Origin of the sequence: Streptomyces flaveus (genome assembly GCF_014647675.1) — a bacterium.
GTDB classification, from domain to species: Bacteria; Actinomycetota; Actinomycetes; order Streptomycetales; family Streptomycetaceae; genus Streptomyces; species Streptomyces flaveus.
In genome coordinates this window covers 591133-647526 of record NZ_BMPQ01000001.1, presented here as the reverse complement: position 1 = coordinate 647526, position 56394 = coordinate 591133, and the positions used below count along the sequence as shown (strand labels likewise).

Annotated in this window: 52 protein-coding genes and 2 tRNA genes (1 of these 54 only partly in view); 25 read left to right on the top strand and 29 right to left on the bottom strand. The window is 69.2% G+C overall.

Annotated features, from left to right (window positions below; translation table 11 throughout):
• A protein-coding gene (locus tag IEZ21_RS02655; RefSeq protein ID WP_189320234.1) for a DEAD/DEAH box helicase crosses the window boundary here: on the bottom strand, positions 1-1912 show its 5' portion. The gene continues 1250 nt to the left of window position 1, outside the view; 1912 of the gene's 3162 nt are visible here — the first part of the coding sequence; its start codon is at positions 1910-1912; the stop codon falls past the left edge of the window.
• Positions 1913-2105: 193 nt separating this feature from the next.
• Between IEZ21_RS02655 and IEZ21_RS02650 the strand changes: the two genes are divergently transcribed.
• The gene (locus IEZ21_RS02650) at positions 2106-2951 is read left to right on the top strand and encodes a DUF6602 domain-containing protein (protein WP_189320233.1); all 846 of its coding nucleotides are present in this window, start codon (positions 2106-2108) and stop codon (positions 2949-2951) included.
• Here the strand turns inward: IEZ21_RS02650 and IEZ21_RS02645 are convergent.
• Positions 2929-4062 carry an SRA domain-containing endonuclease gene (locus IEZ21_RS02645; RefSeq protein WP_189320232.1) on the bottom strand — a complete coding sequence of 378 codons (1134 nt, stop codon included), beginning with the start codon at positions 4060-4062 and terminating at the stop codon, positions 2929-2931. The genes IEZ21_RS02650 and IEZ21_RS02645 overlap by 23 nt on opposite strands.
• A 338-nt stretch (positions 4063-4400) precedes the next feature.
• Between IEZ21_RS02645 and IEZ21_RS02640 the strand changes: the two genes are divergently transcribed.
• Positions 4401-4868, top strand: a complete 468-nt coding sequence (locus IEZ21_RS02640) for a hypothetical protein (RefSeq protein ID WP_189320231.1) — start codon at positions 4401-4403, stop codon at positions 4866-4868.
• 100 nt (positions 4869-4968) lie between these two features.
• Here IEZ21_RS02640 and IEZ21_RS02635 read toward each other — a convergent pair whose 3' ends face one another.
• The 4 genes from IEZ21_RS02635 to IEZ21_RS02620 all read right to left on the bottom strand — a co-directional run bounded on the left by IEZ21_RS02635 (position 4969) and on the right by IEZ21_RS02620 (position 7384).
• A complete protein-coding gene (locus tag IEZ21_RS02635; protein WP_189320230.1) occupies positions 4969-5301 on the bottom strand; it encodes a hypothetical protein in 333 nt (110 codons plus the stop codon).
• A gap of 40 nt (positions 5302-5341) precedes the next feature.
• On the bottom strand, positions 5342-5761 hold the full coding sequence (locus tag IEZ21_RS02630) for a hypothetical protein (RefSeq protein WP_189320229.1): 420 nt from the start codon (positions 5759-5761) through the stop codon (positions 5342-5344).
• A gap of 88 nt (positions 5762-5849) precedes the next feature.
• A complete protein-coding gene (locus IEZ21_RS02625) occupies positions 5850-6866 on the bottom strand; it encodes an SEC-C domain-containing protein (RefSeq protein WP_189320228.1) in 1017 nt (338 codons plus the stop codon).
• Positions 6867-6940: 74 nt separating this feature from the next.
• On the bottom strand, positions 6941-7384 hold the full coding sequence (locus IEZ21_RS02620; RefSeq protein ID WP_189320227.1) for a DUF3592 domain-containing protein: 444 nt from the start codon (positions 7382-7384) through the stop codon (positions 6941-6943).
• Positions 7385-7500: 116 nt separating this feature from the next.
• Here IEZ21_RS02620 and IEZ21_RS02615 point away from each other — a divergent pair, with 116 nt between their 5' ends.
• From IEZ21_RS02615 to IEZ21_RS02600, 4 genes are all read left to right on the top strand, one after another.
• Positions 7501-8304 (top strand): class E sortase, encoded by an 804-nt coding sequence (locus tag IEZ21_RS02615; RefSeq protein ID WP_189320226.1) that lies wholly within the window; start codon positions 7501-7503, stop codon positions 8302-8304.
• 88 nt (positions 8305-8392) lie between these two features.
• Positions 8393-8710, top strand: coding sequence for a DUF6412 domain-containing protein (locus IEZ21_RS02610; RefSeq protein ID WP_189320225.1), 318 nt, complete (start codon positions 8393-8395; stop codon positions 8708-8710).
• A 91-nt stretch (positions 8711-8801) separates the two neighbouring features.
• Entirely contained in the window at positions 8802-9569 is a 768-nt protein-coding gene (locus IEZ21_RS02605) for a YidC/Oxa1 family membrane protein insertase (RefSeq protein ID WP_189320386.1), read from the top strand.
• Positions 9570-9708: 139 nt separating this feature from the next.
• A complete protein-coding gene (locus IEZ21_RS02600; RefSeq protein ID WP_189320224.1) occupies positions 9709-10566 on the top strand; it encodes a fumarylacetoacetate hydrolase family protein in 858 nt (285 codons plus the stop codon).
• Between the two features lie 100 nt (positions 10567-10666).
• Here the strand turns inward: IEZ21_RS02600 and IEZ21_RS02595 are convergent, their stop codons facing one another.
• Together IEZ21_RS02595 and IEZ21_RS02590 are read right to left on the bottom strand one after the other, a co-directional pair.
• Positions 10667-11161 carry a heme-degrading domain-containing protein gene (locus IEZ21_RS02595; protein ID WP_189320223.1) on the bottom strand — a complete coding sequence of 165 codons (495 nt, stop codon included), beginning with the start codon at positions 11159-11161 and terminating at the stop codon, positions 10667-10669.
• Positions 11158-12243: a Gfo/Idh/MocA family oxidoreductase gene (locus IEZ21_RS02590; RefSeq protein WP_189320222.1), complete on the bottom strand. Its 1086-nt coding sequence runs from the start codon at positions 12241-12243 to the stop codon at positions 11158-11160. Before IEZ21_RS02590 ends, IEZ21_RS02595 begins: the two co-directional genes overlap by 4 nt.
• Positions 12244-12377: 134 nt before the next feature.
• Between IEZ21_RS02590 and IEZ21_RS02585 the strand changes: the two genes are divergently transcribed.
• The 6 genes from IEZ21_RS02585 to IEZ21_RS02560 all read left to right on the top strand — a co-directional run bounded on the left by IEZ21_RS02585 (position 12378) and on the right by IEZ21_RS02560 (position 17692).
• On the top strand, positions 12378-13415 hold the full coding sequence (locus IEZ21_RS02585; RefSeq protein WP_189320385.1) for an ROK family transcriptional regulator: 1038 nt from the start codon (positions 12378-12380) through the stop codon (positions 13413-13415).
• A 255-nt stretch (positions 13416-13670) separates the two neighbouring features.
• Positions 13671-14315, top strand: a complete 645-nt coding sequence (locus IEZ21_RS02580; RefSeq protein WP_308429601.1) for a hypothetical protein — start codon at positions 13671-13673, stop codon at positions 14313-14315.
• A 125-nt stretch (positions 14316-14440) separates the two neighbouring features.
• Positions 14441-15220 carry an HAD-IIA family hydrolase gene (locus tag IEZ21_RS02575; protein ID WP_033328890.1) on the top strand — a complete coding sequence of 260 codons (780 nt, stop codon included), beginning with the start codon at positions 14441-14443 and terminating at the stop codon, positions 15218-15220.
• A gap of 157 nt (positions 15221-15377) precedes the next feature.
• Complete coding sequence (locus IEZ21_RS02570; RefSeq protein WP_189320397.1) at positions 15378-15662, top strand: hypothetical protein; 285 nt, start codon at positions 15378-15380, stop codon at positions 15660-15662.
• Positions 15663-15671: 9 nt separating this feature from the next.
• On the top strand, positions 15672-16367 hold the full coding sequence (locus IEZ21_RS02565) for a class F sortase (protein ID WP_189320220.1): 696 nt from the start codon (positions 15672-15674) through the stop codon (positions 16365-16367).
• A 308-nt stretch (positions 16368-16675) separates the two neighbouring features.
• Positions 16676-17692, top strand: coding sequence for a glycoside hydrolase family 6 protein (locus tag IEZ21_RS02560; protein ID WP_189320219.1), 1017 nt, complete (start codon positions 16676-16678; stop codon positions 17690-17692).
• Positions 17693-17772: 80 nt separating this feature from the next.
• Here IEZ21_RS02560 and glxA read toward each other — a convergent pair whose 3' ends face one another.
• The 3 genes from glxA to IEZ21_RS02545 all read right to left on the bottom strand — a co-directional run bounded on the left by glxA (position 17773) and on the right by IEZ21_RS02545 (position 22689).
• Complete coding sequence (gene glxA / locus IEZ21_RS02555; protein WP_189320218.1) at positions 17773-19713, bottom strand: radical copper oxidase GlxA; 1941 nt, start codon at positions 19711-19713, stop codon at positions 17773-17775.
• The gene (locus IEZ21_RS02550; protein ID WP_189320217.1) at positions 19710-21659 is read right to left on the bottom strand and encodes a glycosyltransferase family 2 protein; all 1950 of its coding nucleotides are present in this window, start codon (positions 21657-21659) and stop codon (positions 19710-19712) included. Before IEZ21_RS02550 ends, glxA begins: the two co-directional genes overlap by 4 nt.
• A 328-nt stretch (positions 21660-21987) precedes the next feature.
• Entirely contained in the window at positions 21988-22689 is a 702-nt protein-coding gene (locus IEZ21_RS02545; RefSeq protein ID WP_189320216.1) for a FadR/GntR family transcriptional regulator, read from the bottom strand.
• A gap of 156 nt (positions 22690-22845) precedes the next feature.
• Between IEZ21_RS02545 and IEZ21_RS02540 the strand changes: the two genes are divergently transcribed.
• The 4 genes from IEZ21_RS02540 to IEZ21_RS02525 all read left to right on the top strand — a co-directional run bounded on the left by IEZ21_RS02540 (position 22846) and on the right by IEZ21_RS02525 (position 25905).
• Positions 22846-23742 carry an SPFH domain-containing protein gene (locus IEZ21_RS02540; RefSeq protein ID WP_189320215.1) on the top strand — a complete coding sequence of 299 codons (897 nt, stop codon included), beginning with the start codon at positions 22846-22848 and terminating at the stop codon, positions 23740-23742.
• A gap of 131 nt (positions 23743-23873) precedes the next feature.
• On the top strand, positions 23874-24551 hold the full coding sequence (locus tag IEZ21_RS02535; protein ID WP_189320214.1) for a nucleoside/nucleotide kinase family protein: 678 nt from the start codon (positions 23874-23876) through the stop codon (positions 24549-24551).
• A gap of 97 nt (positions 24552-24648) precedes the next feature.
• On the top strand, positions 24649-25293 hold the full coding sequence (locus tag IEZ21_RS02530) for a lytic polysaccharide monooxygenase auxiliary activity family 9 protein (RefSeq protein ID WP_189320213.1): 645 nt from the start codon (positions 24649-24651) through the stop codon (positions 25291-25293).
• 96 nt (positions 25294-25389) lie between these two features.
• Complete coding sequence (locus IEZ21_RS02525; RefSeq protein WP_246567241.1) at positions 25390-25905, top strand: DUF3592 domain-containing protein; 516 nt, start codon at positions 25390-25392, stop codon at positions 25903-25905.
• 104 nt (positions 25906-26009) lie between these two features.
• Here IEZ21_RS02525 and IEZ21_RS02520 read toward each other — a convergent pair.
• From IEZ21_RS02520 to ehuB, 6 genes are all read right to left on the bottom strand, one after another.
• A tRNA-Lys gene (locus IEZ21_RS02520) sits at positions 26010-26086 on the bottom strand.
• 213 nt (positions 26087-26299) lie between these two features.
• Positions 26300-27058 carry an IclR family transcriptional regulator gene (locus IEZ21_RS02515; protein WP_189320212.1) on the bottom strand — a complete coding sequence of 253 codons (759 nt, stop codon included), beginning with the start codon at positions 27056-27058 and terminating at the stop codon, positions 26300-26302.
• Positions 27059-27224: 166 nt separating this feature from the next.
• A complete protein-coding gene (ehuA, locus tag IEZ21_RS02510) occupies positions 27225-27995 on the bottom strand; it encodes an ectoine/hydroxyectoine ABC transporter ATP-binding protein EhuA (protein ID WP_033328939.1) in 771 nt (256 codons plus the stop codon).
• A 43-nt stretch (positions 27996-28038) separates the two neighbouring features.
• The gene (gene ehuD, locus IEZ21_RS02505; RefSeq protein ID WP_189320210.1) at positions 28039-28686 is read right to left on the bottom strand and encodes an ectoine/hydroxyectoine ABC transporter permease subunit EhuD; all 648 of its coding nucleotides are present in this window, start codon (positions 28684-28686) and stop codon (positions 28039-28041) included.
• Entirely contained in the window at positions 28686-29423 is a 738-nt protein-coding gene (gene ehuC, locus IEZ21_RS02500; RefSeq protein ID WP_373302154.1) for an ectoine/hydroxyectoine ABC transporter permease subunit EhuC, read from the bottom strand. Before ehuC ends, ehuD begins: the two co-directional genes overlap by 1 nt.
• On the bottom strand, positions 29420-30349 hold the full coding sequence (gene ehuB, locus IEZ21_RS02495) for an ectoine/hydroxyectoine ABC transporter substrate-binding protein EhuB (protein WP_189320384.1): 930 nt from the start codon (positions 30347-30349) through the stop codon (positions 29420-29422). The genes ehuC and ehuB overlap by 4 nt, the downstream gene beginning before the upstream one ends.
• Positions 30350-30549: 200 nt before the next feature.
• Between ehuB and IEZ21_RS02490 the strand changes: the two genes are divergently transcribed.
• Positions 30550-31050, top strand: a complete 501-nt coding sequence (locus IEZ21_RS02490; RefSeq protein ID WP_033328878.1) for a DUF3830 family protein — start codon at positions 30550-30552, stop codon at positions 31048-31050.
• A 7-nt stretch (positions 31051-31057) separates the two neighbouring features.
• Here the strand turns inward: IEZ21_RS02490 and IEZ21_RS02485 are convergent, their stop codons facing one another.
• Together IEZ21_RS02485 and IEZ21_RS02480 are read right to left on the bottom strand one after the other, a co-directional pair.
• On the bottom strand, positions 31058-32467 hold the full coding sequence (locus IEZ21_RS02485; RefSeq protein ID WP_189320209.1) for an amidase: 1410 nt from the start codon (positions 32465-32467) through the stop codon (positions 31058-31060).
• A gap of 39 nt (positions 32468-32506) precedes the next feature.
• A complete protein-coding gene (locus tag IEZ21_RS02480) occupies positions 32507-33460 on the bottom strand; it encodes a D-2-hydroxyacid dehydrogenase (RefSeq protein WP_189320208.1) in 954 nt (317 codons plus the stop codon).
• 267 nt (positions 33461-33727) lie between these two features.
• Between IEZ21_RS02480 and IEZ21_RS02475 the strand changes: the two genes are divergently transcribed.
• The 3 genes from IEZ21_RS02475 (at position 33728) to IEZ21_RS02465 (ending at position 36736) form a co-directional block, all read left to right on the top strand.
• Positions 33728-34591: a maleate cis-trans isomerase family protein gene (locus IEZ21_RS02475; RefSeq protein ID WP_189320207.1), complete on the top strand. Its 864-nt coding sequence runs from the start codon at positions 33728-33730 to the stop codon at positions 34589-34591.
• On the top strand, positions 34588-35319 hold the full coding sequence (locus tag IEZ21_RS02470) for a maleate cis-trans isomerase family protein (protein ID WP_189320206.1): 732 nt from the start codon (positions 34588-34590) through the stop codon (positions 35317-35319). The genes IEZ21_RS02475 and IEZ21_RS02470 overlap by 4 nt, the downstream gene beginning before the upstream one ends.
• Positions 35320-35635: 316 nt before the next feature.
• Complete coding sequence (locus IEZ21_RS02465) at positions 35636-36736, top strand: LLM class flavin-dependent oxidoreductase (protein ID WP_189320205.1); 1101 nt, start codon at positions 35636-35638, stop codon at positions 36734-36736.
• Between the two features lie 6 nt (positions 36737-36742).
• Here the strand turns inward: IEZ21_RS02465 and IEZ21_RS02460 are convergent, their stop codons facing one another.
• Positions 36743-38671, bottom strand: a complete 1929-nt coding sequence (locus IEZ21_RS02460; protein WP_189320204.1) for a putative bifunctional diguanylate cyclase/phosphodiesterase — start codon at positions 38669-38671, stop codon at positions 36743-36745.
• 375 nt (positions 38672-39046) lie between these two features.
• Between IEZ21_RS02460 and IEZ21_RS02455 the strand changes: the two genes are divergently transcribed.
• Positions 39047-40345, top strand: a complete 1299-nt coding sequence (locus IEZ21_RS02455) for a M6 family metalloprotease domain-containing protein (protein WP_373302153.1) — start codon at positions 39047-39049, stop codon at positions 40343-40345.
• Between the two features lie 61 nt (positions 40346-40406).
• Here the strand turns inward: IEZ21_RS02455 and IEZ21_RS02450 are convergent.
• From IEZ21_RS02450 to IEZ21_RS02415, 8 genes are all read right to left on the bottom strand, one after another.
• Positions 40407-40480: transfer RNA gene (locus IEZ21_RS02450), tRNA-Lys, on the bottom strand.
• A complete protein-coding gene (locus tag IEZ21_RS02445) occupies positions 40471-41115 on the bottom strand; it encodes a hypothetical protein (protein WP_189320203.1) in 645 nt (214 codons plus the stop codon). The genes IEZ21_RS02450 and IEZ21_RS02445 overlap by 10 nt, the downstream gene beginning before the upstream one ends.
• Positions 41116-41264: 149 nt before the next feature.
• The gene (locus IEZ21_RS02440) at positions 41265-41642 is read right to left on the bottom strand and encodes a DUF8844 domain-containing protein (RefSeq protein WP_033329406.1); all 378 of its coding nucleotides are present in this window, start codon (positions 41640-41642) and stop codon (positions 41265-41267) included.
• A gap of 319 nt (positions 41643-41961) precedes the next feature.
• Complete coding sequence (locus IEZ21_RS02435) at positions 41962-43305, bottom strand: AAA domain-containing protein (protein ID WP_189320202.1); 1344 nt, start codon at positions 43303-43305, stop codon at positions 41962-41964.
• On the bottom strand, positions 43302-44969 hold the full coding sequence (locus IEZ21_RS02430; RefSeq protein WP_189320201.1) for a hypothetical protein: 1668 nt from the start codon (positions 44967-44969) through the stop codon (positions 43302-43304). Before IEZ21_RS02430 ends, IEZ21_RS02435 begins: the two co-directional genes overlap by 4 nt.
• A complete protein-coding gene (locus tag IEZ21_RS02425) occupies positions 44960-46135 on the bottom strand; it encodes a hypothetical protein (RefSeq protein ID WP_189320200.1) in 1176 nt (391 codons plus the stop codon). Before IEZ21_RS02425 ends, IEZ21_RS02430 begins: the two co-directional genes overlap by 10 nt.
• Positions 46053-47150, bottom strand: a complete 1098-nt coding sequence (locus tag IEZ21_RS02420; RefSeq protein WP_189320199.1) for a phosphatase PAP2 family protein — start codon at positions 47148-47150, stop codon at positions 46053-46055. The genes IEZ21_RS02425 and IEZ21_RS02420 overlap by 83 nt, the downstream gene beginning before the upstream one ends.
• Before the next feature lie 402 nt (positions 47151-47552).
• Positions 47553-49076: an NsdA family TPR-like regulatory protein gene (locus IEZ21_RS02415; protein WP_189320198.1), complete on the bottom strand. Its 1524-nt coding sequence runs from the start codon at positions 49074-49076 to the stop codon at positions 47553-47555.
• 270 nt (positions 49077-49346) lie between these two features.
• Between IEZ21_RS02415 and IEZ21_RS02410 the strand changes: the two genes are divergently transcribed.
• Both IEZ21_RS02410 and IEZ21_RS02405 read left to right on the top strand, forming a co-directional pair.
• Entirely contained in the window at positions 49347-49829 is a 483-nt protein-coding gene (locus IEZ21_RS02410) for a hypothetical protein (protein WP_189320197.1), read from the top strand.
• 122 nt (positions 49830-49951) lie between these two features.
• A complete protein-coding gene (locus IEZ21_RS02405; protein WP_189320196.1) occupies positions 49952-50833 on the top strand; it encodes a spermidine synthase in 882 nt (293 codons plus the stop codon).
• 31 nt (positions 50834-50864) lie between these two features.
• On the opposite strand, the gene IEZ21_RS02400 is transcribed toward IEZ21_RS02405, so the two are convergent.
• Positions 50865-53597 (bottom strand): AMP-binding protein, encoded by a 2733-nt coding sequence (locus IEZ21_RS02400; RefSeq protein ID WP_246567217.1) that lies wholly within the window; start codon positions 53595-53597, stop codon positions 50865-50867.
• Positions 53598-53771: 174 nt separating this feature from the next.
• On the opposite strand from IEZ21_RS02400, the gene IEZ21_RS02395 reads away from it, so the two are divergent.
• Positions 53772-54821: an iron ABC transporter substrate-binding protein gene (locus IEZ21_RS02395; RefSeq protein WP_189320195.1), complete on the top strand. Its 1050-nt coding sequence runs from the start codon at positions 53772-53774 to the stop codon at positions 54819-54821.
• Between the two features lie 134 nt (positions 54822-54955).
• Positions 54956-56394 (top strand): ABC transporter permease (locus IEZ21_RS02390; RefSeq protein ID WP_189320380.1); only part of this gene is annotated, 1439 nt, incomplete at its 3' end.

The window sequence follows — 56394 nt, the reverse complement described above, 5'->3', positions numbered from 1 at the left end:
GTCGGAGCAGGAGCAAGGTGTCGACGTCTGGGATGTCGAGCCCCTCGTTGAAGAGGTCGACCGAGAAGATGATTTGCAGTGCTCCTGACTTGAGGTCAGCGAGTGCCTGCTCACGTTGGTCAGCTGGGGTCTTGCCGGACAGAGCAATGGCGTTGAGGCCGGCGGTGCGGAAGGTCTCCGCCATGAAGTGCGCGTGTACGACCGACACGCAAAACCCCAGCGCCCGCATGGCGGCTGGCTCGGCGACCTTCTCCTCAACGGCCTTCACAACCAGTCGAGCACGCGGTCCATTTTCGGACAGCGCATCGTTCAGGGCATTTGCGTCGTATGCTCCTCGCTTCCATTCCACAGTGCTCAGGTCGGTGTTGTCGCTGATGCCGAAGTAGTGGAACGGACTGAGGAGTTCGTTTTCCAGGGCTTCCCACAGCCGCATTTCGGCGGCGATCCGACCATCGAAGAACTCGTCCTGGATGTTCTTGCCGTCCATGCGCTCGGGAGTGGCGGTCAGACCCAGCAGCTCCAGCGGCTTGAAGTGGTCGAGGATCTTGCGATACGTCGGTGAGGTTCCATGGTGGAACTCGTCGATCACAATCACATCGAAGTGATCAGGAGCGAGCCGGTCCAACGCCCGAGCGTTCAGCGACTGGACACTGGCGAAGACATGTGTCCAGCGCTCCGGGATCTCTCCGCTGTGGAGAGATTCGCCGAAGTTTGGGTCTACCAAGACGTCTTGGTAGGTCCGCAGGGACTGTTGCAATATTTCCTTGCGGTGAGCCACGAACAGCAGCCGCAGGTCTCGGCCGTGTTTCTTACGCAGCTGCTTGTAATCGAGTCCCGCCATCACCGTCTTGCCGGTACCGGTCGCCGCCACCAACAGATTCCGATGCCGGTCGTGGACCTCACGCTCGACTTCCAGCCGCTCCAACATGTCGCGCTGGTGCGGATAGGGCCGTACCTCAAGGCCGGACAACGTGATCCTGCGCTCCGCCGCGGACGTCGAGGAGACACCTCCGGCGATCGCCAACGCCTCCTGTAGACGGCTGCCGTCAGCCTCGGGGTCGTACAACTCGAAGGACGGATCGCTCCAGTACGCCTCGAAGGTCGCCTCGAACTTCCGCAGTACGTCAGGCGTCGCGATGGAAGACAGCCGAACGTTCCACTCCAGGCCATCGAGCAGTGCAGCCTTGGAGAGGTTGGAGCTGCCGACGTACGCCGTGTCGTAACCACTCTTCCGACGGAACAGCCACGCCTTCGCATGCAGCCGCGTCGACCGTGTCTCGTAGTTGACCTTGACCTCGGCGTTGAACTCCTGCACCAACCGATCCAGCGCGCGTCGCTCGGTCGCGCCGATATACGTCGTAGTGATGACGCGTATGGGCACGTCTCGCGCATGAGCTGCCTGCAAGGACTGTTCGATGATGCGCAGGCCGTGCCACTTCACGAAGGCGCAGAGCAGATCGACGCGGTCTGCGGTGACGAGTTCGGCCCGCAACTCGAAGCCGAGGCTGGGGTCTTCTGGCGCGTTGGTGATGAGCGCAGTGTCGGAGAGTGGGATACCTGGTCGTACGGCGAAGACGCCGGGAGCCTCCTGCCGTGTCAGCGCAAGGAGTTGACGGGGTCCGTCTGCGACCAGATCCACCCACTCCTGTGCGCCTTCGAGCGTGCTGACCGACTCCAGGATGTGGTTGGCCGCGTATACCCGCTCCTCGGCCGGTAGGCCCAGCAGCACACGGCGTACCGTCTGGGCGACATACCGCGCCAGGACATGCGGAACTGATTCGGCTCCCACTGCATCGCTGATCGGCTGCCACCCGAGGTCCGCGAGCTCCTTCAACTTCTGCTCGCACCGCAGCGTGATGAGCTCCTCATACACGCCCGCGACGGGCTGTGACAAATCCCCTGGCTGGGTCACGCTGGCTCCCTCGACTCACTTACAGCAACGTGTCGGTTGTAACAGCTGCCACTGACACCTAGCCATGGAGGGACTGAGCCGGTAGGCACCTTCATGATGTACGCGCAGGGTGGGCGGGCTGAGCGCCGGCTGTTTCGGGAACGCCAGTAGCAGTTCTGCCACGACGCTACGCCAGATGACCTACGATCTTGGCATGACTCAGGAGAAGCTTGGAAAGATCCTCAGCTCAGTCGCAAAGAGAATGCGAGCCGATTTTGAGCAATCCAAGAACTTCAATCACAACGGCGAGGCTGGTACGTCGCGCGAATTAATTATTCGCGACTTCCTTGCGGGATATCTACCGCCTCATGTCGAAGCGGTACACAATGCGGAAATCGTGACTGTGACCGGAGAAACTTCTCCCCAGTGTGACATCGTACTAATTGACCGTGGAACGCCCTCTTTCACTACTTTGAATGGTTACCGGATCATCCCTAATGAGTGTGTGTATGGGGTGATTGAGGTGAAGACCAAGTTGGACGGCGAGCAACTCGTAGACGCCTGCAATAAGATCAGCAAGGTGCGACGGCTGCCGAAAAACGCTTATCGCCCAACACCCGGATTAATTCCGAGATCTACCTCGGCGTACGGGAAAGTGCACGACTTCTTCCCCACATCTGGGATCGTTATTGCTTTCGACAGTCTAAAACTGGAGACTGTCGGTGGGCACCTCGCGAAATGGTGTAGCAATCGAGATCTCGTTGAATGGCCAGATAGTGTCTGGGTGCTTGGCAAGGGGCAGCTGCAATGGCAGAGCGCGGTAAACGGACGTATTGATAGGTCTCCCGATCTAGGGGCATCGCTTCTGCAGATCGACGCAATACCCGACCAGGACATCTTACTGTCCCTTGCGCTACACCTCAATATTCACTTCTCGGATGCGTGGATGAACCCCCTAGATCTTGTGCCTTACTCAGGCGCTACTCCTTTGGGTACATCCGTCCGCCGTTGGCCACCAGCTCAAGCTAAGCGTCAGACTAAGGCGCTAGAGAAACCCTAGAATCCTCCAAGGAATCTGAGCCGACAGTAAAATGTCCGCTTTCTGAACGATGAATTATCCCGACCTCGTACATCTTGCAAAGGTCGTACATGTCTGTGTCAGGCGCGGAGGGTAGGAGTATGATCCGCTTGGGGGATCCGGAATTTGCTTCTGTGCTCACATACCGGCTGTAGTCCAGAAGCTGCCCGAGGGCCATTCTTACATCCTCGCGGGCGCTCGCACCTTTGACTTCGTAAAGTATGTGATCCGTCGCGTCATATAAGTCAGTTCGAAGCGTCGAGCTCAAGCCTCTGACTTTGATTTGAAAAGCGCCGACCGTGTGCCCTAGAGACTCAAGGTAATCCTTGTATGCCTGGGTTAACTCTGCTTCGCGTCGTACGGCAATAAAAGAGGCCGTGGCGGACCGAAGGCTCATTCTCGTATTAAAGGCTTCTGTTACGACAAATGTTCCGGTAGTTGCGGCATTGGCGGACTTGCTTCGCGAACTTAGCTTCTTCCTTCGCTGCTTTGACTGCGACAAGGCGCCACTTGTTGCGGGAGTGGATTGAAGCATTGCCGCTGTGACCACTGTAAAGGGCACGAGCTCTGCTGTGGTTTCCTCGGCCGGTGGGATCACATCTTTTTCGGAACGCTGGACCTCACCATCCGGCCTCAGTCGAAAAACCACCACATTCCGATCGCGGCCGTCAGCACCGTGTACTTGGCGCCAAACGTAGGGCAGTAGTCGATCGAGTGAGAATTCACCAAGATATTTATGGGTCTTCGTGCCACTCCCAGGTATTTTGCCAACCTGTGTAAATGCCCTCAGTGTGCGATCTTGCTCGGCGTGCTTCAGGATCGCCCTATTCCCATTTCCTGCGACCCCTTCAAAAGTTTGATGCCCTGACATGCCAGCTCCGGTGTATTCGAAGATCGGGCCCAGGTCGTCTTCTTCAGCAAGCCACCCATCGTAGTAACCTAATTTCTCGCCCACGGAGGGGTCGGAAAATAGGTTCACGCTCTGCATTTCACGGGAGGGGCAGATCCCTCCCTGCGCACTCCCACCAAACACCTCACGGATTTGGGCTCTCGTGACAACGTCCCCGGGGGCTATCTCGCTAGCGTTTGTCATGTATGGATCATGCCATTGCCGATCTGGGGTTCCGCAAGGAGGAAGCGCGGTAGAGGGGGGGCGTCTTTGCGCCAAGTTGCGGTGTGGTTGCTATTGAGCCCCCGTCAGCGGGAGCAGGTCCGCGCTCGCGGCGTTGCCCCAGTCATCGCCGTGGAACCCAGCACGGCATCGATCTGCAGACTCCGGCAATCGATCTTGTTGTTGGAGTGACCGCCGTCATGTATGGCCTTTACGTGGCTCTATGCCTTACCTGCTGGCAGGCTCCCCGACCGAGGGGTCCCAACAGAACCTTCTCAAATGGGTGTACATATGGTGGTAGCACCATACAGGGGTACATCATGAAGCGACGAGGGATTGCGGCAACGTTTGTAGCACTTGTAGCCGCTGGCGGTCTGGCACTCGGAGGCTGTGGCGCTGGCGATGATGAGTCGACTCCGGCTCCCACTGAACCGACGCAGACGCAAGAGCAGCAGCCCGAGCAGGGCGAAGATCCGCAAGGCGGCAGGGAAGATCCGCAGGCTAGTGAGCGCAAGGACTTGGTCAGCTTCAAGCTCGACGACCGTTCCCAAGCCGGGCTCACCAATATCTGGGTCACCTGGACGATCAAGAACAACAGCTCGGAGAAGTCCAACTACACCTGGGACTGGGAGGCCGTTGCCCCCAACGGAACCCGGGTGGCCAACTCAACCGAATTCGTTGCCGACGTGCAGCCCGGCCAGACGACGACGGGCGAGATGTTCACGACGCTCAAGGACACCAACGTCAAGCTCAACATCACAGACTTCGACCGGACGAAGGGGTTTTAGCCATCCGTGGCGTCTCACCCAAGGCTGATGACAGAGAGAGTTCAGGGGCCGTATCACTCAACTCGCCCCGGTCAACCACAAGATCAATGATCAAGCACGGCTAGTCACCCATGAACCACACGTAGCTGCCCGGCGTCGCCGCACACTCGTCGAGAAGCTCGGCAAGGTCGAGCAGAGCCGCTGTCTGCTGGTCGTCGGTACACCTCTGTGTCAGGGCGGTGACCTCCTGGCGGGCGACTTGGGCTTCCTGTTCGTTGAACAGCGTGTCGCCGTACGGGTCTACCCAGCCGAGCTTGCCCGAGCCATGCCGATCGAGGACGCTCAACGCCCTCGCCAACGCTTCACCATGCTCGTAAGAGCCCCGTAGCAAGGTGTCCCTGGACGACCTCTTTCGTGCGGGTCGCCCTGAGTGCAGTTCCAGCTCGATCCCCATGACCCCTCCTACAGCATCGGACACCGAAGCTTCGCAGAGATCATTTGTCAGACACGCCCTGGGTCTTCCGTGCGTCGGCCAGCCTGTCCAGCTCGCGCATTGCCTGGGCGTGGGCGCTCATTCGGAGGGACACGCTGCCGTTCGTGAAGAGGGCCACGCCGACGATCGACACCGGGATGGACAGGCCGAGTACGGCCAGGGCCTCGGGCCAGTCACGTTCGTTCTGGCACCAATCCCCCCTGAGTAGGCCCTCGTTGGCCGTACCGCGATCCGTGAACAACCGTGATTCGCACTCGTGGGGGAATTGGTCGTCGGGCTCCTCGGCGACCTCGTACGGCGTGAGCAGCAGCACGAAACACCATGTCCACAGGAGCGCCGCGAGGGACAGCAGGGCGATGCCCCAGGAGCGTGTGCGACTGGCCCGGTCGCGGAAGTCGAGGTCGAACTCACGTGAGCGCATGGCGGACGAATCTAGCAGTGTCGATCACATGCTCAACGGGGCCTCTTGGCCCAGCTCTTGGCCCGTCTCGAGATCCTCATCCTCCCTGTCAGGCGCCGCCTCCGTGGCACCCCTCGTACGTCCGGCCTGAGCCGCACCAGCAGGCCCCACCCCGCTCCGGCGGCCAAGCCACAGCCCGCCCCCGCGCAGCCAACGTCGTCGCATACTGCGGCAGCAGCAAAGCGTCAGCAGGCGAAGCCAGCTCCGAAGCCGCGAACGCCTCGTAAGACGGCACCGTCCCCGGCACGATCCCCAAGTTCCCAGTCCCCGAAGCCGCCAACTCCCTCAGCGACGTCTCTATCGTCGCCAGGTGCTCCTCGTGCGACGGGTACTCCGACCCCAACGACGGGTACGCGGCGACCAGTTCGGCGAGCTCGTCCGCCGGCCAGTGCAGTATCGCCACCGGGAACGGGCGGGACAGGGCCTCGCGGGCCGTCGTCAGTTCCGACTGGAGGCGGGCGATCTCCGCCTGGAGTTCCGCCGGATTGTCGGAGCCCAGGGACCACACCCGCTTCGGGTCGTGGAGTTCGTCCAAGGACACCGGGGCCTTGTGCAGGGTGTCCGCGCGGGTGTCCCAGTCGTCGTGGGGCATGCCCAGCATGCGGCGGACGCGGTGGCGGCCGAAGAGCAGGGGGTGGGTGGCGTACGGGGGGTCCGTCACGTCGGTCAGCAACAGCGTCGCGCCCTCCGTGAACGTCTCCTGTGCCGCCTCCAGCTCGTCGTGGGACTCCAGGGCCTCCGCCACGATCACCCAGGGGGCCGGGTCGCGGGGGGACGCGGCGCGGACGCCGTCGATGATCGCTCTCGCTTCCGCCTCGTGGCCGTACTCCCAGAGGTTGGCCGCCTTCAGGGCGCGTACCAGGAGGGGGTTCTCCAGGGAGTCGGGGGTGGAGAGCAGGTGGTCGTAGAGGGTGCTGGCTCGGGGGCGGTCGTCGGCCAGTTCGAGGTGGGCCGCGGCCTGCAGCAGCAGGTGCTCGGCGTCCTCGGGGTAGAGGCCGGCGGTCCGCTCCAGGCGTGCTGCTTCGGCGTTGTGGTCGACGTGTTCGGCAGGCGTGTCGGGGCGCATGGGATCACCGTACTGCCGTCGCCGTACGAACAAGAGGGATGTGCGGGCAAGAGAGATGTGCAGGCCAGGACCGCTCAGCAGTAGCGGTAGCAGGAAGAGGGCAACAGCGTCGCGATGCGGACAAGTACCGCAGTCAGCGTGCCGCCCCACAGCACCACCCCCATCCACATGCCGAACACCGCCGACCTGTAGCGGTCCGGCGAGTCCAGAGCCACCGTGTCGGGAGCACCCGGCATGACGAGGAGGCGCACGCGGAGGCCCTCGCGGAGGCGGTGGGCACTGACCGTGTCGGGGACGACGCGTTCGTACTCGATCCCGTCGGCGTCCGTCCAGCGGACGACGGGGTGGAGGGCGGCGTACGTCGCCTCGCGGGAGGCCACTTGGCCGGTGACCGTGCCTTCGACGCGGCGCGCGGCGCGGCGCAGGAAGCGTTCGGTGACCGCCAGCATGCCCTGCTGCACGCTCAGGGCGAGGCCGGCGAGGAACGGGATCAGGGCCAGGAGCCAGTACGCACTCATGAGCAGCGAGCCTAAGCCAAGGCTCTCATCGCGCTTATGGGGATGGTGAGTTGAGGCCGCAGCCCTTATCGTGCGCCCGCAGTGAAGGCAGGAGGCGTGGGGCAGGAGGCGTACGCATGCGGGTTCCCGTCACCAGTCGGCGGAGCCTGCGGCGGCGTGCCCTGGCGGCGCGCGTTCTCTGGAACGGGGCCGAGCTTCTCGTCACCCTCGGTGTCGTCCTCATGCTCCTCGTCGTCCATCAGCTGTGGTGGACCAACCGGCAGGCCCGGGAGGGCGCCGAGAGGGAGGTCCAGGCCCTGGAGAGGGAGTGGGGGGAGGGTGAGGGCAGCAGCCCTTCCGTGACCGGTGACGGTGATCCTCCGGAAGCGGGCGGCGACTCCAGCGGTGCAAGCGGTGCGGGCGGCTCCTCCCGTGCCGGCCGGCGATCCGGCTCCCCGACCAACCCCGTCCCCGCCCGGCAACCCCGCTGGGACCAGGCCTACGCCATCCTCACCATCCCCCGCCTCGGGCTCCGCGTCCCCGTCGCGGAAGGCATCAGCGAGCCGAACGTGCTCAACAAGGGATACGCCGGCCACTACCCGGACACCGCCCAGCCGGGCCAGGCCGGCAACTTCGCGCTCGCGGGGCACCGGAACACGCACGGCGAGCCCTTCCGGTACATCAACCGGCTGCGGGAAGGGGACCGGATCGAGGTCGAGACCCGTACGGCCGGTTATACGTACGTCGTCGACCGGACCCTCCCGCAGACCGCCCCGCGCGACGGCGGAGTGATCCGCGAGATCCCTCGCAGCCTCGTCCACCCGCGGTACGGCTACTCCGACCCCGGCTACTACCTCACCCTCACCACCTGCACCCCGGAGTACACCTCCAAGTACCGGCTGGTGGTCTGGGGGAAGCTCGCCTCCATGCGGCCCCGTTGACCGGACAACCGGACCAACCCGATGCGGCGGCCCCGTTAGGATGAGGCAGCACGCGTGACCACGTGTCGTGAGGAAGGGAGGACAGCTGATGGGTACGCCCGTCACCGCCAGGCTGCGGCCCCTCGCCTTCCTCTTCCTCCTCCTCGTCCTCGTCGAGATCGCGCTGCTCGACAGCGGCAGCCTCGTCGGCGCCGTCGCCTTCGCCGCGACCGCCGCGGCCGGGTCCGCGCTCGCCGTCTGCTCCGTCATCTCCGCGCGGCTCGCGCCCGCCGTGCCCCGTACGCGGGTGCGTACGGCCATCCGCGACCGTGAGCGGCGTACGGCGTTCCTGCCGCAACGCGATCCCGACGCCTCCGGGCGTACGCGTCCTCGAGCACCCGGCCGTCTCCTCCTGACGGCCGCGTAGGGGACCTGGCAGCACCTCACCCGAAGCCCTCTCGCGGGCCGTCATGCCGACGTACATCTCCCGGCACGACGAGACCCCGGAGGGCTCACCCATGTCCGCTTTCATGTCCGTTTTCGCCAGCCTCGTCGAAGGGCTGGCCGATCTCCTCGAGCCGTTGTTCCAGGCGTCCGCGGCGGCTGCGGCGATCGTGTTGTTCACCGCGTTCGTACGGCTCCTCGTGCACCCCTTGTCGCGGGCCGCGGCGCGGGGGCAGCGGGAACGCGCCCGGCTGCAGCCGCAGATCGCCGAGCTGCGGAAGAAGCACAAGAAGAACCCCGAGAAGCTCCAGAAGGCCGTCATGGAGCTGCACGCCAAGGAGAAGGTCTCGCCGCTGTCCGGCTGTCTGCCGAGTCTGTTCCAGCTGCCGGCCTTCTTCCTGCTCTACCACCTCTTCTCCAACTCGACGATCGGCGGCGAGGCGAACGCCCTGCTCGCCCACAAGCTGCTCGCGGCGCCGCTCGGCGGACGGTGGATGGACGCGCTGGGGGACGGCGGGGTGTTCGGGGCGCGAGGGCTGGTCTATCTCGGGCTGTTCGTGGTCGTCGCCTGCGTCGCCACCTTCAACTACCGGCGTACGAAGCGGCAGATGGCCACCCCCCAGGTGACGGCCGCGGGGAGTGGTGAGCAGCAGGTGCCGGGGATGGGGGCGGTCCTGAAGTTCATGCCGCTGATGTCGTTCATGACGCTCTTCACGGTCGCCTTCGTGCCGCTGGCCGCCGCCTTGTACGTGGTGACCAGTACGACGTGGAGCGCGGTCGAGCGGGCTGTGCTGTACCGGGACATGCCGGGGGCCTCGCCGTTGGCGGCTGCCACTGGGTGAAAGTCCAGCCCGTGAACCGGGTATTGCGGAGTGGCCGTACAGCTTGGAGGATCGACCAGTCCTCCGATGGGTTCAGCCGTCCTGCACCCATGACCGCACCCATCGGCGGACTGCCCGCGATCAAGGGAGATGGGGATTCATGAAGCTGCTGCGAGTCGGTACGGCCGGGACGGAGCGGCCCGCGCTGCTCGATGCCGAGGGGGTCCTGCGGGATCTGTCGGGCATCGTCCCGGACATCGACGGGGCGCTGCTCGCCGACGACGCGGCGCTCGGCCGGATCCGGAGCGCGGCCGAGGCGGGGGAACTGCCCGCGCTGGACGCGGCGGGGCTGCGGGTCGGGCCGCCGCTCGCCCGGATCGGCAAGGTCGTCTGCATCGGCCTCAACTACCACGACCACGCCACCGAGACCGGCGCCGAGCCGCCCGCCGAGCCGGTCATCTTCTTCAAGGCGGCGGACACGGTCGTCGGGCCGTACGACACGGTGCTGGTGCCGCGCACGTCGGAGAAGACCGACTGGGAGGTCGAGCTGGCGGTCGTCATCGGGCGTACGGCGCGGTATCTCGGCTCGCACGAGGAGGCGCTCGCGCATGTCGCCGGGTACGCGGTGGCGCACGACGTCTCCGAGCGCGCCTTCCAGATCGAGCGGGGCGGGACCTGGGACAAGGGCAAGAACTGCGAGACGTTCAACCCGCTCGGACCGTGGCTCGTGACGGCGGACGAGGTGCCGGATCCGCAGCAGCTGTCGCTGAGGCTGTGGGTCAACGGCGAGCTGAAGCAGGACGGCAGCACGGCCGACCAGATCTTTCCCGTTGCTGAAGTGGTGCGCTACGTAAGCCAGTTCATGACGCTTTATCCCGGTGACGTCATCAATACGGGTACGCCGGCGGGGGTGGCGATGGGGCAGCCGGAGCCGAAGCCGTTCTTGCGGGCGGGGGATGTGGTGGAGCTGGAGATCGAGGGGTTGGGGAGGCAGCGGCAGGAGCTCAAGGACGCGTAGGCGTTCCACTGGGTTGGGCGGGGAACTTCCTGTGGTTTGTCGGGTGCGGGTCCGTTGTGGCTGGTCGCGCAGTTCCCCGCGCCCCTAAGGGGCGCTCCCCTTATCCGGAGGTGAATCGCTCCAACGCCTCCACCACCAACGCGTGATCCTCCAGCTGCGGCAGCCCCGACACCACCACCGTGCCGATGACGCCCGCGCCCTCCACCGTGATCGGGAAGGCGCCCCCGTGGGCGGCATACACGTCCGGGTCCAGGCGGGAGTCGGCCTCGAACGTGGTGCCCTTGGCGCGGAAGCGGGTGCCGACGAGGAGGGAGGAGGCGGCGTAGCGCTCGACGACTCGGCGTTTGCGGGCGATCCAGGCGTCGTTGTCGGGGGTGGAGCCGGGGAGGGCGGCGTGGAAGAGCTGCTGGCCGGAGCGGGTGATGTCGATCGCGACCGGGGCGCCCCGCTCCCGCGCCAGGTCGACGAGGAGCGTGCCGAGGGTCCAGGCGTCGTCGTAGGTGAAGTGGGGGAGCGTCAACCGGCGTTCCTGTGCCTCGAGTTCGGTGACGCTGGGGGCGAGGGTGGGGACGTCGGTGGGTGCCTTGGGGGTCACAGTGTCACCGCCACTCCGTCGCGGGCCGAGCGGCGCGCGGCTTCCAGTACGTCGAGGGCGGCAGCCGCTTCCAGGGCGGTGACCGGGTTCTCGCCGGTGCCTCGGAGGGCGGCGGCGATGGCCGCGTAGTAGGCGGGGTACGCGCCCGGGAGGGTCGGGACGGGGTGGCCGCCGCCGGTCAGGGGGGACTCGCCGGAGCCGAGGCGGCCCCACAGGTCCTCCGGCTCAACTCCCCAGGCCTTGCCCGGCGTTGGGCGTTCACCCTCGCGCAGTGCGTCTTCCTGCGGGTCCAGGCCGTACTTCACGTAGCCGGCCTTCGAACCCAGCACCCGGAAGCGTGGGCCGAGTTGGGCGGTGGTGGCGGAGGCGTAAAGGTGGGAGCGGACGCCGTTCGTGTGCGTGATCGCGATGAACGTGTCGTCGTCCGTCTCGGCGCCGGGGCGGCGTACGTCCGACTCCGCGTACACCGAGGCCGCGGGGCCGAAGAGGACCAGGGCCTGGTCGACCACGTGGCTGCCGAGGTCGTACAGCAGACCTCCGACCTCTGCCGGATCGCCGGACTCGCGCCAGCCGCCCTTGAGTTGGGGACGCCAGCGTTCGAAGCGGGACTCGAAGCGGTAGACGTCGCCGAGTTCGCCGTCGGCGAGAAGCTTGCTGAGGGTCAGGAAGTCGTGGTCCCAGCGGCGGTTCTGGAAGACGGAGAGGAGCAGGCCGCGTTCGTCGGCCAACGAGGCCAGCGCGCGGGCCTGCGCCGCCGTGCCCGCGATCGGCTTGTCGACCACGACCGGGAGGCCCGCATCGAGGGCGGCGGTGGCGAGCGGGACGTGCGTCTTGTTCGGGGACGCGATGACGATCAGGTCCAAGTCGTCGGCGCGGGACCAGAGTTCGTCGGGGGACGCCGCGATCCGTACGTCCGGGAACTCGGTCCTCGCCTGCTGCTGCCGCTCCGGGTTCGCGGTGACGATCGTGTCGAGGGCGAGGCCCTCGGTGGCGGCGATCAGCGGGGCGTGGAAGACGGAGCCCGCGAGGCCGTAGCCGACGAGGCCCACACGGAAGGGGGCGACAGGGGGGATGTCGGTCATGTTCTCCACCATGGCACCCACTTAAGCAACGCTGTTGCTAAAGGGCAAGCCGGGGGGACAATGGGTTCGTGAACAGGACCAATGGCGGAGGCGGCGCGAATCTGTACGCACTGCGCGGCTACAACGCCGCGCTGATGCTCGATCTGCTGCGCAGCGCCGGGCGCGCGGGCATCAGCCGGCTTGAGCTCGCGGAGCGTACGGGGCTGACTCCCCAGGCCGTCAGCAAGATCACCGCACGGTTGCGGGACGACGGGCTGGTGGCGGAGGCGGGGCGGCAGGCCTCCACGGGGGGCAAGCCGCGGACGTCGCTGCGCCTCGTGCCGGAGGCCGGGCATGCGGTGGGGCTGCATCTTGAACGGGACGAGCTGCGGGCGGTACTGGTCGATCTGACCGGGGCGGTGGTGGGGGAGCGCCGGGGGCCACTGGATCTGGGGGCGGGCTCGGAGGCCGTGGTGGAGGTGGCGGCGAGGGAGGTCGAGGGGCTGGTCGGAGGGGTGGACGGGGAGCTGGGGGCGGTTCTCGGGGTCGGGGTCGCCATGCCCGGGCCGCTCGACCACACCCACGGGGTGCTGCATCGGGTGACCGGGTTCCCCGAGTGGGACGGGTTTCCGTTGCGCGATGCCTTGGCTCGGCGGCTGGGGATGCCGGTCGTACTGGACAAGGACACCAATGCCGCTGCGCTGGGGCTCGCGGTCGAGGGCGAGGTCGGGTCCTTCGCGTATCTGCATCTCGGTACGGGGTTGGGGGCCGGGCTCGTACTGGGTGGTGCTGTGCATCGGGGGGCGCATACCGGGGCGGGGGAGTTCGGGCATCAGGTGATCCAGCTGGACGGGCCGGTGTGTTCGTGCGGGGACCGTGGGTGCATTGAGGTGTTGTGCCTGGGGGCCGTGGCTCGGGGGGATGTGGACGAGGCGGCTCGGGTGCTGGGCGCCGGCGCCGCGAATCTCGTGGGGCTGCTTGATATCGATCTTGTGCTGCTGGGCGGGCGGATTGTCGCCGCCGAGCCCGAGCGGTTCGTGCGAGGGGTCGGGGCGGTTCTCGATGCCCGGGCTCAGCGGGAGGGGGCGAGCAGTCCTGTGCCGGTACGGGTTGCCTCCGGCGGTGAGTGGGGGGTGGCTGAGGGGGCGGCTCAGTTGTTGCTGGCGCCGTTGTTCGGGCGGGCGGAGGACTGACCTCTCCCGCTGAGCCGACCTGCTGAACTCGCCCCCCGAACGGGTCCGCCAGGAGTCTCCCGGCGTTCCGACCCCGCCTACCCCTGGCAAACTCCGATGTTCATGCGACTGTGTGTCTATTTGCCGCTTTTCTCCCTGGCTGCCGCCGCCCTCGCCCCTTTGCCCGCGCAGGCCCTCGACGCTGAACCCAACTGCTCGGCCGGCTCTGGCAGTCGGGCGTTTCCCGTCCGTACTCGGATTCATGGAGGGCCCTCCGTGTACGAGGCCGGAGGGGGTTACCGGACCTGGTATCTCGATCTCACCAACACCACCGACGGGACCTGCCGGAGCATCCACCCCGTCGTCGTGCTCGTGGATCAGAAGCGGGTCCTGAAGGGAGGGCAGGTGCGGCTCGAGTTCTACGAGGGTGAGGGCGCCGGGGCGCGACCGTATCCCGTCCGCTTCGAGAGGACCGACAAGGACGAGAACATCGGGGTCTTCGGCGAGGGCGGCGATGGCGGTGACGGGTTCCCGGGATTCACCGTGGGGTCGGGGAAGACCCTGTCCGTCAAGGTTCGGCTGGCTGTCGCCGACGACGCCGTGCCCAACGATGTCGTCGCCAACGCGGCCGTCGTACAGCGCCATGACGACGACGGCGACTGGGTGGGGCAGTCGAACGACTACCGGTTCCGCATCGCCGACGAGGGCACGCCCCAGGACGAGACCACGCCCAAGGGCAAGACCACCCCGGAAGGCGAGGCCACCCCCGAACCCGTACCGAAGAAAGGCCTGCCGTTCGCCGACAAGCTTGCCGGGACCGGGCCCGTCTCGCGGCGCGAACTGGTCGCGGGGGCGGTCGGCACGCTCCTGCTCGTCGGTGCCGGAGCCGGTGCCGTGCTCCTGGCCCGACGCCGACGCTGAGACCCGAACCCCGTCCTGCTTCCCTCTCCCCGTTCCCTGTCCCCAGGGCGGGACGCCCCTCCTCCATGATCCGGCCGGTGGCTACGCTGGGGCGTCGGTACACGCGTACGTCAGGAGACCGGGACATGGCAGAGCGCAAGCCCATCGAATCGTGGCTCACCGACATGGACGGTGTACTCATCCACGAGGGCGTGCCCATCCCCGGCGCCGACGCCTTCATCAAGAAGCTCAAGGAGTCCGAGCGGCCCTTCCTGGTGCTCACCAACAACTCCATCTACACCGCCCGCGACCTGCACGCCCGCCTCAAGCGCATGGGCCTGGACGTACCCGTCGAGAACATCTGGACCTCCGCCCTGGCCACCGCCCAGTTCCTGGACGACCAGCGGCCCGGCGGCACCGCGTACGTCATAGGTGAGGCGGGCATGACCACGGCGCTGCACGACATCGGGTACGTCCTCACCGACCACGAGCCCGACTACGTAGTCCTCGGCGAGACTCGTACTTATTCATTCGAGGCCATGACCAAGGCGGTCCGGCTGATCAACGGCGGGGCCCGTTTCATCTGCACCAACCCCGACGAGACCGGGCCGTCCACCGAGGGACCGCTGCCCGCCACCGGCGCCGTCGCCGCGCTGATCACCAAGGCGACCGGCAAGAAGCCGTACTTCGCGGGCAAGCCGAACCCGCTGATGATGCGTACGGGACTCAACGCCATCGGCGCGCACTCCGAGACCAGCGCGATGATCGGCGACCGGATGGACACGGACGTACTCGCCGGGCTCGAGGCCGGGATGATGACGTTCCTGGTGCTGACCGGGCTGACCACGCCCGAGGACGTCGAGCGGTACCCGTACCGCCCGTCCAAGGTCGTCGACTCGATCGCGGATCTCGTCGACCGAGTGTGAGATCGGGGCTGTGCCGGACGGGGCTGGACGTGCGGTCCGGCCGGCACCCGAACGGAGCAGTCGAGCCCTCTCCCCACGTGCGTCCACGCGCCCGGGAGAGGAGTCTTCAGCTGTCTGGAGGTTCACGATGGGGTCGCTACGACTAACTCTCTGTGCCGTGACCATGGGAGCGGCCGTGGTCACCGCCACGCTCACACCCGAGTTCACCCCCGTCCCCACCTCCGCCACCGCACCCGCCTCGTACGCGGCTGACAAGGCCGACAAGACTGACAAGGCCACGGGCACCCTCACCGTCGTGAGGAAGCCCACTGTGCCCTCCGCCGTTCAGGAGCGGGCGGCGGAGGGGCCCGGCACCCCGCACACCGTGATCGGGCTGATCCTGGCCGGTGCCGCAGCGGTGGCCGTGGCGGTGCGCAGTGTGCGCCGGGGACGCGGCAGGTGAGGGCCGGACATGTCCGACCGGGAGAGTTCCTCCGGCGCCGGCCGCCTCACGGCGGGCCTGGTCTGGGCGGTGCTGCTGCTCGGGCTGTGGCTGTGGGCCGGCGAGGCGACCGACGTACGCCCTGGGACGTACGCGCCGACCACGGGTGACGTGGCGGCGGTGGGACGGCCGCTCGGTGTCCGGCTGCCGCCCGCCGCAAAGCCGTTGAGAGAGGACGGGCGGCCGAGGCGGCTGGTCATCCCCTCTCTGGGCGTGCGGGCGCCTGTGATGGCCCGCGGGCTCGATGCGCGAGGGGCGGTTGAAGCACCGCCCTATGCCCACGCGAGGGCCGTGGGGTGGTACGGGGCCGGTGTGCGCCCCGGCGCGGAGGGCGCCGCGCTGCTCGTGGGGCATGTCGACACCGAGTCCAGGCCCGCGGTCTTCTACCGCCTCAGCGAGCTGCGGCCGGGCGAGAAGGTCCGGGTGATCCGCGACGACGGCACGGTCGCCGAGTTCACCGTGGACGACGTACAGGTCATCGAGCGGGACCGCTTCGATGCCCAACAGGCTTACGGGGTACGGCAGTCGGGGCGCGCCGAGCTGCGGCTGATCACCTGCGGCGGCAGCTTCGACCCGGACAGCCGTACGTACACGGCGAACGTGGTGGTCTCGGCGTATCTCACGAGCAGCAACGCACCTGGCCCGGCCGACGACCGCTCCCCCTGAGCCGCCGGCCGGGCTGGTCCTCGACCACGCGCGCACGGGCTGCGGGAGTAACCCGGCGTCGGCGCGGGAGGTCTCGGAGCGTAGATGTCCAAGTCCGGAACGACTCTAGAACGGATGAGTGCTTTGGCCTAGAGAAGTTACGGTGACGTTGCGGGCGGGACCGGCGCCGGGGCCGGGCTCAGGCCCGGACCCGAGCCGACGGCGGACGCTGTAACAGCTGTCCGACAAGGGGTCGGCCGCCCTCGTTGCCGCACAGACACGTATGTCAGGATTGGTACTTCGAACAGTGCACTCATTGGGGGAGTTGGATGTACGAGCGCAGGGGGGCCGGAGCCATAGCGTCCGTGGCGGTGGCCGGAGTGCTGCTGCTCGCGGGGTGTTCCTCCTCCGGGGACGACGGCGACGACTCGAACGAGTCGGCCGGTCAGGTCAGCCAGCAGCCCAAGGGCGACGACCCGTACTGGGTCAACCCCGAGGGGACCGCGGCCGAGCAGGTGGCCACGTTCACGGAGGAAGGGAAGAAGGAGGAGGCCGAGCTGATCCAGAAGATCGCCGAGCAGCCCACCGGCGAGTGGATCATTCCGGAGAAGGCCGAGGACGAGGCGCGCGGTCTCACCGAGGCGGCCGAGAAGGCCGACCGGGACGCGCTGCTCGTCCTCTACAACATTCCGCACCGCGACTGCGGCCAGTTCTCACAGGGCGGCGCCGCGGACGGCGACGCCTACCGGACGTTCATCGACCAGGTCGCCAGCGGCATCGGCGACCGGAACGCCACGGTGATCGTGGAGCCGGACGCTCTGCTGCACGTGGTGGACGGCTGCACGGCAGAGGAGTTCCATCAGGAGCGCCTCGACCTCCTCAAGGGGGCGGTCGAGAAGCTCACGGCTCTGAAGAACACGAAGGTCTATCTGGACGCGGGCAATGCGGGCAGCAATCCCAGCGATCTCTACGACCCGCTCAAGAAGGCGGGCATCGACCAGGCCGACGGCTTCTCGGTGAACGTGTCGAACTTCTTCACCACCGAGGACAGCACGAAGTACGGCAAGGAGCTGTCGGCGAAGATCGGCAACAAGCCGTTCGTGATCGACACCAGCCGCAACGGCAACGGCCCGTACACCGAGGGTGATCCCGCGGAGAACTGGTGCAACCCGCCGGGCCGCGCGCTCGGCGAGGAGCCCACGACGAAGACCGGCGACGACCTCGTCGACGCCTACCTGTGGGTCAAGCGCCCCGGCGAGTCCGACGGCACCTGCAAGGGGGGCCCGAAGGCGGGCGAATGGTGGCCGGAGTACGCGCTGGAACTGGCGAAGGCCAGCCAGCAGTAGCAGCAGGCAGTACGTGACTGGGGGCGCCCTCCTTGGCGGAGGGCGCCCCCAGTCACGTAACCGTCAGGGCGGTCAGGGAACTACGGCACCTTGACCCACTGGGCCTTGCTCGGGGTGCCCTGGTCGTCCGTCACGAACAGCATGTACCAGCCCGACTGGACGAGGTTGCGGTTCTTCGGGACGGTGACCTCGATGCCGTCGTCCGTCTTCTCCAGGTCCAGGGCGATGGACCGCTGGTCGATGTCGGTGACGTGCGTCGAGGCGCTCGGCCGGATCAGACGGGCCGTCTTGATGGACGAGGCGTGCTGGGACTTGAAGGTCGCCGACTCGCCGCGCTTGATGGTCTTCGGACCGCCGGAGAGCGTGGGCTGCGCGTCTCCGTAGAGGTACGGCGGCGTGTAGATCTCGATGCGCTGCTCGAACTCGCCCGGCTTGGTGTTGGCCTTGTCCGAGTAGAGCGAGTCGGAGCCGAAGACCATCACACGGCCGTCGGGCAGCAGGATCGAGCCCGAGTGGTAGTTGCGGCCCACGAGCGGGTCGGCGACCTGCTTCATCTCGTTCTTCTTCGAGTCGTAGAGCCGCGCCTCGAGGATGTTGGAGTCGCCACGCCCGCGGTAGTCCTCGGAGCCGCCGGACACCAGCACGTTGTCGTCGGGCAGGATCGAGTACTGCGGGTAGCGGGTGCCCTTGTCCAGGTCGGGGCCGTCCACGAACTTCGGGTCGTCCGCCAGCAGATCGATGATGCGGGTCTTCTTGCTGGACTGCTTGGACTCGCCGACGCCGCCGCCGCCGATCACCATGTACTTCTCGTCCTGCGCGGGCGGCAGCAGCACCGTGCCCGCGGTCTCCAGGAGCTTGGGGTCGGACATGCCGGAGACCTTGTCGAACTTGTTCGTCTCCAGGTCCCAGATGCCCGGGTCACGGCCGATGTCGTCCGGGCCGTAGCCGGCGTTCGCGCCCGAGTAGAACAGCTTGCCGTTCTGCATCAGGGAGATCGCCGGGTACGTCGGGAACTGCCGCTCCTTCGCGGTGTACTCCCACTCCTTGGTCTTCGGGTCGTAGACCTCGTTCTTGCCCGGCACCAGCTGGCCGATCTCGTCCAGGCCGGAGAGGCTGAGGATCTTGCCGTCGGACAGCGTGGTGAGCGTCGGGTACCAGCGGGCCTCCTTCATCGGGTCGACCTTGATGTACTTCTCAGCCACCGGGTCGAACTCGAAGGCGTCCCTGATGCCCTGGAAGTCCTTCTTGTCGAGGGCCAGCTTCTGCGCGATGCCGTACGTGTTGCGGGCGTCGGCGCCCTTCAGGCCCTGGACCGTGTAGTTGTCCTCCGTGCCGGTCTCGTACCTTTCGCCGCGCTTCTGCGCCTCGACGTAGATACGGCCCAGGCCCGGCTGGTTGCCCGTGAACTCGCCGGTCTCCTTGTCGAACGTCTTCTTCGCGCGCTCGACGACGACCGGGTCCTTCGACACGAAGGTCTTGCCGTTCTCCTTGCCCTTGAACTTGGTGCCCGCGGGGATGGTGATCGGCTTGTCCGGGTTCTCGTTGTGGACGATCATCAGGCCGCCGGCCTTGGTGACGTCACCCTTGAGCTTCTCGTACCGCTTGGTGCCGCCCGCGATCAGCAGATTGCCGTTGGCGAGCTGGGTGTGGCCCGTGCAGAACAGGTCCTTGGGTGTCGGGATGTCCTTGATCGTGCCCTTGACCGGGTCCCAGATACGGGTGTCGAACTTCTTCGCGTCGAAGTTGTCCTGGTTGTTCCCCGAGCCCGCGATCAGCAGGACCTTGCCGGTGCGCAGAAGCGCGGCATGGATGGTGTTCAGCCGGTACTTCTCCGGAAAATCGACGATCTCCCACTTGCCGTTCGCGGCCTTGTACTCGGGCCGGTTGATCTTGTAGTCGTGGTACTGGGCCGAACCGAAGCGGTAGAGCGCCGGTCCGTTCATCCCCGCCAGCGCCACCACCACCGCCGCGCCTATCGCGATGCGGCGGGCGCGGCGGTGGCGGCTGGAGCGGTCTTTCATTTCTTGCGTCCCCCAAGAGCGATTTGCACTGTCTGGTCACTGCCCCCGTCCGCCGCCCAGCTCGGCTTGTGCTGTCCGTGCGGGGCGCTTTGCTGGGTGGGCAGAGGCTGTGGTGTCGTCACCGCGTGCTGCGGCTCCGGCGGTCCGGCCGGCGGCTTCTTCGCGTCCTGGCGCATCTGATAGCGCCAGGCGAACATCGGCGAGGCGGTGATCAGAAGCGCGAACGACGCCCAGATGACCATCGCGGGGTGCGAGTTGCCGTAGTAGAAGCCGGCACTGATCGAACCGGCGAATATCAGGATGAAGTACCAGTGGTAACGGAAGGTCCCGAACCAGGTGTCCGGGCTCGCCGAGTCGCCCTTCGGGGTGACCACGAACTTGCTCTTGCGGCGCAGTACGGAGTCGATCAGCGCCTTCGCGTAGAGCGGCGCCGACAGCGCGGACATGATCATGCCGGCCACACCGCCGGAGCCCTCCGGCTCGTGCGGAGAGATGTTGTGGCGGCGGTTCCAGACGTACAGGCCGATCTGCAGCGCCGAGGCGTTGCCGTACAGCATCAGCCAGATCGCCGGGTCGATGTTCACACCCGAGGCGCCCAGGCCCAGGAACAGCGCACAGCTCAGCGCCGCCAGGATCCAGTTGAGGGCCGACATCGGGTAGAAGATGATCATCATCGTGTAGTTGAAGAGCTTGCTCGGCGGAAGCGAGTACCAGCCCTTCCAGTACTGCTTGAGGATCGTCTCGTACGTCCCTCGCGACCAGCGCATCTGCTGGGTGAAGAAGTCCGTCCAGGCGTTGGGGCCCTCACCGACCGCGAGCACGTCGGGGGTGTAGACCGAGCGCCACTTCTTGCCCGTCGCCGGGTTCTTGTGGCGGTGGATCTCGAAGCCCGTCGCCATGTCCTCGGTGATCGAGTCGTACAGACCGCCGATCTGCTTGAGCGCCGTGATCCGTACGGCGTTCGAGGTGCCCACGAACATCGGCGAGCCGTAGCGGTTGCCCGCGCGCTGGATCAGCGCGTGGAACAGGAACTGCTGCGACTCGGCGGACTTGGTGATCGGGTTGTCGTAGTTGCCGTACACCTGCGGGCCGATGACGAAGCCGACATCCGGGTCGCGGAAGAAACCGAGCATCCGCTCCAGGTAGTTGGGCAGCGGCACGTGGTCGGTGTCGACCGAGGCGAAGAAGTCGTAGTTGTCGCCGTGCGCGTCCAGCCAGGCGTTGTAGTTGCCGTGCTTGGTCTTCGCGCGGTGCGGGCCCTTCTTCTGGTTCCACTTCGCGACGCCCTTGCGGGAGAAGTGGTGCACACCGAGGCGCGCACAGACTTCCTTCACCTCGGGGTCGTCGCCCTCGTCGAGGAGCCAGACGTGCATGAGGCCTCGGTGGCGGATCTTCACCGCGGCCTCCAGCGTCTTCGTCACCATCTCCAGCGGCTCTTTGCCGGGCACGAAGGAGGTGAGGAAGGCCACTCTGGTGCCGGACTCGGGCACCACCGGGATGGGGTCGCGGGCGACCAGCGTGGCGTGCGCGTTCGACACCACGTTCATGCAGCGGAAGAACTCGATCAGGCCGATCGAGACGAGCATGACTATGTCGAGCGCGGGCAGGAAGTCGTAGACCGGGTTCTCGCGTTCGGTCCAGTGGGTGGGCTGCAGCAGCCAGGCGAGCAGTACCAGCGACAGCACGGGGGCGGCGATCAGCATCAGGGCGACCCGGATGCGATGCGGCTCCTGCGAGATCAGCGAGCGGTACTTGACCTTGTACGGCCTGTGCGGATCGGGCTGGGTGAGAGGACCCGCGAGCCTGCTGTAGTGCTCGTAGTCGTATCTCGGCAGCGTCTTCTTGATTCTGCGGAAACTGCCCGTCGTCGTCTGTGACGGCACCCTGAGCTGGGTCGTCTGAGACGGGTCAGAGTTCTGCCGGCCGCCGCTCGGCGTCGACGTCATGAGTCATCCCCCCACACGCAGTGCATCGCGTGCTCCTTGTTCCGTTCGCCTGCTGAGGTCCCCCTCGACTTTCACAGACGTATCAATAGCAGGCCCCCGTCACCACACCATCCACACCCTATAGACATGGAACGGCGGGCTTCCGGTTGCATGATGCCCCCTCGACATCGGGCTCTGAACGGGGCCCCTCCTCCCCGCTTCCGGTGCAACCGTTTTCCCGGCCCCCAACTGCCGGGTAACCGCAGCCTCTCGTAGCCCAGGGTTCAGGGTTCTACGACGATCATCATGATCGCAAGACGCGAAACGCGGTGTTTACCGGTCATTCGCGCTAATTAGGAGGACTGATGGTCTCATGCGGTGCGGTAGCGGTCAGGCGTGTTCGAATGTGACCAAAGTGTTCTCTTATTGCATCCTCCGCCCGTCGCGCATCACCAGTGCGGACCGCGTCGAGGATCTCCCGATGCTGCCGGCACGTGACCTTCGGATCCTGCGGCGGTTCCACGAGATCCGTGCGTACGCGGTGGAAGGCGTCCCAGAACGCCTCAAGGACCTCGCCCAGCAGGAGGTTGCCGAGGCCTCGGTACAGCGTGGCGTGAAAGGCCCGATCGGTCTCCGCGAGGCCTGCCCCTTCGGCGGCCTGACTCTCCATACGGCTGACGAGCGCGTCCAGTTCAACGAGGTCCGCTTCCGGGACACGGCCCGCGAGCCGCGAGATGAGTCCGGTCTCCACGGCCTCGCGCAGTTCGAGCAGCTGGACCAGGGAGTCTTCCCCGCGGTAGTGCCCGGCGACCGTGCGGAAGGCGAGTCCTTCGATCATCGGCGCCATCGACATCGGACCCACATACGTCCCGAAGCCGTGCCGGATCTCGACGATGCCCATCGCCTGGAGGGCCTTCAGCGCCTCGCGTACGGAATTCCGGCTGGCGCCGAGAAGCTCCATCAGCTCGGGCTCGGTCGGCAGCGTGGCTCCTGAGGGCAGCCGACGGTCGATGATGAGCTTCTTGATCTGCTCCTGCAGGTCACGCGCCATGGCGAGAGAGTAGCGGGTGACCTTGGGAGGGGTCCCGGCTGTTGGGATCCCCGAGCCCGTACGTCGTTCGGACCATCAGCATGCGGCGCCCGGCGGCGGTTGAGAAACTGACGAACATGCGGAAGTGCTGACATTTCCACCGGAAGGGGCGCCCGGATGAGTATGACGACTTCGGAGTCGGAGCAGGGGCCCCGAGGGGCCCGGGTGCCGCGGCTGATCCACAACGAGGCGACCACCGAGATCCCCGTACACCTGTTGTTCCGGCCCGCCGAGGCCGGGCCTCGGCGGGAGACGAGGGAGCAACCGCGGGTGGCCCGGCGGGAGTCGGTGCCGCCGCCGGTCGTCGTCGATCCCGAGCTGGTGGAGCGTGAGGCGCGGGTGCTGCCGGGTGCGGTGGGCGTGCTGGCGGGGAGCGGCGGGGTCGCCGGGTGTGTGGTGGCGGCCTGGTGGGCCGGTGTACTGCCGTCGCTCGCCGGGGAGTTGGCGGGACTGCCCGCGTACGCGGGTGCCGGGCTCGGTGCTCCGCAGTGGGCGGGGCTCGCCGCGTCCGGGGCGGTCGCGCTCTTCGGGTTCGGCGGGCTGGCCCGGGGGCGGACCGGGAGCGCCTGGGTGCTCGGGCTCTTCGGGCGCTACCGGGGCACCGTCCGGCGTACCGGACTGATGTGGGTGAACCCGCTGCTGCTGCGCCGCCGGATCGACGTACGGCTGCGGCACTGGCGCAGCGAGCCGATGCCCGCCCTCGATGCGCACGGACTCGCCCTGCGCGTCGACGTGTTGGTCCTCTGGCGGGTCAGGGACACCGCCCGCGCCGCGCTCGGCGTCGAGGACCACGAGCGGTATCTGCACGAGTGCGTGGAGGCGGCACTCGCACGGCTCCCCGCCGGCACCGAGACCGCCAGGGAGAAACTGACCCGCTTCGTGGCGACGGACGCGGCGGCGGCCGGCCTCCAGGTGTTCTCCGTACAGCCGGTCCGCACCGAGTACACCCCTGAAGTCGCCGCGGCGATCCAGCGCCGCCGCCTAGCGGCCTTGGAGGCGCGGGACGGAGACTAGGCGGCGCCCCTAAAAGGAGGCCGCAGGCCCTCCTTTTAGGGGCGCGGGGAACTGCGCGACCAGCCACAACGAACCCGCAGGTTCATCCCCGCCCTTCCAGCGAAGCGCCCCCGTGGCGTTCCATACACGGCATGGAGATCGCTGACCGCCCCGCCCTCGCCGACCTCGCCGCGGACGCCTGGCAACTGACCGCCCGCCTGCCGCGCGCCGTACTGGGCCTCGCGGGCCCGCCCGGCGCCGGAAAGTCCACCCTCGCCCGCGCCCTGGTCGCGCACCTCGGCGAGCGCGCCGCCTATCTTCCGCTCGACGGATTCCACCTCTCCAACCGCCAGTTGGCACGGCTCGCCCTGACCTCCCGCAAGGGCTCGGAACCCAGCTTCGACGTGTGGGGATACGTCGCGCTGCTGCGCCGGGTGCTGGAGGACACCGACGCCGACATCTACGTACCGGACTACGACCGCACCATCGACGAGCCCATCGCCGCACGCCACCTGGTGCCGCCGGCCGCCCGGCTGATCGTCACCGAGGGGAACTACCTGGCCTGCGATCTGCCGGGCTGGCGCGAGGCGTACGGGCTCATGCGGGAGTGCTGGTATGTGGAGGCGCCCGGGGAGGTGCGTCAAGTGAGGCTGGTGGAGCGGCAGTTGGCGGGTGGGAGGAGCGAGGTGGCGGCCCGGGACTGGGTGAGGACCAACGACGACCCGAACGGGAAGCTGGTGGAGGAGTCGCGGGATCGGTGCCATCGGATCGTTTCGACGATTGGTACGGACGTTTCCGCGATTGGTATGGACATGTTCAAGGGTCAGTAATAATCTGAACTTGGTCTAGACCTGAACCATCGCTCCACGCATCGCGATGCGCACGCACAGCTCACGGAAATCCCCCACGTTCTCCAGGAGCGGCAGCATGCGCGAAAGCATCGGGAATCACGGGAATCACGAGAAACAGTCCAAGAAGCGGACCAAGTGGTACGCGGCCGTGGTCGGCCTCGCCACCACGGGAGCGTTCGTGCTCTCCACCGGCGGCGCCAGCGGCCATGGCTACACCGACCTCCCCGTCAGCCGGCAGAAGCTCTGCGCCAACGGCACGGTGACCGGCTGCGGCGCCATCCAGTACGAGCCCCAGAGCGTCGAGGGCCCCAAGGGCTTCCCGTCGGCCGGACCCGCGGACGGGCAGATCTGTTCCGCGGGCCACGGCAACTTCGGCGCGCTCGACCAGTCGAGGACCCCGTCAGGCGGCGCCTGGCCCACCACCCAGGTCACCGGCGGGCAGAGCTACACGTTCCGCTGGCAGTTCACGGCACGGCACTCGACGACCGACTTCCGGTACTACGTCACCAAGAACGGCTGGAACCAGAACGCCCCGCTGACCCGGGCCGCCCTGGACACCACCCCGTTCCTGACCGTCCCCTACAGCGGCCAGCCGCCCGCGACGCTCTCCCACAGCGGCACCCTGCCGTCCGGCAAGAGCGGGCACCACGTGATCCTCGCGGTGTGGACGGTCGCCGACACGGGCAACGCGTTCTACGCCTGCTCGGACGTCACGTTCTGATCCGACTCCGGATCTCTGAGCGTTACTTGAGACAGGCGTGCTTCCCCCGGGGGTAGGTTCCCCCCACGAGCAGTACCTGACCTCGGGGGAAGCATGATCGACCTCTTGTTCTACCTGGTGCCCAGTCTGATCCTGGCCGTGGTGCTCTTCGGCGCGTACAGCGTGGTGCGCCGCTCGCTGCAGATCCGAAGCGCCTGGAAAAGCGGCCTGACGGCGGAGGGGCGCTGTCTGCGGATGTTCACGACGACGCACGGCGGCAGCGGCGACTCGTCCGTGAGCACCACGCTGCACCATGTGTACGAGTTCACCGCTCGCGACGGCCGGACGGTCCGCTTCGAGGAGGAGGACGGCCCGGCGACGAACCTCGAGGGCGACTTCGTCACCGTCTACTACGCCGAGGGCCGCGACGTGGTCGCCACGGCGAAGGCGCCGAGCCGGGCCAGACTGGCGACGTCCACCGGCGCCAGCCTGGTGTTCCTCGGGGTGGCCGCGGTGTTCTGCGTCGGCTTCATGGTCACGCACAACCAGATGTCCGACGAGTTCGGCTTCGACGGGGACACGGGCGGCACCAGCGACACCTTCGTCGTCGACGGCGTCACGATGACCCCGTGACCCTTTACGTCTGACGATCGTGCGGCTGACCGGGGCGGGCCGGGGCCGGACGGGCCCTGGCGCATACGTCGAAGGGCCTCTCGCTCCCACGAGAGGCCCTTCGGTGGTGCGCCGCCAGGGACTCGAACCCCGGACCCGCTGATTAAGAGTCAGCTGCTCTAACCAACTGAGCTAGCGGCGCATGACTCCCGCCTTCCGCTTGTGGCGGTCGGCGACGGAAAAAATACTACCTGGTCCACGGGGGTGCTTGTGACCGCGTCAGCGCTCCGCTGGGTTGCGCCGTTTTAAGCTGCGGGTTCGTTGTGGCTGGTCGCGCAGTTCCCCGCGCCCCTGAAGGAAGGCCTGCGGCCTCCCTAGGGGCGCGATACCGCGCCGGACTTCGAGAGCCCGTGGCTCAGATCGCGAGAGACAGCAGTACGGGTGCCGCGCCCCGGTTCAGTGTGTCCGCTGCTGCCCGCAGTCGGTGTGCGTGTGCGACCGGGAGGGAGAGGGCCAGGCAGCCTACGGCGGAGCCGGCCGTGATGGGGACCGCCGCGCACACCGTGCCGATCGCGTACTCCTGGAGGTCGAGGACCGGCACGCTGGGCGCTTGGGCGTCGAGGCGGGACAGCAGGAGCCGTTCGCTGGTGATGGTGCGCGAGGTGAGGCGGGCCATCTTGTGGCGGGCGAGGTGGTCGCGGCGGGCGTTCACGTCGAGCTGGCCGAGCAGGCTCTTGCCGATCGCGCTGGCGTGGGCGGAGCGCCGGAAGTCCACCCACTCGTTCACCGCGGGCGTGCTCGGGCTGTCGGCGCACTGGGTGACGTGGACCTCGCCGTCGACGTAACGGCTGATGTAGACGGCGGCGCCCACCGAGTCGCGCAGCCGGTCGAGGTTGCGCTGGACCTGCTCGCGCAGCGCCTGGTCGCGGCCGCGTGCCGAGGTCAGCCTGGTCAGGGCGGCGCCGGTGATGTACGCGCCGTCGGCGACCTGCTCGACGTATCCCTCGCGGCGCAGCATCCGCAGGAGCGTGGTCAGCCGCTCCGTGCCGAGGCCGGTCGTGCGGGCGAGCTGGGTGTCGGTGACGCCGGTGGTGTGCCGTGCCACGGTCTCCAGTACGCGCAGGGCGTCCTGGGCCGAGTGGTACGGCGCGGTCGGCTCGTGCTTGAGCGCCACGGTTCCCCCTGCGCTGCTTGGCCGTTCTCGGATGGAGGCTGCTTCCACGATAGCCGCCAAAGGGCTGACGGGGAGCGGCTGTTGACGAGAAGAGTGGCGCGTTCCGGCGCTGCTAGCAGGAACGCACCACCCTGGCATATGCCACAGTCATGTCACGGTGAATCCGCTACAGAACCGCGCTCAGGAACTCCCGCGTCCGGTCGTGCTCCGGGTCGCCGAAGATCTTCTCCGGCGGGCCGGATTCCAGGACGCGGCCCTTGTCGAACATCAGGACCGCGTCGGAGATGTCGCGGGCGAAGTTCATCTCGTGGGTCACGCAGAGCATCGTGATGTCCGTGGTGCGCGCGATGTCCCGCAGCACGTCGAGGACGCCCGCGACCAGCTCGGGGTCGAGGGCCGAGGTGACCTCGTCCAGGAGCAGCACCTTCGGCCGCATGGCGAGGGCCCGCGCGATCGCGACGCGCTGCTGCTGGCCGCCGGAGAGCTGGGTCGGGTACTTGTCGATGTGCTCGGTAAGGCCGACCAGTTCGAGGAGATCGCGGGCCCGTTCCTCGGCCGCCTCCTTGGACATGCCGAGCACGGTGACCGGCGCCTCGGTGAGATTGCGCAGCACCTTCATGTTCGGGAAGAGGTTGAACTGCTGGAAGACCATCCCGATGTTCTTGCGGACCTCGCGGATGTGCTTCTCACCCGCCGGGACGAGCTTGCCGTTCTTCTCCTCGTGGGTGAGGTAGTCGCCGTTGACCTTGATCGTGCCTTCGTCGGCCTTGAGCAGGGTCATCAGCAGGCGCAGGATCGTCGTCTTGCCGGAGCCGGACGGGCCGATCAGCGTGACGTGTTTGCCGGAGTCCACCGAGAAGTCGAGGTTGTCGAGCACGACGTTGCTGCCGAAGCGCTTGGTGACCTTGTCGAAGCGGATCAGCTCGCTGCCGTCCACCGGTGGGTTCTGGCTGCTCTCGGGTTCTTTCTGCAGAGGGGTGTCAGCGGACAAGACGACGCTCCAGGGCTCGGATCAAGAGGGAAGCGGGGTAGGCGATGACGATGAAGGCCACACCCACGACGGTGATGGCTTCCGTGGTGAAGGTCTCGTTGCTGAAGGCCTGGGCCTCGCCGAGCATGTCGAAGGCGCCGATGGTCGCGATCATCGGGGAGTCCTTGAGCATGGCGACGACGTAGTTGCCCAGCGGCGGGACGACGCGGCGGATCGCCTGCGGCAGGATCACCGCACGCCACGTACGGCCCTTGGACAGGCTGAGCGCCGTGGCCGCCTCCCACTGGCCGGCGGGTACGCCGTCGATGCCGGCGCGGTAGACCTCCGCGGTGTACGTGGAGTAGTGCAGACCGAGGCCGATGATGCCGGTGGTGAGCGGCGACATCGAGGGACCGAAGTTCGGCACCACGTAGAACAGGAAGAACAGCTGCACCAGCAGCGGGGTGTTGCGGATGAACTCCGTGAACGCGATGACCGGCCAGCGCACCCACACCAGTGTGGACCGCTGCGCCATTGCCCACACGAGGCCCAGGGCGAAGGCGATCAGGGTGCCGATGGCCAGGGCCTGCAGCGTGACCAGCACGCCGTCCCAGAACCGCGGCATGAAGTCGTCCACGACTTGCCAGTCCCAGTTCATCAGATACCTCCCGCTGAACCCGAGCTGGCCTGCACGTTCTCACCGCGGGCGCTGAGCTTCGCGGTGATCCCGCCTCGCTTCTCCGGCTGCTGCCCGATCCCTGCCTTGGCCTTGCGCTCCACCAGTCGCATACCGCGGGTGATGAGGAAGGCGAGTACGAAGTACAGGACCAGCAGCAGCGTGTAGATCGGGGTCGTCTCATTGGTACCAAGCCGGACCAGGCCGCCGGCGAAGGTCATGTCGGCCACCGTGATCACGGAAACCAGGGCGGTGCCCTTCAGCAGTTCGACCAGCAGGTTGTTGAACGGCGGCACCATCTCGGGCCACGCCTGCGGCATCTCGATCAGCCGCAGCCGCTGCCAGCGGGTGAAGTTGAGCGCGATGCCCGCCTCCTTCTGCGCCGGGGCGACGGCGGCCAGGGAACCGCGGACGATCTCGGAACCGTAGGCGCCGTAGGTGAGGGCGAGCGCGCTGACGCCCGCCCACATGGGCACCAGCTGCCAGCCGAAGAACGGCAGGGCGAAGAACATCCAGAACATCAGCACCAGGGCCGACATGCCGCGGAAGATCTCGAAATAGACCCCGGCGAGGAAACGCACGATCCAGTACTGCGAATCGCGCGCGAGGCCGATCCCGAACGCGATGGCCGCGCCGAGGGCAGCGGCGTACACCGTCACCTGGATGGTGATCCAGATACCCGGCAGGAACCAGGTCGTGAAGAACTCCGAGCTCATCATCCGGCGCACAGCTCCTTCGCGGTGAGGTCGGTCATCTCGGCCATACCGAAACCGAAGGGCCTGACGATCTTGAGGAGCTCCTTGTAGTTGTTCTCCTTGAGCTTGAGCAGTTCCTCGTTGAACGCGTCACGGAAGTTCTGCTCGGACAGCCGGAAGGCGAATCCGCCCGCGCCGTAGACGGGCTTTCCGTCGATTTCGGGCTGGAAGGGTTCGGTCGCCTCGGCCCGGTTGGATCCCTTCACCGCGTCGCTGACCGTGATGCGCGTACCGGCGAAGGCGTCCACCCGCCCCTGGGACACCGCGTCGAGTCCGGCCACCTGGTCCGGCAGGATCAGTACGTTGCTGATGCCCGCGCCCTTGGCGGAGTCGATCTGGGCATAGGCCTTGCCCGAGGCAAGCTTGAGGCCCTTCTTCTTGATGTCCTCATACGTCCTGATGCCGTGCGGATTCCCCTTCCTGACGATGAAGGCGTCCAGCATGAGGTAGTCCGGGTCGGCGAAAAGCACCTGTTCGCATCGAGGAGGATTGATGTACATCCCGGCGGACACCACATCGAACTGCCGCGCCTTCAGCCCGGGAATGAGGGCACCGAAGTCCACCGGCACCGGCTTGATCTCGCCTATGCCGAGCCGCCCGAAGATTTCCTCGGCGATCGCGGGCGCTTCTCCGGTGGCCTGTCCGTCGTCTCCCACATAACCGAACGGCGGCTCGCTGGCGATCCCGATTTTCACGGAACCCTGGTCCTTCAAGGTGTCCAGCAGGCTTCCTCCCAGCACCTTCCCTTCGTCGGGGACGCGGCTGCAGCCCGCCACCCCGAGACTTCCCGCAGCGCCCAGCGCCACCGCTCCAGTGAGGAGTGAGCGACGGCTGAGCCCTCTGTGGGGTCCGTTGTCGGTTCCTGATCGGTTTGCGTGTGGTCGAGCCATGGGCGCGCGACTACCCGAACCAATGGAAGTCATGCCCTTCCTTCCCAGCCACTGAGTCAATTCATCCATCAATGCCCGGTATATAGGCATTAGTTGTGTGAGGTGGCTCACCCATGGCTCCGTCGAGGGTGCGCGTCGACCCACACGCTGCACACGGCCGGCCCGTGGATTCATGGCTGCGGCGGGGTACGGGTGTGACCATGGCCGACCGTTACATCGACGTCTCTCTGACCAAGCGCGGAGTCCACTGCACAGCAAAGCTCCTCGACGACCGCGCCCCCATCACCTGCGAGGCGGTGTGGAACGCGCTCCCGCTCGGCAGCGACGTCTACCACGCGAAGTACGCCCGCAACGAGATCTACACCCTGCTCCCCGCCTTCGCCCCCGCCGAGCCCCCGCTCGAGAACCCCACCGTCACCCCCATCCCCGGCGACCTGTGCTACTTCTCCTTCTCCGGCACCCAGCTGGGCACACAGTCGTACGGCTACGGCGGGGCCTCCGGCGTCCAGGCCGGCACCCCGGTGATCGACCTGGCCCTCTTCTACGAACGCAACAACCTGCTGATCAACGCCGACGTCGGCTGGGTGCCCGGCATCGTCTGGGGCCAGGTGGTGGAGGGCCTGGACGCCATGGCGGAGGCGTGCAACGACCTGTGGCGGGCCGGGGCACTGGGGGAGACGCTCAGCTTCCGAAGGGTCTGAGCGGGGCCTAAGCGGCGCGGCGCGGCGGGGGAGCCGCCTGGGCCACCCCCGCCTCGTACAGCGCGTGCGCCGCTCGCAGCACCAGGTCGTCCCGGTGCCGGGCGGCCACGATCTGCAGGCCCACCGGCAGTCCGTCCCCGTCAAGCCCGACGGGGACGGACGCCGCGGGCTGCTGCGTCATGTTGAAGGGGTACGTGAACGGGGTCCAGCCCGTCCAGCGCCCCAGCCCCGAGCCCTTCGGCACCTCGGCGCCCGCCTCGAACGCCGTGATCGGCAGCGTCGGCGTCACCAGCAGGTCGTACGTCTCGTGGAAGCGGCCCATCCGGCGGCCCAGGTCCATCCGTACGTCCACCGCGGCCAGATAGTCGAGCGCGCTGTAGCTAGCGCCCAGGTCGCAGATCTCCCGCAGGCCCGGGTCCAGCAGCTCCCGCTGGTGCGGGCCGAGGTTCTGCGTCACGCGGGCGGCTCCGCTGAACCACAGGGTGTGGAAGGCCTCCACGGGCTCGGTGAAGTCGGGGTCGGACTCCTCGACGTACGCGCCGAGAGAGGCGAGCCCCTCCACGCCCCGCCGCACGGCCGCCGCGACTGCGGGATGTACGGGGACCTGGCCGCCGAAGGAGGGCGAGTACGCGATCCGCAGGCCCCGTACGCCGCCGTCCAGCGCGTCCGTGAACGGCCCGGGCGGCGGCGTGAGCGCCGACCAGTCGCGGGCGTCCGTGCCGCTGATCACGTCCAGCATGAGGGCCGAGTCGGCGGCGTCGCGTGTCATCGGTCCGACGTGCGCGAGCGTCCCGAACGCGCTCGCGGGATACAGCGGCACCCGCCCGTACGTCGGCTTCAGCGCGAAGATCCCGCAGAAGGAGGCGGGGATACGGACACTGCCGCCGCCGTCCGTGCCCAGGGACAGCGGGCCCGCGCCCATGGCCACGGCCGCCGCGCTCCCGCCGCTCGAACCGCCCGACGTACGCGACACGTCGTACGGATTCCGCGTCACCCCGGACTGCGGCGAGTCCGTGACGCCCTTCCACCCGAACTCGGGCGTGGTCGTCTTGCCCAGGAAGACGGCGCCGTGCTCGCGCAGCCGGGCCACGGAGGGCGCGTCCTCGTCCCAAGGCCCTTCCGCGCGCACGGTGTTGGAGCCCTTCAGGGTCGGCCCGCCGCGCATCAGCAGGATGTCCTTCACCGTGACCGGCACCCCGTCCACGAGCCCGGCCGGCTCACCGCGCCGCCAGCGCTCGGCCGACTCCCGCGCCCGTACGAGCGCTTCGTCAGCGGTGAGGCGTACGAAGGCGTTCACGGAGGGCTGGATCTCCTCGGCCCGCTGGAGCGCGGCCTGTGTCGCCTCCACGGGACTGAATTCGCCCTTGCGGTATCCGTCGACGAGTTGTAGTGCGGTCAGCTCGGTGAGCTCGGTCATGCACCCCTCCAAGGGAGTTCTCCGGAGTCCGAAGAGAGTTCAGTGCCCGGGTACGTACCCACGCTGCTTGTCGACCACGTTCGGCAGCGGCTCACCCGCCTCCCAGAGCTCGTACAACTCCACGAACTGTGTGCCGAGTTCGTCCCGCCAGCCGATCGTGTCCCCGCTCATGTGGGGCGAGACGATCAGTCCGGGGACCTCCCACAGGGGGCTCTCGGGGGTGAGGGGCTCGCGCTCGAAGACATCGAGCGCCGCTCCCGCGATCCAGTGCTTCGACAGGGCGTCCACGAGCGCGTCCTCGTCGACGAGCTGCCCGCGCCCGACGTTGATGAAGCACGCGGAGGGCTGCATGAGCCCGAAGCGCCGCTCGTCGAACATCCCGTGCGTCTCGTCCGTGAGCGGCGCCGCCGACACCACCCAGTCCGCGCGCGCCATCAGCCGGTCCAGCTCGTCCGGCCCGTGGATGCCGGGGCGCGGGGTGCGCCCCACCAGGGCCGTCTTGATGCCGAGGGCCTTCAGCGTCTGCTCGATCGCCCGCCCGATCGGCCCGGAACCCACCACGCACGCGCGCGTGCCCCCGACCCGCTGCGACTCGCGGTGCCGCCACTGGCGCGCCCGCTGAAGCTCCCACGTACGCGGCAGATCCTTGGCCATCGCGAGGACGAGCGCGGCCACGTACTCGGCGATCGGCTGGTCGAAGACGCCGCGCGCGTTCGTCACCACCGTGTCGGACACGGCCAGCTCCGGGCACATCAGGTGGTCCACGCCCGCGCTCGCCGTGTGCACCCAGCGCGGTCGCGGACCCTCGCCGGGCCAGGCGCGACGCACCGCGTGCGATGTGAAGTCCCACACAAGCAGGACGTCCGCGGCCGGCAGCAGCGAGGCCAGCGTCGACTCGTCGGCGTGCTCGATCCGGACCCGTCCGGTGAGCTTGCCGAGGCGGGGCGGTGGCTCGGCGTCCAGCACCAGAAGAGTCGTTCTGTTTTCGGCCATGTGCGGGGTAATGGGAGCGGTCATCGGGGGGAAACCGTTTCGCAATGCGAGTCCGCTTCTCTTGGGTCTGGGCACACTCACGGGGTAACGGCGGCAGCCGTCTGAGATGCACGGATTGACCACGCTGGCACCGGAACCTACCTTCGTCAACACGGACCCGTAAGCAGTCCGCTTCCTGTCCCGACGTCCCGGCATGCGCCGGCTTGTGTCCCCCGGCCCACCGGCCGGTTCTCCACCACTCGCTCGACTTGAGTTTGGGGCCTGCTCATGGACGTCTCCTTCCTCGGTGGACCGCACCCGCAGCGTGGTGTCGGCATCGTCGCTCCCTTCGACTTCGCCCTCGATCGCGAGCTGTGGCGATGGGTGCCGGACGAGGTTTCACTGCATTTGACCCGCACCCCTTTTGTGCCCGTCGAGGTCAGCCTCGACCTCGCGCGGCTGGTCAGCGAGCACGAGACGCTCGGTGAGGCGGTGCGCGCACTGAACGCGGTACATCCCGAGGTCGTCGCGTACGCCTGTACGTCGGGCAGTTTCGTCGGCGGCATCGCGGGCGAGCGGGCGATGTGCGAGGCCATGACCCGGGCCGGCGAGGTGGCGTCCCTGACGACCTCCGGTGCGCTGCTCGAAGCCCTCCAGGAGCTGGGCGCCCGCCGTATCGCCCTGGTCACGCCCTACACCGTGTCCGTGACCCAGGCGCTGGAGGAGTACCTCGCCGAGGCCGGTATCGAGATCATCGGAACCTCCTCTCTCGGCCTGACCCGGCACATCTGGAAGGTCCCCTACCGCGACGTCGTCGACATGGCCCGCGAGGCGGTCCGCGGCGCCGCGGACGCGCTGTTCATCAGCTGCACCAATCTCCCCACGTACGACGTGATCCCGCAGCTGGAGGCCGAGCTGCGGATTCCCGTCATCTCGGCCAACCAAGTGACGATGTGGGCAGCACTGCGTCACATGGGTACGCAAGCGGTGGGGCCCTATCAGGCGCTGATCGACCACTCGGCGCGGCAGCGTCCGGTGACGCCGGAAGCACTGCCGGAGTCAATGCCGGGCGCACTGCCGGGAGCGATGCCGGGAGCAGTGTCCGAATCACAGGGGCCCGTACTGCCGGAAGAACAGGAAGGTTGGGCATGACGGCACTCGGATTCCTCTACCCGGGCCACTCGGCCGAGGACGACTACCCACGCATCGAGCAGCTCCTGGGCAGCGACATCCGCCTCCCGCTCGTCCACACGGACATCGGTGAGGACGCCCACCGCGAGGACGCGCTGCTGGAGATGGGCTCGGCGGCCCGGCTCGCGGCCGGCGTCGAGGAGCTGCGGCTGTCCGGTGCGGAGGCGGTGGTGTGGGCGTGCACGTCCGGCAGCTTCGTGTACGGCTGGGAGGGCGCCCATGAGCAGGTTCGCACCCTCGCCCTGGCGGCCGGCATGCCCGCCTCCTCCACGTCCTTCGCCTTCGCCCACGCGATCCGTGAGATCGGGGCGCGACGGGTCGCGATCGCGGCGACGTATCCCGAGGATGTGGCGGCGATGTTCGCCGCCTTCTTGAAGGGCGCGGGGATCGAGGTGGTCTCGATGCGCGGCAGCGGCATCATCACGGCGGCGGAGGTCGGAACGTGGGGCGCCGACGAGGTCCTCACCCTCGCCCGCTCGGGCGACCACCCCGACGCGGACGCGGTCCTCCTCCCGGACACCGCCCTCCACACGGCGTCCCACCTCCCCGCCCTGGAGAAGGCCGTCGGCAAGCCGGTCCTCACGGCGAACCAGGTGACGGTGTGGGAGGCGCTGCGGTTGGCTGACCGCCGGGTGAACGCGCCGGAGTTGGGGACGTTGTTCACGCGCGAGCCGATCGTGCAGGTCTGAGGGGGGTCCTCGGGGCTCCGCCCCGGGCCCGGTTTCCGGGGGCCAGCCCCCGGGCCCCCTGATGGGTCGTGTGTCGGCTGCGGGTCCGTTGTGGCTGGTCGCGCAGTTCCCCGCGCCCCTGAGGGGCGCTTCTGCTCAGCTCAGCTACTCAGCCTGGCCGGCACAATTCAGCCCGTCCGGCGTTTGAGGACGAGGCCGTTCAGGCCGATGCGGGGTCTGGGGCGCAGCCCCAGCGGGGTTCAGGGGCGGAATAACCGGAGGCCGCCTCCCGTTAGGTACGCGCGGACCCGACGTCGTACTCAGCAGGAGGCACCCCGTGACGGCAGACGAAATACGAGGCGAGACGGCGGGCACCGCTCAGGTGCCACTTTCCGTGCTGGACCTGGTCACCGTGGGCGCCGGCCGCACCGCCACAGACGCCCTCCGCACCAGCATCGAACTGTCCCGCCTCGCAGAGAACCGCGGCTTCCACCGCTACTGGGTGGCCGAACACCACTCGATGCCGGGCGTCGCCTCGACGTCCCCCGCCGTGATCCTCGCCCACCTCGCCGCCCACACGGACCGGATACGCCTCGGCTCAGGCGGCGTCATGCTCCCCAACCACGCCCCCCTCGTCATCGCGGAACAGTTCGGCACCCTGGAGGCCATGGCCCCGAGCCGCATCGACCTGGGCCTGGGCCGAGCCCCGGGCACGGACGGCGCGACGGCCGCGGCCCTGCGCCGCACCGACCGGCTCAACGAGGGCGCCGATGACTTCCCCCAGCAACTCGCCGAACTGACCCGCTTCCTGGACGACGACTTCCCGGACGGCCACCCGTACGCCCGTATCCACGCGGTCCCGGGCCCCATCCAGGCCACGGCCCCCGGCGGCGTACAGTCCCCGCACCGCCCGCCCGTCTGGCTCCTCGGCTCCTCCGGCTTCAGCGCCCGCCTCGCCGGCACCCTCGGCCTGCCGTTCGCCTTCGCGCACCACTTCTCGGCCCAGAACACGATCCCGGCGCTCGACCTGTACCGCGAGTCCTTCACACCCTCCGAAGTCCTCGACGCCCCGTACGCACTCATCGGCGTCTCCGCGCTCGCCACGGACGACGAGAAGGAGGCCCGCCGCCAGGTCCTGGCCGCCGCCCTGAACATGGTCCGCCTGCGCACCGGCCGTCCGGGACTCGTGCCCACGCCTGAGGAGGCGGAGGCGTACGAATTCAGCCCGATGGAGCGGGAGTTCGTCGACTCCTGGAACTCCAACGTCATCCACGGCACCGCGGACGAGGTCCGCGCCGGCCTCGACGACCTGCAAAAGCGCACGGGCGCGGACGAGTTGATGATCACGGGCAACGCCCACAGCGGAGACGTACGCCTGCGCTCGTACGAACTGATCGCCGACGCCTACCAGTTGCCGAAAGCCCAGACCCAGGCCTGAGGTGGCTCAGCCTCGCGGGCAGTCCGCCTCCGTCAACAGTGCGGAGATACGCTCCGCCGCCACCGGCCGGGAGTACAGCCACCCCTGGCCGGTGTCGCAGCCGATGCGCCGCAGCCGGGAGGCCTGCCCGGCGGTCTCCACGCACTCGGCGGTGACCGTCAGGCCCAGCCGGTGGGCGAGTTCGATGAGGGCCTCGACGATGACCTCGTCGGCGGGGTTCGCACGGTTGCCCGCTTCCTCGTACTGGAAGCCCCGCACGAACGATCCGTCGAGCTTCAGTACGGAGACGGGGAGGCGGCTGAGGTAGGCGAGGTTGGAGTAGCCCGTGCCGAAGTCGTCGATGGCGATGCGTACGCCCATGTCGCTGAGCGCCTGGAGGGCCTGGAGCGGGCGGCCCGCCGAGCCCATCACGGCCGATTCGGTGAGCTCCAACTGGAGGAGATGCGGGGCGAGTCCGGTCTCCGTGAGGATCGCCGCGACGTCCGCCACGAGGTCGGAGTCCCAGACCTGACGCACCGCCACGTTCACGCTGACGAAGACCGGCGGCACATCCGGGTGGTCCAACTGCCAGCGGCGCGCCTGCCGGCAGGCGGTGGCCAGCACCCAGCGTCCCAACTGCACGATGGAGCCGTCTTCTTCAGCAAGTCCGATGAACCGATTCGGCGTCAGGGTGCCGAACTGGGGATGGTTCCATCGCACCAGCGCCTCGACCCCCCGCACACCGCCGTCCTCCATGCCCACCAACGGCTGGTATTCCAGGGCGAATTCACCCTTCTCGATGGCGGGGCGGAGGGTGGAGGCGAGGGCCTGACGGGTCATGCGGTGGGCGTTGCGCTCCGGGTCGAAGAGCGTCCAGCGGGACTTTCCGTCGGCCTTCGCCCAGTACAGCGTCGTATCGGCGGCCTGCATCAGGGCCGTCGCGGTGGTGTCGGCGGCGTGCCGCTCGACGACCCCGATCGAGGCCGAGACCGACAGTCGCTGCCCGGAGATGTCGAAGGGAGCCTGAAGGGCCGTCAGTACGGACTTGGCGAGCTCCGCCAGCTGGTCCGTACCCGTCGAGTCCTCGACCAGCAGCGCGAACTCGTCGCCTCCTAGCCGGGCGACCAGCGGCTTGACCGCTCGCGCGTGACCGGCCTCGTCCGCGCAGCGCGTCAGCCGCTCGGCGACGGCCGCGAGCAGCCGGTCGCCGATGCGGTGGCCGAGCGTGTCGTTGACCGCCTTGAACCCGTCGAGGTCCAGGTAGCACAGCCCGATCCGGCCGGTGCCCGACTCCTCGTACGCCTCCGCCTCCAGCGCGGCCGAAAGGCGCTCGAAGAACAGGGTGCGGTTGGGCAGCCGGGTCACCGGGTCGTGCATCTGCAAGTGCCGCAGCCGCGCCTGGAGTTCACGGCGGGCGCTGATGTCGCAGACCGACACAAGGACGGCCCGCTCCTCCTCGGGCAGCGGAGAGACCGTCACCTGGGCCCAGAGGGAGTGCCCGTCGGGGTGTTTGAGCCGGCGGGTGCAGCGCAGTCTGGCCTGCCGGCCGCGGAGCACCTCGCGGTACGCGTGCCAGGTGCGGGCGTCGGAGGCCAGATCCACCAGATCGGCGGCGACCCGGCCCGCGAGGCCGTCCGGGCCTGCGCCGAGCAGCGCGGCCAGCGAGTCGTTGGCCGTGACGACCAGACCCTCGCGGTCGACGACGGCCATCGCCACGGGGGCGGCGTCGAAAGTGGCCCGGAACGTACGGTCCGCGAGGTCGGGGGCGCGTGGAGGCTCGGCCTCGGCGCGTGATGTCGCCGGTTCGGTACGTGTGGTACGCGTGTCGACGCATGAGGTGTGGGTGTCGACGCGTGGGGTCGTCTTCTCGTGAGGAAGAGACCGACTGTCACTTTCTGTGACCGTCGGTCGGACGAGGTCTGCCGCAGGGACCGGCCCTTCGGGCGTTCCGCTCACCGTTCGCTCCCGCTGTGCACTCGTTACTCGTACAGGTCTCGTCGGGTGGTCGGCCGGTGGAGGACGGCCGCTCTAGCCGTGTCCGCGCAGGAAAGTGTGCCGATCATAGAGGCTGGCCCGAACGCCTTCCAGCTACTCCTCAGTCTCCCCAATTAACCGGCTCTTCTGACAGATCGTTTCTGCCCGCACCTGGACAGGTTCCTTCAATGGCCGATCGCTTGTGACGTTCCGTGAGTGCTCGGGGTGTCCGCGGTGCCGCGACGCGCTCGTCCGGAGGCCGGTGCACTCACCCTTCTGGTGCAGACAAACAGGGCGTAAGTGATCACATGCGTACAGGCTGGGTGTGGTATCCCGAATTCCGCACCGGAGGTCGAAGTGCCGCGTCTGTTCCCCCTCAAGGGGCTCACCCGTGGCGAGGCACGACCTCGTTGGCGTGGTCCCGCGGCACTGTTCACCTCCATGGCGGCGCTCGCCGCCACTTCCCTGGCCATGGGCCCCGCGAATGCCGTGCCCCATTCGACGTCCTGTGCCTTGAAGCGGACCGACGCCCACCACTCGGAGGGCCTGGACACCTGGAACTCCGCCTATCCGCGCCCCGGCCGTCGCGTCGACGCTGTGATGGTCTTCCTCTCCTTCCCCGACTCCACCCCGCAGACCACACCCACCGAACTGGCGGCCGACCACTTCCCGGCCACCAGCCGCTTCTTCGAACGCGCCTCCTACGGCAAGTTCACGCTGCGCCCGCACCCGCTCCGCGAGTGGCTGCCGATGCCGCACGCTTCCACGGCGTACGCCATACAGCGCGACTGGAATTCCGCGCGCCGGTCCGCGTATCTGCACGACGCCCTCGCCGTGTCCGACCCTCGCGTCGACTTCTCGCGCTACGACGTCGTCTACTTCGTCGCCGATCCGCACGCGCCCGGCGTCGACTCGGACGCGACGAAGGTGGTCAACCTCGAGGCGCCGCTACGGGCCGACGGCACGGACATCCGCCGGGTCGTCACGGTCTTCGAGCAGCATCCACCGGACCGGCTCGTCCTGGCCCACGAGACGGGCCACGTCTTCGACCTGCCCGACCTCTACCACCGGCCGACCGACGACAGGGACGACTGGGACACCTACGTCGGCGACTGGGACCTCATGGGCAGCCAGTTCGGGCTGGCGCCGGATCTCTTCGGCTGGCACAAGTGGAAGCTGGGCTGGCTGGAACCGCGGCAGGTGGCGTGTGTGCAGGGGGTGGGCGACGGGGGTACGCGGCTGACGCTGGAGCCGTTGGGGGCCGGGTCGGCGGTGGCCGGGACGGCAGGGGGTGCGGCGGGGGCGGAGAGTTTCGGACTGGGGGGCGGGACGAAGCTGGCGGTGGTGCGCACCGGGCGGGACAGCGTGATCGCTTTCGAGGCGCGGGGGCCGGTCGGGAACGACGGGGAGGTCTGTACGCAGGGGGTGCTCGTCTATCGCGTACGCAACGAGGCCGTGTCCGGAGACGGACCGATCGAGGTCCTCGACGCACATCCGGACACCGCGGCCTGCCGGGACAAGTCGGTCTACCCGCCGCTCGCGGACGCACCGGTCGGGCTCGGGGAGAGCTTCACGGTGCCGGGGGAGGACGTACGGGTCGAGGTGGAGGACCGTAGGGCTTCGGGGGCGTGGACGGTGACGGTCTCGGCCGGGTGAGCCCGGGATGTACGGATACGCAAGAAGCCCCTCGCTTCCGCGAGGGGCTTCTCACCGTCTGTGCGCCGCCAGGGACTCGAACCCCGGACCCGCTGATTAAGAGTCAGCTGCTCTAACCAACTGAGCTAGCGGCGCCTGCTGACGTCGTAGACCTTAGCACCCTGATCCTGGGGAGGAAAAATCGATATCCGGGCCGCCCGAGCTGCGCGTACGGCCGCCCAGAGCAGGACCTCAGGGCCCGGCAGCCAGGGACTGCCGGTGTCGGGGGCGACGAGCCAGCGGGCGGGTGTGGACAGGGGTGCGGGGGCGGGCGTTGTGCTCGCGGGTGGGATCGTCACCGCATCGCCCCTGCCGTGGCAGAGCAGGGGCGGAATCGCTCGGCAACGGCCCGCGCCGCCGTCGGAGCCCCACTCCTCCCACTCCAGCAGCGCGGGCAGGCGCTGCGCGGTGCCCGGGGTCGCGAACAGGAGCATCCGCCCCCGGTACGCGGCCACCGGTCCCGAACCCGGCCCCTCGCCCCACAGCCGGTCCAGCATGCGGCGGCCGAAGATCGCGGGGGCGTTGACGACGTCGAAGGCGGAGCCGCAGGGCAGGACCGCCGGTGTGGTGGGCCGGTCGTTCCGGACGGCGGGGGTGGAGTGCCTCTGCGCGGAGTGCCTTTGGGCGGACGCGAGCCAGGCGGCTCCGTCCGAGGTGAGGGTGAGTGCACCTTGCGCGACGGTACGTGCGCTGGGCGCGACGGTGCCTGCCGGATTCCGTGTGCTGCTCATGCCGCTCATGACACATAGGTCTACTGGCGGTGAGGGTTCGGTTGCGAGGAGTCGCCGGAAATCGGGACAGGAGGGGTGCGAGTGGGGTAGCTTGCCCACCCGGCATATGCCGCGAGGTTTTTTCGCCGGTTCAGATCATGGCCGCCGGCTCAGGTCAGGTCGCCGACTCCGTGCCCGAGTCCCTTGCCGTTCGTCCCGCTGAGCAGTTCCTTGCCGAACTCGACCATCCTCTTCGCGTAGTCCTCGGTCCACTCCGCCCGCTCGGCGATGTCGGCCGGGGTGAGCCGGTCGAACCGGCGGGGGTCGGCGAGCTGCGCGGCGGCGATCGCCTGGAACTCGACGGCACGGTCGGTGGCCGCCCGGAACGCGAGCGTCAGCTCCGTGGCACGGTCCAGCAGCGCCCGTGGATCGTCGATCGACTCCAGATCGAAGAAATGCTCCGGATCGGAGGCGGCCTCCGCGGGCTCGAACAGCAGGGGCGCGGGGCGAAGCCGCGGCTCGTTCCGACGCGGCGTTTGCTCCGCCATGACTTCTCCTCTTCGTACGGTGGACGACCCGTCCGTGTGGGTGGGCCACCGTCCATTGTCTCTTGACCGCGCAAGTGGGCCTCTGGCCGCGCGGGTGGGGCCTCAGGACCGGCTCACACGCAGTCGGTCACTCTCCGAGCTGCGGCTACTACTACGGCTGCCATGGCACCCGGTGTTCCGACAAGTGGGACAGCACCGCATGGTTCGCTTCCCAGCCGTCCGGGGCTGTATCCATTGGCCGCCTCCGGCGGCGGCCGGACTCCGTCCGGCAGTTGCCCGGCATGGCACCGGCGCATGCCCGACAGGCACCGTGGGTCGGTCAGGGCTGCCATGGCACCCGGTGTTCCGACAAGTGGGACAGCACCGCGTGGTTCGCTTCCCAGCCGTCCGGGAATTTGATCGTGACTCCGAGCTGGACCGGTTCCGTGGAGGGGTGGTCGTCCAGGAGGTCGGGTATTCCGGCGCGGCTGATGACGATGCAGGCGTGGCGGTGGCGGGAGGCGAGGACGCAGAGGCGGCCCGTTTCCAGATGGAAGGCCGTGGCGTCGGGGCGGCCCGACAAGGGGTGCAGGACGACCGTGACGTCGTATTCGCGGCCCTGGAGACGGTTCGCCGTGTCGACGGTCACGTCCCCGGCGCCCAGTTCCGCCAGTGCCGAGCGGACCGCTGCCGCCTGGTCGCGGTGGGCCGTGCCGACCGCGATGCGGTCGGCGGTGAGGGGGGTGGGGTCGGGGGAGCGTTCGGACGTGGCCGCGCCGCCTCGGTCCAGGAGACGGCGGACGACCTGGGCGAGTGCGCGTACCGCCTCGGGGTCCGTACGAGGTGTGTGCCGGGCCGGGAGTTCCAGCAGGCCCCAGCCCGTCTCGGCCGCCTCGTCGATGACGCGGTCGGGGCCCGAACCGTCCGACGGGACCGCGAAGGCCAGCCGCCGGGCGTCGTGGTCCGTGCCGCTGCGGAACGGGGTGTACGGGTAGAACGCGGCCGAGACCAGCGGCGCTGCCGACGCCGGGAGCCGCCAGGAGACGGGGAGGCGGTGTTGCGGCAGCTCCGGGTTGTGGGCGAGCAGCGTCGTCACGGCCGAGGCGGACGGGTCGTACGACAGGCCCGCCCACTGCTCCGAGCCGACGATCGCGAACGGGTCCAACTGCCCCGGATCGCCCACGAACAGCGCCCGCTCGAAGAGGCCGGCGACGGCGAGCAGCGCGTCCGAGCGCATCTGGTACGCCTCGTCGACGATCGCGTGCCGCCAGGGCTCGACGCCCTTGACGTGGGCCCACTTGGCGGCCGTCGAGATGACGACGTCGAGCCCGGCGAGATCTCCGGCCTTCGCCGACTTGCGGACGTTCGGCAGGTCGTCGAGCGCCTTGTCGTACGGGTCCGCGTCGCTGCTGTGCAGGCGGCCGACGGGCAGCTCGGGGTTCTTCTCGGCGAGCCGCAGGACCAGGTCGTCGACCTGTGCGTTGGTCTGCGCGATGACCATCAACGGGCGCCCTGCGTCGGCCAGTTCGAGCGCGGCCCGGACGACGAGCGTGGACTTGCCGGCGCCGGGCGGGGAGTCGACGACGACGCCGCGGTGCGTCCCGTGCAGGGTGTCGCGCAGGATCGCGTCGGTGGCGCGGGTGGCTTCGGCGCCGGGGTCGAACACAGCAGTCGTGGTCGTCACAGGGTGTCCTCCTCGGTCACCGGGTCGGCCGGCGGATCCGTCGCCTCTCCCGGCGGCCCGCCGTGCGTCCAAGGTGTGTCCTCCGGGTCGGGCAGCTTCGCGCCGCCCCGCTGCTCGTGCTCGAAGAGCGTGAAGCAGACGCGGTCGCCCTTCTCGGGGACGGAACCGGTCTCGGGTTCCTTGCCGCGGCCCATCTTGTCGATGATGCGCAGGACGATGCTCATGCCTCCGGTGTCGGCGCCGTCCTCCTCGTACGACCCCTCGACGTACTCCGCCGCCTGCGGCTTTCCGCCGAGAGAGCGGTAGACCTTGGCGCGCTCGGCGAGGTGCGGCCGGTCGTCCGTGCGGACCGTCACGAGGGGGCGAGGGCTGGGGCGCTTGCTCTCGCTGTACGCCATGACGACGTCCGTGACCTCGCCCGCGAAGGCCTCCCCGGCGAGCCGGCGTCCGGCCATGACGAGCGGGTCGTCGAGGGCCTCCTGTGCTTCGAGGCGGGCCTGTTCGCGCTCGCGTGTGGCGAGCTTGTTCGCGGCGGTGACCGCGTCGTCGCGGCGCGGCTGCGGGGGTTCGCCTGCGAGGACGCGGTCCCGGTGGCCGGTGAACGACCAGCGGTCGCGGGTCCATCGGTCGGCGGCGTGGGTGCCCTCGGGCAGGGCGCGCAGCAGGTCGAGACCGCGCCACACCGCGTCCCAGGTGGGGCGGGTGCGGCTTTCGACGAGGTCGCGGATCTCGCGCTCGGCGGCGGTGAGTTCACCGAGCCGGTCGTCGGCCTGCAGTCCGTCCTCGGCGGCGGCGAGTGCCGTACGCGCGCGGTCGTAGCGCTCGATGGCGGGGGCGAGCAGCTTGTTGTCGAACGCCGGGTCGGTGGCGGGTCCGGCGGGCGGGCACAGGAGCTGCCCCCTGGAGTCGCGCTGGAGCTCGGCCCGAAGCGCGGCCTCGGCGCCGGAGGACGCCCGGTGGGGGTCCCCCCGCTCATGGGGGTCCCCCCGCTCGAGCGAATCCGAGAGTGGGGGAGGGTCGATCCAGGCGAGCAGCGCGCCGAGGTGCTGGTCCTCCAGGCTGCTCTGGCCGGTGGCCCAGTGCCGCGACAGTACGTCCGTGAGGGCGAGCAGCAGCGCGGAGCCGGGTACTCGGGCCCGCTCGCCGAAATGCGTCAGCCAGCGCCCGAGGAGCGGTACGTGCGGGGGGGCCGGATGGGGCGCTTCCGGCTCCTGCTCGGCGGTGCGGCGGAAGCGCATGGAGCGCCCGAGCAGCCGTACGAACTCGATGCCGGCCCGGCTCGGCACGATCAACTGCGGTGCGTCCGCGCACAGTTCGACCTCGACCTTGACCCGCTTCCCGGTCCCCGGATCGGTCTCGGTGCGCTCGGCGGCCTCGACGTCCTGCCCGTACGCGTCGATGTACGGCAGCACGACAGCGGCCAGCTCGGCGAGGAACGCGAACCGCAGGTCCCGGTCCCGCGGCTGCGGCACGACGAGCAGACGGGGCGCGTCGCGGTCGGTTCCGACCAGCGCGCCCAGCGGTGCCCCGGCCTCACCGGCGGTGGTGAGCGGCACGAAGACGAGCGGGTGCTCGGTGAGGTGCCGGTGCCGGACGGTGGCGAGAGGCTGGGCCCGGCCGGTGTCGACGGCTTCGAGGCGGGCGAGGGTGGCGATCAGGGACATGAAGCCCCCTCAGGGGCGGGCGACCGGCTTCCCAGCGCTTCCGCCCGAAGCTGAGCCGCCCTCCGGAGCGCGGCGACCGCCGGATCCGCCGGATCCCCGGCCGTCCCGCGTGCCGCGTCCAGTACGTCGTCGACGCTCGTCAGGCCGCCCAACTCCGCCCGCAGGGAGCGCCCCAGGGACGTCACCGCGCCCTCCGCGCGGGAGCGGGCGCGGCAGTGGAAGGCGAGTTCGCAGGCGGAGAGGCACTCGGGGGCGTACGTGGCGGGGACCGACTCGACCGCCGCCGTCAGGTCGGGGGTGGGGAGGTCGGGGGCGAAGCAGGTGCCCTCGGGGAGGGTGGCGGCGATGTCCTCGATGCGGGTGAGGCGGTCCAGCTGGCGGCGGGTCACGGAGCGCTGTTTGCGGACGTCCACGGCGGAGGCGGCGGGGAGGTTCGAGAAGTCCTTCGGGCAGACCAGGAGCACCGAGTGCCGTACCTCGGGCGCGGGGGTGAGCCGGTCCGCGACCCGCTCCAGCGCCAGTACGTACACCGCGGCCTGGCGCGCCGCCGCGCCCACCTTCGCCGCGTCCGCCGAACCGTCCAGCATCGGGAAGGACTTGATCTCGACGACCGTCCAGCTGCCGTCGGGATGCACCACCACCGCGTCCGGCTCCAGGAAGGCGGGGGAGCCCGCGACATCGAGGGCGAGCATGGGGTGGTCGAGCAGCGTCCAGGCGCCGGCCTCGGTGGCCTCGCGCAGCGCCAGTGCCGTACGCGCCGCGCGTCCCTCGGGGCCCACGGCCGCCAGGTCCGGAACGAGACCGGCCACGGGCGGCTCCGCCCCGGCGTCCAGCTTCTCGTGCACAAGCCGCAGCAGCTCCGCGCCCCCGTCGGCCTTGACCCGCGCCTCGAAGGCGTTGCCCCGCATGAACGCGAACTGTGACTGCCCGAAGGCCGACGGCGAGCCGAGCGCGCTCGCCAGCGCCGCCTTGTTCACTCCCGCCCCGTCGAGGATGGCGCGCCGCTTGCAGCCGGGGTTCGCGGCGAGCGCCGCCAGGGCACGCGCGTCCAGCGGCTGCGGCGGGACCGCCGGACCGCGCAGCTCAGCGAGCCGGTGCCGGAGTCTCGTCCCCCGCGCCGGCGGGACTTGCTTCGGGATCGGCTCCCTGCTCGGCGCCGGGACCATGGCCGGCACTGACCTTGCGCTGTCCGGGAAGTCGCTCACCCGGGGAAGTCTGGCATCCCCCACTGACAATTGAGGAACCTGTGCCCCGCGAGCCCACTGTGACTGCTGCCGGGACCGACTCCGGGACTGGTTCCGGGACCGGCGCCCTGGCGGGTGTCGAGCCGGACTTGACCAGTGTCGGGCCCGACTTGACCGGCGTCGAGTCCGACGTGACCGGTGCCGTGGCCGAGGTGAGACGCCATGTCCAGAACCGCTCCCGAGCCCTGTCCGCCAGCCGCAGCACCGGCCGGGTCAGCAGCAGTCCGACGCCCATCACGGCGGCGCCCGCGAGTGCGTCGAGGAAGTAGTGGTTGGCGGTGCCCATCACCACGATCGTGGTGATCAAGGGGTACGCGACCCCCGCGACCTTGGTGAGCCGCGTGCCGCCGTACCGCCACAGCATGACCCCGCACCACAGCGCCCACCCGACGTGCAGGCTCGGCATCGCCGCGTACTGGTTGGTCATGCCGCCCAGGCCCCGTGGTGCGCTCGCCTCGCCGCCCCACCAGCCGTAGTCGCTGTACTGGGCCATCGTGTCGATGAAGCCGTAGCTCGCGGACAGCAGCCGGGGCGGGCAGGTGGGCAGCAGCGTGAAGCCGATCAGGCCGATGAACGTGGAGGCCAGCAGCCAGGTGCGGGCCGCTCTGTAGCGCACGGTCCGCGACCGGAAGATCCATACCAGGATGGCGGGCGTGACCATGTAGTGCAGCGACGCGTACCAGAAGTCGGCGGGTATGCCGAGCCAGGGCTCGCGGGTGAAGAGGCGATTCAGCGGATGCTCGGCGTTGAGGTAGAAGACCTTCTCGACGCGCAGGATCGCCAGGCCGTTGTCCACGGCGGTGGTCACGTCCCCGCGCGCGAGCAGCCGGCCGGCCGAGTACACGGCGTACACCAGGAAGATCAGCGGCAGCTCCGCCCACCAGCGGGGCCGGGTGCGCGATACCGCCTCGGTGCCCGGTACATCGGTCCGCCGCATCCGATCGCCCTCCCCCTTCTCCCCCGTGGCCGATGCGCCACTCCCCAAGGTCCAACCTATGCGAACGCCTGAACGGGGCGCCTCGGTCCTCGAAGACGCAGAGATCGCCCAATGGGTTGCCCCGGAGAAGCCTGGGCGATGACGGAGCGATTCACCAATGGGTTATTTCTGGTCCATCCCGGATCCACCTCTGATACGTCCCCGATACGTCCCTGATCCATCCGGAGGCCGAACCTGTGCAGGGCCGGGCCTACGGGAAGCCCGCGATCGAGACGTGGAACGACTGTGGGCACCTGACCGCGTAACGGTCAGGTGCCCACGTAAAGCGCCCTGGGAGCGAGTAAACCGTCTGCCCTGTGCCACCCCCGCCGCATGTCGCCCCCGCGTCATACCGCCGCTGCCCTATGCCGTCCGCGCCATCGCCGCGTGCCGTTCCAGGAAGTCCGACACCCCCGTCGCGCGGCGATGCGGCAGCAGCACCCGGGCCGTGCCCGCGAGCATCGTCTGGACCCGGGAGGACTGCACCTCGTCCAGGAGGTCCAGTACGCGCAGTCCGGCCGTGGCGGCCTCGTCGGGGTGGCCGGCGCGGGCCAGGTCGTCGGCGAGTTCGGCGGTGTAGAGGGCGATGTTGCGCGTGAAGTGGGGGTCCTGGAGGCGGGCCGCGCGCCGGGCGTGGTGGGCCGCGCGCGGCCAGTCGCCGAGCGTCGACCAGCACTGGGCCTCCAGGCCCGCCAGTTCGGCCGCTCCGTAGAAGCTCATCCACTCCGGGTCGGCGTCGCAGGGCCCGCGGTCGAACAGCGCGTGGGCGCGGGCCAGCGCCTGCTCGCAGCCGGTGCGGTCGGCGAGCCCGGCCCAGCCGCCGGCCTCGCGCAGCGCGAGCAGCGACAGAAGCCGGGACGAACCCAGCGGACGCGCGGCGCGCTGCGCGGCCTGCGCCGCCCGCACCGCCTCCCGCGGGCGGCCCGCGTCGCGCGCCAGGAAGGACGTATTGCAGAAGGCGTGTGCCTCCAGGGCCGGGTCTCCGGCCATCCGGGCGGTGGCGAGGGCCTCGGCGTAGTGCGAGCGCGCATCGCCGAAGCGCCCCGAGTCGTGCGCCAGCCAGCCCACGGAGATGGCCAGTTCACCCGCTCCCGCGTGCAGCCGCTCGGCGGTCGCCCGCCGGGTCGCGCCCGCGTCCAGCAGTGCGTACGCGGCCCGCAGTGGAGCCGCCGCCCTCCGGTACAGCCCGTCGGCGCCGTGCCGGTCGTCGAGCAGCCGGATCTGCCGTACGGCCTCTTCGAGCGCGCTCGCCTCGGCCTCGCCGACCCGGTGCACGGGACGGTCGGCGGCGACGGCGGGGCCGCCGAACGCGAGGCCCAGGGGGCCCAGGGAGGCGACCGCCACGGTGGCGGTGCCTCCGGTCATGAATGCGCGACGCTGCACGTCGCTCTCCTCGTGGTTCTGATCGTGGTACTCGTGCGGGTCTTGCGGGTTGTACGGGTTGTACGGGTTGTACGGGTCTTGCGTGCCGCACGTGTCTTGCTCTTGCGTGTCCTGCGTTTCATACGGCTCGTGCGCCCCATCCGTCTCATGCGGGGCATACGTCAGGCTCGTGGTGCGTGAGGGGAGCGCCTCGTCCGTGGCGCGCGCCCCGCGTCCGCGTACCGATGAGCGGGGCGCGAAGCCCAGGTCGGTCAGCGACCGGCCGGGGAACATATGCAGGAACACCCGCTCGTACGCGTAGTTCGGGCAGCGGATCTCCCCCGCCTCGACGCGCCCCACATAGCGCGCGTCGCAGCTCACCCGCTCCCCGATCTCCCGCGCGGCCCGTCGCACCGCCGCCGCGAACTCGCCCGGCGAGCGCTGCCCGCGCAGCTCCCGGAAGGCGAGGTTCGGCCGCGGTGGCCGAGGTGACTGGGACGACGAGGTCGTCGTTGACGACGCCATGGCCGGGCCCTCTCTCGCGAACCGTCGAACCATGCCGGAACCAGGGCGAGTTGATCACGTCCCACTCGGGTCGGTCACGTCCCCGCTCGGGCTTCCGGCGGGCAAGAACGTACCCGCTGTGACGAGTCCACCACGCAAGGTTTGGCTACAAACCGGATATCTCATCCGTGATCTGCCATGAACTGCCATCCTTTACGGCTGAGTTGCGCCGTAGCCGTTGACATCCGGGGGCGTTGAACCATGTGGTGACTTCGATCGAGGAGAGGTTCCATGATGGAGGCCGGCATGGAGACCAGACAGAGCATCGATCCCCCTGCGCCGTTCCCGACGGCGGCCCCGCCCGGCGGTGAGGAGGGGGCGGAGGACCCCTGTGACCTTGTCACCGTCCCGACGCGGCAGGGCCTGGAGGCCGTCGACATCCTGCGCCGGGGCGCATCGGAGGCCGTGGGCCCCGTCCTGCACGACGACAGCTGCGACACCCTCGGTTTCCTGGTGCCGCCGGGCACGGCCGACGCCTGGGACGTACCGGGCAGCACCTGCACGCAGACCGACGGCCGGGGCATCAGCCTCATCGCCGAGGCCGCGGCCTGCGAGGACGCGGGGTCCGGAACCGGCTCCGGTGAGCCGCCCGTCGAGGGCTCCGGCTGGCTCCTGCCCCCGGAGGACTCCGAGCTCGCCACCGACCCGGCCGTCCTGCGCGCGGCGCTCGACGAGGCGGCTCGCTTGATCGAGGCGGCGGACAACTGCCGTTAGGTGCTGCAGGCCACGGCCGGTGATTACGTGCTGGTTCGTTGTGGCTGGTCGCGCAGTTCCCCGCGCCCCTGAAGGGGCGCTGTAGCTGAGCCTCCCTCTCCCGCACCCCCGATAATGGCCTGATGGCAAGGGCGAAGGCGAGGGCCAAGCGGTCAGGCGACCGGCGGGTGGCATCCCAACCCGTCGTCGCCACAGTCGACGGCGGGCTCGCCGAGCTGATGCCCGACCGGGACCGGGCGCGTGCCTGGTCGCTGCTCATCGACGGCGCCCCGCAGTCGCACGTGGACCTCGACGACCCGGCGTATCTGAAGTTCGAGTACCAGCGCCGCCTCGGCCACGTCATCGACCTCGCCGCCCCGCCGGGCAAGCCGGTGCACGCCGTGCACCTCGGCGGCGGCGCCCTCACCCTCGCCCGCTACGTCGCCGCCACCCGCCCCCGCTCCACCCAGCGGGCCGTCGAACGCGACGCCGCCCTCGTCCAACTGGTCCGCCGCGAGCTGCCGTTGGATCCGAACACCCGCATCCGCGTACGTTCCGTCGACGCCCGCGAAGGGCTCGCCAAGGTGCCGGACGGCTGGGCGGATCTGGTCATCGCGGACGTGTTCAGCGGGGCGCGCACGCCGGCGCATCTGACCTCCACCGAGTTCCTCGACGACGTCCGCAGGGTCGTCAAGGCGGGCGGCGTCTACGCGGCCAACCTCGCCGACGGCCCGCCGCTGGCCCACCTGCGCGGGCAGATCGCCACGGCAGCGGGTGTCTTCCCGGAGCTCGCCCTGGTCGCCGACCCGGCCGTACTGCGTGGCAAACGCTTCGGCAACGCGGTCCTCGTCGCCTCCGACCGCCCGCTCCCGATCGCCGAACTGACCCGCCGCGCCGCCTCGGACCCGCACCCCGCGAGGGTCGAACACGGCAGAACGCTGACCGACTTCACCGGCGGCGCCGCGGCGGTCACGGACGCGGCGGCGGTGGCGTCACCGGCGCCACCGCCCTCGGCGTTCCGCTGATTCGAGACCGGCGGAACGGCGGTACAAGGCGTCACAGCCGCCTGACCACCCGCGTCGCCACAGCCGCGTACCCGATGCCGACAGCCAGGGAGATGAAGAGCGCCAGGACCGGGAAGTCGTCCGGGACCTGGGGATAAACCTGGAAATGCGTCAGGTAGATGTAGAGCGAGCTGCTCGCCAGGATGCCCGCGATCCGGTTGAGCGGGCCCAGGCTGGGCAGCGTCGGCACCCAGATCAGCAGCGTCAGCCCGGCCACCACGAGAGTGGTGCGCAGCGGCTGGTCGTGGAAGAGGCCCGGGAGTGCGAGCAGGAGTACCGCCGTCAGCAGCGACCGCTGTCGCGTGGTGGTCGCCCGCGCGGCAGCCCACCCCAGCGCGAACAGCCAGAAGACCACGGTGGGTCCGAGGTGGAAGCGGGCGGGTGCCAGGTCCGGCAGGTCGTACCGGCCGATCAGCCCGACCGCCAGGAGCGCCAGTGGCACCCCGAACGCGTACCGCCGCTCCAGCCGGTCCAGCAGGGGGACTGCCATCAGCACGGCGAGGACGATCAGGATGTAGACCAGCGCCTCCACGAACCAGTAGTGCCATTCGTGACGTTCGGTCCCCTGGTCGAGGAGGCTGTTCAGCAGCAGGGCGTTGGCCGGGTCGTAAAAGCTGGTCAGCGCCACCGCGCCGGCGATCCACGCCACGCTCGGCACGGCGACGCGGGCGATGCCGCGCCACAGGTGCCGCAGGCGCGCGCTGCGTTCGGCCCCGGTGAGATGGAAACGGGCGAAGTTGAAGCCCGCGACGCCGATCAGCACATGCGCGCCGCCCTGGAGGGAGAAGAAGGGGATGTGCGAGGCGACGATCAGAACGATGCCGACTGCGCGCAGGGCTACGCCGGTTTCCAGCGTGCGACGGGTGCGCCAGGACCGTGCGGGCTGCGAGGGCCGCGAGGGCTGCAGAGACTCCGGGCCGCGGGTACGGGTGCGGGGCCGTCCGTTCCACCGGGCCGACCGTTTGGCGGCTCCGGCTTCTGCCCCTGCCGGTTCCGTCACGGAAGTTGCCAGGGCACGCAGTTCGCGGATCGGCTTCGTATGCCAGTCGGTGGGCAGCCCGCCGAGCGCCTCCTCCAGCCGCAGGGACATCTCGACGTAGGACAGCGAGTCGCCGCCCAGGCTCACGAAGCTGCTGTCCTCGGTGGCATCGGCCCGGTCGAGGATCTCGGCGTAGAGACGGCACAGGTCCCTGGCGAGCCCGGCCGCCTCTTCCACCTCCTCCGGAGCCGGGCGCGTCAGCCGTCGTACGGCCTCGTAGTCGGGTTTGCCCGCGGTGAGCCGCGGGAGTTCGGCGAGGACCCGGATCCGTATCGCGCGGGCCGGGATTCCGCACTCGTCGGCCACCAGGCGCCGCAGCCGGTCACCGTCGGCGGCCTTGTTCCTCAGCACGGCCACAGCCAGCGCGTCGCCGTCTCCTGTGCAGTACGCGGCGACCCCGTGCCGCTCCAGCAGTGCCTCGACGCGCTGGGGTTCGATCCGCAGACCGACGATCTTCACGAACCGGCTGCGGCGGCCCACGATTTCGTAGAGTCCGTCGGGTGCGCGCCGGGCGAGGTCCCCCGTGTGCAGTTCCCGTACGGTCCGGCCGAGGGCGAGGTCGGACGGGCTCTCGGCGTAGCCGAGCATCACGTTCGGGCCCGAGTAGACGAGTTCGCCGATTCCGGGGTCACGCTGGTCGTCGACCGGGTGCAGCCGGAAGGAGCCGCCGGGGATCGGCACCCCGACGGCTTCCGGGCGCTCGGCGGCGAGGTGCGGCGGCAGGTAGGCCATACGGGCCGTCGCCTCGGTCTGCCCGTACATCACGAAGAGTTCCCAGCCGGACCGGCGCCCCAACTCCGCGTACCGTGCGACGCGTTCAGGTGCCAGTCGGCCGCCGGCCTGGGTGACGCGGCGCAGCTGCGGCAGCCGCATCCGCTCGAAGCCGACCCGGTCGAGCAGGTCGAAGGTGTACGGCACCCCGGCGAGGGACGTGCCCCGGGCGGTGCGGAACTCCGCCCAGAAGGCCGGCTCCGACACCGACCGGTCCGTGAGGACCAGCCCGGCGCCGCGCAGCAGGTGGCTGTGGACCACCGACAGGCCGTAGCAGTAGTGCATGGGGAGGGTCGTGGCCGCGCGGTCGGTGTCGGAGATGCCGAGGTACGTGGCTATGGACTCGGCGTTGGCCTGGACGTTCTCGTGGGAGAGCCGCACCAGTTTGGGTGAGCCGGTCGAACCGGAGGTGCTCAACAGCAGGGCGAGACCCGGATGGAGGGTGTGGCTGCTGCCGTGGTGCCGCTCGTCGAGGGTCCAGGTGCCGTGGTCGTCCGGCCGGGCCACCACGTCCGGGTCGTACGCGGCGGTCAGGGCGCGTATCGCGCGGTCGTTGTCGCCGGGGACGAGCAGCACGGGGTGGCCCGCGGAGAGGGCGGCGAGGTGGACGACGAGGGCGTCGGCCCGGTTGCCGCCCGCCAGCAGCACCAGTCGGCGTACGGGGCCGAGGCGCTCGGCGGTGGCGGCCACGCGTTCTGCCAGCCAGCGGTAGGAGAGCTCCTCGTCCGGGGTGATCAGCGCGACGCGGTCGCCGTACGCCGCGAGCTTCCGCGCGAACGGCACGCCATACGGGCGTACGAGCGGCGCGCCGTGCGGACGTACGGACGGTTCCGGAAAGGGGACCGAGGCGGGCGGGGCGGCTGACGGGGTGGAAACGGTGGGCGGCGCCTGGAGGGGCCCGAAGGGGTCGATCACGGTGCGCGCCTTTCCGCCGGCAGAGCCCGCCGATAACACAGATCCCTTGACGCTTAGGCAAGGTTTACCTTATTCATAGCATGTTCACAGTTGGCTAAAAAGCGTCACTACGCCGCTCGCCGCCCGACGACGCGACCTGCGGCGTCGCGGCGAGCCACGCAGGAAGGCACCCTCATGCGACGCCCTCTGGCTGGCCGAATCACCGCGCTCGTCGCGGCCGGCCTGCTGCTCCCCGCCCTCGCCGCCTGCGGCTCCGACGACGACAAGAGCAGCTCGGGGGAGGGCAGCGACTCCGCCCTCGTCATCTACTCCGGCCGCAACGAGAAGTTGGTCAAGCCGATCCTCGACAAGCTGGAGAAGGCCGTCGGCACCGAGGTCGAGGTGCGCTACGGCGACAGCGCCGAGCTGGCCGCGCAGATCCTGGAGGAGGGCGACCGCACCAAGGCCGGACTGTTCTTCTCCCAGGACGCCGGGGCGCTCGGCGCCCTCGCCAAGGAGGGGATGCTGGCGCAGCTCCCGCAGGAGCAGCTGGACAAGGTCGACAAGGCCTACCGGAGCGCCGACGGGGACTGGGTGGGCCTCTCCGGACGCGTCCGCGTGATCGCGTACAACCCGGACAAGGTCGCCGAGGACGAGGTCCCGGACAGCGTCCACGACGTGGTGAAGCCCGAGTGGAAGGGCAAGGTCGGCTTCGCGCCCACCAACGCCTCCTTCCAGGCCTTCGTCACCGGCATGCGCGTGCTGGAGGGCGACGATGCCACCCGTAAGTGGCTGGAGGACCTGAAGGCGAACGGCGCCAAGACGTACGCCCACAACCTCGCGACGCTCGACGCCGTCGAGTCCGGCGAGGTCTCCCTCGGTCTGGTCAACCACTACTACTGGTACGAGCGGGTCGCAGAGAAGGGCGAGGACGAAGTCAACGCCAAGCTCCATTTCCTGCCCGGCAAGGACCCGGGCGCGCTGGTCAACGTGGCCGGGGTGGGCATCCTCACGGACGCCGGGCAGAGCGAGGCCGCGCACAAGGCCGTCGACTACCTGCTCTCGGAGGAGGCACAGACCTACTTCGCCGACAAGACCAAGGAGTACCCGCTGGCCGCGGGCGTCACCAGCACCGTCGAGGGCCTGCCGCCGTTCGACTCCCTCGAGTCGCCCGACATCGACCTCGGCAAGCTGGAGTCCCTCCAGGAGACCCTGGCCATGCTCCAGGACGTCGGGCTGGTCTGACGACCGTGCGCACACCACAGTCCGGGCGCCCCGACACGAGCAGTGGGGTGCCCGGTGCACGTCGGTCCCGGACAGGCGGGGAGCCACCCCGTTTCCGTACGGTCCAAAAGGCGCTCGGTGCCCGGCCGTTCCGTATCGCGGCCGGACGCAGACCACCCCTCGTCCTGCTCGTCCCCGCCTGCGTGGCGGCCCTCTTCGCCCTGCTCCCGCTCGGCTATCTCGCCGTTCGCGCCCTCGAACGCGGCCCCGGTTACGCCTGGGACGTCGTCGCGGACGAACGCACCCTGCACCTGCTCGGCCGCAGCCTCGGCCTCACCGCCGCGGTCGTCGCGGCCAGCCTGGTGCTGGGCGTCTCGCTGGCCTGGCTGACCGTACGCACCGCCCTGCCGGGCGCCCGCGCCTGGTCGGTGCTGGCCACGCTGCCGCTGGCGGTGCCCAGCTACGTCGCCGCCTTCGCCTGGCTGTCCGCCGCCCCCGGACTCGCCGGTTTCTCAGGCGCCGCACTCGCCCTGACCCTGGTCAGTTTTCCGTACGTCCACCTGCCCGTCGCCGCCGCGCTGCGCGGCATCGACCCCGCGCAGGAGGAGGCCTCGCGCTCCCTCGGACACGGCCCGGCGGCGACCTTCCTGCGGGTCACCCTGCCGCAACTGCGACCGGCCGCGGCGGGCGGCGGGCTGCTCGTCGCGCTGTACGTGCTCTCCGACTTCGGCGCGGTCTCACTGATGCGGTACGACACCTTCACCCGCGCCATCCACACCTCGTACCGCGCGTCCTTCGACCGCACCCCGGCCGCCGCGCTCAGCGTCGTGCTGGTGGTGATGACGGTGGCCCTGGTCGCCGCCGAGGCCCGTACGCGCGGACGCGCCGGGCACGCCAGGACCGGCACCGGCACCGCCCGCCCGGCCGTACCGATGGCACTGGGCCGGTGGCGGCCCCTCGTCCTCCTCTGGTGCGGGGCGGTCGTGGCCGTGGCCGTCGTCTTCCCGCTCGGCACTCTCGCGTACTGGCTGACCGCCGGCAGTTCGGCCGGCTGGGACCTGGGCGCGATCGCGGACACCGCGTGGGCCACGCTCACAGTCGCCGCGGCCGGGGCCGCCCTCACCACGGCCCTCGCCCTGCCCGTCGGGGTGATCGCCGCCCGGCACCGGGGGCGCGGCGCGCGCCTGCTGGAGCAGGCGGCGTACGCGGGCCATGCGCTGCCCGGGATCACGGTCGCCCTCTCCCTGGTCTTCTTCGCGGTCCGCTACGCGTACCCCCTGTACCAGCAACTCCCGCTCCTGGTCGGCGCGTACGCGGTCCTCTTCCTGCCGGTCGCGGTGGCCGCCACGCGGGCCGCCGTGCTCCAGGCGCCGCCCGTGCTGGAGGACGTGGCCCGGTCGCTGGGGCGGCGGCCGTGGCAGGTCCTGCGCGAGGTGACCGTGCCGCTGGCCGCGCCGGGGGTGGCGGCGGGGGCGGCACTCACGTTCGTCGTCTGCATGAAGGAGTTGCCCGCAACCCTCCTCCTGCGCCCCACCGGCATGGACACCCTGGCCACCCGCCTCTGGACCGAGACGGGCGCCGGCTCCTTCGCGGC

Coding starts and splice junctions, on each gene's coding strand:
- IEZ21_RS02540 (WP_189320215.1), top strand. CDS start 22,846: ATGAGTATGACGACTTCGGAGTCGGAGCAGGGGCCCCGAGGGGCCCGG.
- IEZ21_RS02610 (WP_189320225.1), top strand. CDS start 8,393: ATGGGTACGCCCGTCACCGCCAGGCTGCGGCCCCTCGCCTTCCTCTTC.
- IEZ21_RS02395 (WP_189320195.1), top strand. CDS start 53,772: ATGCGACGCCCTCTGGCTGGCCGAATCACCGCGCTCGTCGCGGCCGGC.
- IEZ21_RS02545 (WP_189320216.1), bottom strand. CDS start 22,689: ATGGCGCGTGACCTGCAGGAGCAGATCAAGAAGCTCATCATCGACCGT.
- IEZ21_RS02630 (WP_189320229.1), bottom strand. CDS start 5,761: ATGCGCTCACGTGAGTTCGACCTCGACTTCCGCGACCGGGCCAGTCGC.
- IEZ21_RS02550 (WP_189320217.1), bottom strand. CDS start 21,659: ATGACGTCGACGCCGAGCGGCGGCCGGCAGAACTCTGACCCGTCTCAG.
- IEZ21_RS02440 (WP_033329406.1), bottom strand. CDS start 41,642: ATGGCGGAGCAAACGCCGCGTCGGAACGAGCCGCGGCTTCGCCCCGCG.
- IEZ21_RS02590 (WP_189320222.1), bottom strand. CDS start 12,243: ATGACCGACATCCCCCCTGTCGCCCCCTTCCGTGTGGGCCTCGTCGGC.
- IEZ21_RS02425 (WP_189320200.1), bottom strand. CDS start 46,135: ATGGTCCCGGCGCCGAGCAGGGAGCCGATCCCGAAGCAAGTCCCGCCG.
- ehuB (WP_189320384.1), bottom strand. CDS start 30,349: ATGGCTCGACCACACGCAAACCGATCAGGAACCGACAACGGACCCCAC.
- IEZ21_RS02445 (WP_189320203.1), bottom strand. CDS start 41,115: ATGAGCAGCACACGGAATCCGGCAGGCACCGTCGCGCCCAGCGCACGT.
- IEZ21_RS02535 (WP_189320214.1), top strand. CDS start 23,874: ATGGAGATCGCTGACCGCCCCGCCCTCGCCGACCTCGCCGCGGACGCC.
- IEZ21_RS02615 (WP_189320226.1), top strand. CDS start 7,501: ATGCGGGTTCCCGTCACCAGTCGGCGGAGCCTGCGGCGGCGTGCCCTG.
- ehuD (WP_189320210.1), bottom strand. CDS start 28,686: ATGAACTGGGACTGGCAAGTCGTGGACGACTTCATGCCGCGGTTCTGG.
- IEZ21_RS02625 (WP_189320228.1), bottom strand. CDS start 6,866: ATGCGCCCCGACACGCCTGCCGAACACGTCGACCACAACGCCGAAGCA.
- IEZ21_RS02530 (WP_189320213.1), top strand. CDS start 24,649: ATGCGCGAAAGCATCGGGAATCACGGGAATCACGAGAAACAGTCCAAG.
- IEZ21_RS02475 (WP_189320207.1), top strand. CDS start 33,728: ATGGACGTCTCCTTCCTCGGTGGACCGCACCCGCAGCGTGGTGTCGGC.
- IEZ21_RS02415 (WP_189320198.1), bottom strand. CDS start 49,076: ATGGCGTCGTCAACGACGACCTCGTCGTCCCAGTCACCTCGGCCACCG.
- IEZ21_RS02470 (WP_189320206.1), top strand. CDS start 34,588: ATGACGGCACTCGGATTCCTCTACCCGGGCCACTCGGCCGAGGACGAC.
- IEZ21_RS02480 (WP_189320208.1), bottom strand. CDS start 33,460: ATGGCCGAAAACAGAACGACTCTTCTGGTGCTGGACGCCGAGCCACCG.
- IEZ21_RS02640 (WP_189320231.1), top strand. CDS start 4,401: ATGAAGCGACGAGGGATTGCGGCAACGTTTGTAGCACTTGTAGCCGCT.
- IEZ21_RS02405 (WP_189320196.1), top strand. CDS start 49,952: ATGGCAAGGGCGAAGGCGAGGGCCAAGCGGTCAGGCGACCGGCGGGTG.
- IEZ21_RS02560 (WP_189320219.1), top strand. CDS start 16,676: ATGTACGAGCGCAGGGGGGCCGGAGCCATAGCGTCCGTGGCGGTGGCC.
- IEZ21_RS02650 (WP_189320233.1), top strand. CDS start 2,106: ATGACTCAGGAGAAGCTTGGAAAGATCCTCAGCTCAGTCGCAAAGAGA.
- IEZ21_RS02410 (WP_189320197.1), top strand. CDS start 49,347: ATGATGGAGGCCGGCATGGAGACCAGACAGAGCATCGATCCCCCTGCG.
- IEZ21_RS02620 (WP_189320227.1), bottom strand. CDS start 7,384: ATGAGTGCGTACTGGCTCCTGGCCCTGATCCCGTTCCTCGCCGGCCTC.
- IEZ21_RS02645 (WP_189320232.1), bottom strand. CDS start 4,062: ATGACAAACGCTAGCGAGATAGCCCCCGGGGACGTTGTCACGAGAGCC.
- IEZ21_RS02430 (WP_189320201.1), bottom strand. CDS start 44,969: ATGTCCCTGATCGCCACCCTCGCCCGCCTCGAAGCCGTCGACACCGGC.
- IEZ21_RS02605 (WP_189320386.1), top strand. CDS start 8,802: ATGTCCGCTTTCATGTCCGTTTTCGCCAGCCTCGTCGAAGGGCTGGCC.
- IEZ21_RS02485 (WP_189320209.1), bottom strand. CDS start 32,467: ATGACCGAGCTCACCGAGCTGACCGCACTACAACTCGTCGACGGATAC.
- IEZ21_RS02635 (WP_189320230.1), bottom strand. CDS start 5,301: ATGGGGATCGAGCTGGAACTGCACTCAGGGCGACCCGCACGAAAGAGG.
- IEZ21_RS02585 (WP_189320385.1), top strand. CDS start 12,378: ATGCTCGATCTGCTGCGCAGCGCCGGGCGCGCGGGCATCAGCCGGCTT.
- IEZ21_RS02600 (WP_189320224.1), top strand. CDS start 9,709: ATGAAGCTGCTGCGAGTCGGTACGGCCGGGACGGAGCGGCCCGCGCTG.
- IEZ21_RS02490 (WP_033328878.1), top strand. CDS start 30,550: ATGGCCGACCGTTACATCGACGTCTCTCTGACCAAGCGCGGAGTCCAC.
- glxA (WP_189320218.1), bottom strand. CDS start 19,713: ATGAAAGACCGCTCCAGCCGCCACCGCCGCGCCCGCCGCATCGCGATA.
- IEZ21_RS02575 (WP_033328890.1), top strand. CDS start 14,441: ATGGCAGAGCGCAAGCCCATCGAATCGTGGCTCACCGACATGGACGGT.
- IEZ21_RS02565 (WP_189320220.1), top strand. CDS start 15,672: ATGTCCGACCGGGAGAGTTCCTCCGGCGCCGGCCGCCTCACGGCGGGC.
- IEZ21_RS02420 (WP_189320199.1), bottom strand. CDS start 47,150: ATGCGGCGGACCGATGTACCGGGCACCGAGGCGGTATCGCGCACCCGG.
- ehuC (WP_373302154.1), bottom strand. CDS start 29,423: ATGATGAGCTCGGAGTTCTTCACGACCTGGTTCCTGCCGGGTATCTGG.